This is a genomic window from Pseudomonas sp. B7 (assembly GCF_016735645.1).
GTDB lineage: Bacteria > Pseudomonadota > Gammaproteobacteria > Pseudomonadales > Pseudomonadaceae > Aquipseudomonas > Aquipseudomonas glycinae.
The window spans coordinates 169,164-225,501 of sequence record NZ_JAERRE010000009.1 but is presented as its reverse complement, the minus strand read 5'-3'; the positions used below and the strand labels follow the sequence as shown (position 1 = coordinate 225,501).

The 56,338-nt window shown below is 60.9% G+C and carries 55 protein-coding genes (2 of these 55 only partly in view); 34 read left to right on the top strand and 21 right to left on the bottom strand.

The window, feature by feature from the left end:
- From JKA62_RS20885 to JKA62_RS20875, 3 genes are all read left to right on the top strand, one after another.
- Positions 1–188, top strand: the 3' portion of a protein-coding gene (locus tag JKA62_RS20885; protein WP_007959339.1) for a putative quinol monooxygenase. The gene continues 106 nt to the left of window position 1, outside the view; 188 of the gene's 294 nt are visible here — the last part of the coding sequence; its start codon lies beyond the left edge, outside the window; its stop codon occupies positions 186–188.
- 229 nt (positions 189–417) lie between these two features.
- The gene (locus tag JKA62_RS20880; protein WP_041475570.1) at positions 418–837 is read left to right on the top strand and encodes a cupin domain-containing protein; all 420 of its coding nucleotides are present in this window, start codon (positions 418–420) and stop codon (positions 835–837) included.
- Positions 838–1,078: 241 nt separating this feature from the next.
- Positions 1,079–1,792 (top strand): ATPase, encoded by a 714-nt coding sequence (locus JKA62_RS20875; protein ID WP_201819230.1) that lies wholly within the window; start codon positions 1,079–1,081, stop codon positions 1,790–1,792.
- A gap of 268 nt (positions 1,793–2,060) precedes the next feature.
- Here the strand turns inward: JKA62_RS20875 and JKA62_RS20870 are convergent, their stop codons facing one another.
- Positions 2,061–6,947, bottom strand: a complete 4,887-nt coding sequence (locus tag JKA62_RS20870; protein ID WP_201819229.1) for an NAD-glutamate dehydrogenase — start codon at positions 6,945–6,947, stop codon at positions 2,061–2,063.
- A 517-nt stretch (positions 6,948–7,464) separates the two neighbouring features.
- Between JKA62_RS20870 and JKA62_RS20865 the strand changes: the two genes are divergently transcribed.
- The 7 genes from JKA62_RS20865 (at position 7,465) to JKA62_RS20835 (ending at position 14,875) form a co-directional block, all read left to right on the top strand.
- Complete coding sequence (locus tag JKA62_RS20865) at positions 7,465–7,818, top strand: hypothetical protein (RefSeq protein WP_011334588.1); 354 nt, start codon at positions 7,465–7,467, stop codon at positions 7,816–7,818.
- Between the two features lie 211 nt (positions 7,819–8,029).
- Entirely contained in the window at positions 8,030–8,989 is a 960-nt protein-coding gene (locus JKA62_RS20860) for an AAA family ATPase (RefSeq protein ID WP_011334589.1), read from the top strand.
- A gap of 5 nt (positions 8,990–8,994) precedes the next feature.
- Positions 8,995–9,939 carry a DUF58 domain-containing protein gene (locus JKA62_RS20855; protein WP_041475312.1) on the top strand — a complete coding sequence of 315 codons (945 nt, stop codon included), beginning with the start codon at positions 8,995–8,997 and terminating at the stop codon, positions 9,937–9,939.
- Positions 9,936–10,433: a DUF4381 domain-containing protein gene (locus JKA62_RS20850; protein ID WP_201819228.1), complete on the top strand. Its 498-nt coding sequence runs from the start codon at positions 9,936–9,938 to the stop codon at positions 10,431–10,433. Before JKA62_RS20855 ends, JKA62_RS20850 begins: the two co-directional genes overlap by 4 nt.
- Positions 10,426–11,505, top strand: a complete 1,080-nt coding sequence (locus JKA62_RS20845; RefSeq protein ID WP_201819227.1) for a vWA domain-containing protein — start codon at positions 10,426–10,428, stop codon at positions 11,503–11,505. Before JKA62_RS20850 ends, JKA62_RS20845 begins: the two co-directional genes overlap by 8 nt.
- Positions 11,502–13,238: a tetratricopeptide repeat protein gene (locus JKA62_RS20840; protein WP_201819225.1), complete on the top strand. Its 1,737-nt coding sequence runs from the start codon at positions 11,502–11,504 to the stop codon at positions 13,236–13,238. The genes JKA62_RS20845 and JKA62_RS20840 overlap by 4 nt, the downstream gene beginning before the upstream one ends.
- A complete protein-coding gene (locus JKA62_RS20835; protein WP_201819222.1) occupies positions 13,235–14,875 on the top strand; it encodes a BatD family protein in 1,641 nt (546 codons plus the stop codon). The genes JKA62_RS20840 and JKA62_RS20835 overlap by 4 nt, the downstream gene beginning before the upstream one ends.
- A gap of 109 nt (positions 14,876–14,984) precedes the next feature.
- Here the strand turns inward: JKA62_RS20835 and JKA62_RS20830 are convergent, their stop codons facing one another.
- From JKA62_RS20830 to JKA62_RS20820, 3 genes are all read right to left on the bottom strand, one after another.
- Positions 14,985–15,569 (bottom strand): hypothetical protein, encoded by a 585-nt coding sequence (locus JKA62_RS20830; RefSeq protein WP_201819220.1) that lies wholly within the window; start codon positions 15,567–15,569, stop codon positions 14,985–14,987.
- 13 nt (positions 15,570–15,582) lie between these two features.
- The gene (locus JKA62_RS20825) at positions 15,583–15,984 is read right to left on the bottom strand and encodes a hypothetical protein (protein WP_201819217.1); all 402 of its coding nucleotides are present in this window, start codon (positions 15,982–15,984) and stop codon (positions 15,583–15,585) included.
- 119 nt (positions 15,985–16,103) lie between these two features.
- Positions 16,104–16,319, bottom strand: coding sequence for a hypothetical protein (locus JKA62_RS20820; RefSeq protein WP_041475315.1), 216 nt, complete (start codon positions 16,317–16,319; stop codon positions 16,104–16,106).
- A 109-nt stretch (positions 16,320–16,428) separates the two neighbouring features.
- Between JKA62_RS20820 and JKA62_RS20815 the strand changes: the two genes are divergently transcribed.
- Genes JKA62_RS20815 through JKA62_RS20805 form a run of 3 tightly spaced genes read left to right on the top strand, consistent with a single transcriptional unit; the run spans position 16,429 to position 21,892 of the window.
- Entirely contained in the window at positions 16,429–17,673 is a 1,245-nt protein-coding gene (locus JKA62_RS20815) for an exonuclease SbcCD subunit D C-terminal domain-containing protein (RefSeq protein ID WP_011334597.1), read from the top strand.
- Positions 17,670–21,311: an AAA family ATPase gene (locus JKA62_RS20810; protein WP_201819215.1), complete on the top strand. Its 3,642-nt coding sequence runs from the start codon at positions 17,670–17,672 to the stop codon at positions 21,309–21,311. Before JKA62_RS20815 ends, JKA62_RS20810 begins: the two co-directional genes overlap by 4 nt.
- Entirely contained in the window at positions 21,308–21,892 is a 585-nt protein-coding gene (locus JKA62_RS20805) for a glutathione S-transferase (protein ID WP_201819213.1), read from the top strand. The genes JKA62_RS20810 and JKA62_RS20805 overlap by 4 nt, the downstream gene beginning before the upstream one ends.
- A 5-nt stretch (positions 21,893–21,897) precedes the next feature.
- Here JKA62_RS20805 and JKA62_RS20800 read toward each other — a convergent pair whose 3' ends face one another.
- The 8 genes from JKA62_RS20800 to JKA62_RS20765 all read right to left on the bottom strand — a co-directional run bounded on the left by JKA62_RS20800 (position 21,898) and on the right by JKA62_RS20765 (position 28,475).
- A complete protein-coding gene (locus JKA62_RS20800) occupies positions 21,898–22,155 on the bottom strand; it encodes a hypothetical protein (RefSeq protein ID WP_011334600.1) in 258 nt (85 codons plus the stop codon).
- A complete protein-coding gene (locus tag JKA62_RS20795) occupies positions 22,152–22,364 on the bottom strand; it encodes a hypothetical protein (RefSeq protein ID WP_201819212.1) in 213 nt (70 codons plus the stop codon). Before JKA62_RS20795 ends, JKA62_RS20800 begins: the two co-directional genes overlap by 4 nt.
- Positions 22,365–22,618: 254 nt before the next feature.
- Positions 22,619–22,798, bottom strand: a complete 180-nt coding sequence (locus tag JKA62_RS20790; protein WP_011334602.1) for a hypothetical protein — start codon at positions 22,796–22,798, stop codon at positions 22,619–22,621.
- Between the two features lie 156 nt (positions 22,799–22,954).
- Positions 22,955–24,130 carry a lactonase family protein gene (locus JKA62_RS20785; protein ID WP_201819211.1) on the bottom strand — a complete coding sequence of 392 codons (1,176 nt, stop codon included), beginning with the start codon at positions 24,128–24,130 and terminating at the stop codon, positions 22,955–22,957.
- Positions 24,127–24,435, bottom strand: coding sequence for a DUF5629 family protein (locus JKA62_RS20780; protein ID WP_041475571.1), 309 nt, complete (start codon positions 24,433–24,435; stop codon positions 24,127–24,129). The genes JKA62_RS20785 and JKA62_RS20780 overlap by 4 nt, the downstream gene beginning before the upstream one ends.
- Before the next feature lie 99 nt (positions 24,436–24,534).
- Complete coding sequence (locus tag JKA62_RS20775; protein ID WP_201819210.1) at positions 24,535–26,115, bottom strand: aldehyde dehydrogenase (NADP(+)); 1,581 nt, start codon at positions 26,113–26,115, stop codon at positions 24,535–24,537.
- A 9-nt stretch (positions 26,116–26,124) separates the two neighbouring features.
- A complete protein-coding gene (gene araD1 / locus JKA62_RS20770; protein WP_201819209.1) occupies positions 26,125–27,117 on the bottom strand; it encodes an AraD1 family protein in 993 nt (330 codons plus the stop codon).
- Positions 27,118–27,152: 35 nt separating this feature from the next.
- Positions 27,153–28,475 carry an MFS transporter gene (locus tag JKA62_RS20765; protein ID WP_201819208.1) on the bottom strand — a complete coding sequence of 441 codons (1,323 nt, stop codon included), beginning with the start codon at positions 28,473–28,475 and terminating at the stop codon, positions 27,153–27,155.
- Positions 28,476–28,668: 193 nt separating this feature from the next.
- Between JKA62_RS20765 and JKA62_RS20760 the strand changes: the two genes are divergently transcribed.
- Together JKA62_RS20760 and JKA62_RS20755 are read left to right on the top strand one after the other, a co-directional pair.
- Positions 28,669–30,405 carry an IlvD/Edd family dehydratase gene (locus JKA62_RS20760; RefSeq protein WP_011334608.1) on the top strand — a complete coding sequence of 579 codons (1,737 nt, stop codon included), beginning with the start codon at positions 28,669–28,671 and terminating at the stop codon, positions 30,403–30,405.
- A 152-nt stretch (positions 30,406–30,557) separates the two neighbouring features.
- Entirely contained in the window at positions 30,558–31,277 is a 720-nt protein-coding gene (locus JKA62_RS20755; protein ID WP_201819207.1) for a FadR/GntR family transcriptional regulator, read from the top strand.
- A gap of 82 nt (positions 31,278–31,359) precedes the next feature.
- Here JKA62_RS20755 and JKA62_RS20750 read toward each other — a convergent pair whose 3' ends face one another.
- Positions 31,360–33,744, bottom strand: a complete 2,385-nt coding sequence (locus JKA62_RS20750; protein ID WP_007957414.1) for an efflux RND transporter permease subunit — start codon at positions 33,742–33,744, stop codon at positions 31,360–31,362.
- A gap of 28 nt (positions 33,745–33,772) precedes the next feature.
- Positions 33,773–34,801 carry a WD40/YVTN/BNR-like repeat-containing protein gene (locus JKA62_RS20745; protein ID WP_201819205.1) on the bottom strand — a complete coding sequence of 343 codons (1,029 nt, stop codon included), beginning with the start codon at positions 34,799–34,801 and terminating at the stop codon, positions 33,773–33,775.
- Positions 34,802–35,126: 325 nt separating this feature from the next.
- Between JKA62_RS20745 and JKA62_RS20740 the strand changes: the two genes are divergently transcribed.
- The 7 genes from JKA62_RS20740 to JKA62_RS20710 are packed head-to-tail and all read left to right on the top strand — an operon-like array spanning position 35,127 to position 40,337.
- Positions 35,127–35,717, top strand: coding sequence for an amino acid synthesis family protein (locus JKA62_RS20740; protein ID WP_201819204.1), 591 nt, complete (start codon positions 35,127–35,129; stop codon positions 35,715–35,717).
- 32 nt (positions 35,718–35,749) lie between these two features.
- Positions 35,750–36,583, top strand: coding sequence for an alpha/beta fold hydrolase (locus JKA62_RS20735; RefSeq protein ID WP_201819203.1), 834 nt, complete (start codon positions 35,750–35,752; stop codon positions 36,581–36,583).
- Complete coding sequence (locus JKA62_RS20730) at positions 36,580–38,061, top strand: aldehyde dehydrogenase (protein WP_085603065.1); 1,482 nt, start codon at positions 36,580–36,582, stop codon at positions 38,059–38,061. Before JKA62_RS20735 ends, JKA62_RS20730 begins: the two co-directional genes overlap by 4 nt.
- Before the next feature lie 12 nt (positions 38,062–38,073).
- Positions 38,074–38,559 (top strand): flavin reductase family protein, encoded by a 486-nt coding sequence (locus JKA62_RS20725; protein ID WP_007957406.1) that lies wholly within the window; start codon positions 38,074–38,076, stop codon positions 38,557–38,559.
- Between the two features lie 12 nt (positions 38,560–38,571).
- Positions 38,572–38,961, top strand: a complete 390-nt coding sequence (locus JKA62_RS20720; RefSeq protein ID WP_007957404.1) for a carboxymuconolactone decarboxylase family protein — start codon at positions 38,572–38,574, stop codon at positions 38,959–38,961.
- Positions 38,962–39,019: 58 nt separating this feature from the next.
- A complete protein-coding gene (locus JKA62_RS20715) occupies positions 39,020–39,772 on the top strand; it encodes a GntR family transcriptional regulator (protein ID WP_201819202.1) in 753 nt (250 codons plus the stop codon).
- Between the two features lies 1 nt (position 39,773).
- Positions 39,774–40,337 (top strand): NUDIX hydrolase, encoded by a 564-nt coding sequence (locus JKA62_RS20710; RefSeq protein WP_011334615.1) that lies wholly within the window; start codon positions 39,774–39,776, stop codon positions 40,335–40,337.
- Positions 40,338–40,394: 57 nt separating this feature from the next.
- Here JKA62_RS20710 and JKA62_RS20705 read toward each other — a convergent pair whose 3' ends face one another.
- The 3 genes from JKA62_RS20705 to JKA62_RS20695 all read right to left on the bottom strand — a co-directional run bounded on the left by JKA62_RS20705 (position 40,395) and on the right by JKA62_RS20695 (position 42,050).
- Positions 40,395–40,754 carry a hypothetical protein gene (locus tag JKA62_RS20705; RefSeq protein ID WP_236676608.1) on the bottom strand — a complete coding sequence of 120 codons (360 nt, stop codon included), beginning with the start codon at positions 40,752–40,754 and terminating at the stop codon, positions 40,395–40,397.
- Positions 40,755–40,845: 91 nt separating this feature from the next.
- Complete coding sequence (locus tag JKA62_RS20700; RefSeq protein WP_052912742.1) at positions 40,846–41,544, bottom strand: hypothetical protein; 699 nt, start codon at positions 41,542–41,544, stop codon at positions 40,846–40,848.
- Positions 41,544–42,050, bottom strand: a complete 507-nt coding sequence (locus JKA62_RS20695; protein ID WP_074688595.1) for a PAAR domain-containing protein — start codon at positions 42,048–42,050, stop codon at positions 41,544–41,546. Before JKA62_RS20695 ends, JKA62_RS20700 begins: the two co-directional genes overlap by 1 nt.
- Before the next feature lie 523 nt (positions 42,051–42,573).
- Between JKA62_RS20695 and JKA62_RS20690 the strand changes: the two genes are divergently transcribed.
- Positions 42,574–42,840: a short-chain dehydrogenase gene (locus tag JKA62_RS20690; protein WP_201819201.1), complete on the top strand. Its 267-nt coding sequence runs from the start codon at positions 42,574–42,576 to the stop codon at positions 42,838–42,840.
- Between the two features lie 117 nt (positions 42,841–42,957).
- Here the strand turns inward: JKA62_RS20690 and JKA62_RS20685 are convergent, their stop codons facing one another.
- A complete protein-coding gene (locus JKA62_RS20685) occupies positions 42,958–43,251 on the bottom strand; it encodes a DUF1330 domain-containing protein (protein ID WP_201819200.1) in 294 nt (97 codons plus the stop codon).
- A 65-nt stretch (positions 43,252–43,316) separates the two neighbouring features.
- Between JKA62_RS20685 and ribBA the strand changes: the two genes are divergently transcribed.
- The 5 genes from ribBA to JKA62_RS20660 all read left to right on the top strand — a co-directional run bounded on the left by ribBA (position 43,317) and on the right by JKA62_RS20660 (position 48,775).
- Positions 43,317–44,426: a bifunctional 3,4-dihydroxy-2-butanone-4-phosphate synthase/GTP cyclohydrolase II gene (gene ribBA, locus JKA62_RS20680; RefSeq protein WP_197868054.1), complete on the top strand. Its 1,110-nt coding sequence runs from the start codon at positions 43,317–43,319 to the stop codon at positions 44,424–44,426.
- A 394-nt stretch (positions 44,427–44,820) separates the two neighbouring features.
- The gene (locus JKA62_RS20675) at positions 44,821–45,846 is read left to right on the top strand and encodes an ABC transporter substrate-binding protein (protein WP_064597261.1); all 1,026 of its coding nucleotides are present in this window, start codon (positions 44,821–44,823) and stop codon (positions 45,844–45,846) included.
- Positions 45,843–46,787, top strand: a complete 945-nt coding sequence (locus JKA62_RS20670; RefSeq protein WP_011334620.1) for an ABC transporter permease — start codon at positions 45,843–45,845, stop codon at positions 46,785–46,787. Before JKA62_RS20675 ends, JKA62_RS20670 begins: the two co-directional genes overlap by 4 nt.
- A 6-nt stretch (positions 46,788–46,793) precedes the next feature.
- On the top strand, positions 46,794–47,603 hold the full coding sequence (locus tag JKA62_RS20665) for an ABC transporter permease (protein WP_007957396.1): 810 nt from the start codon (positions 46,794–46,796) through the stop codon (positions 47,601–47,603).
- A 17-nt stretch (positions 47,604–47,620) separates the two neighbouring features.
- Positions 47,621–48,775 carry an ABC transporter ATP-binding protein gene (locus tag JKA62_RS20660; protein WP_201819199.1) on the top strand — a complete coding sequence of 385 codons (1,155 nt, stop codon included), beginning with the start codon at positions 47,621–47,623 and terminating at the stop codon, positions 48,773–48,775.
- Positions 48,776–48,836: 61 nt separating this feature from the next.
- Here JKA62_RS20660 and map read toward each other — a convergent pair whose 3' ends face one another.
- A complete protein-coding gene (gene map, locus JKA62_RS20655) occupies positions 48,837–49,628 on the bottom strand; it encodes a type I methionyl aminopeptidase (protein WP_201819198.1) in 792 nt (263 codons plus the stop codon).
- Positions 49,625–49,885 carry a ParD-like family protein gene (locus JKA62_RS20650; RefSeq protein ID WP_011334623.1) on the bottom strand — a complete coding sequence of 87 codons (261 nt, stop codon included), beginning with the start codon at positions 49,883–49,885 and terminating at the stop codon, positions 49,625–49,627. Before JKA62_RS20650 ends, map begins: the two co-directional genes overlap by 4 nt.
- Positions 49,886–50,180: 295 nt before the next feature.
- Between JKA62_RS20650 and JKA62_RS20645 the strand changes: the two genes are divergently transcribed.
- The 6 genes from JKA62_RS20645 to yecR all read left to right on the top strand — a co-directional run bounded on the left by JKA62_RS20645 (position 50,181) and on the right by yecR (position 55,987).
- The gene (locus JKA62_RS20645; protein ID WP_011334624.1) at positions 50,181–51,116 is read left to right on the top strand and encodes a Ppx/GppA family phosphatase; all 936 of its coding nucleotides are present in this window, start codon (positions 50,181–50,183) and stop codon (positions 51,114–51,116) included.
- A 259-nt stretch (positions 51,117–51,375) separates the two neighbouring features.
- On the top strand, positions 51,376–52,752 hold the full coding sequence (locus JKA62_RS20640) for a pyridoxal-phosphate dependent enzyme (protein ID WP_201819196.1): 1,377 nt from the start codon (positions 51,376–51,378) through the stop codon (positions 52,750–52,752).
- Positions 52,749–53,927, top strand: coding sequence for a cystathionine gamma-synthase (locus JKA62_RS20635; RefSeq protein ID WP_011334626.1), 1,179 nt, complete (start codon positions 52,749–52,751; stop codon positions 53,925–53,927). Before JKA62_RS20640 ends, JKA62_RS20635 begins: the two co-directional genes overlap by 4 nt.
- A 674-nt stretch (positions 53,928–54,601) precedes the next feature.
- Positions 54,602–55,123 carry a phage infection protein gene (locus tag JKA62_RS28975; protein ID WP_236676607.1) on the top strand — a complete coding sequence of 174 codons (522 nt, stop codon included), beginning with the start codon at positions 54,602–54,604 and terminating at the stop codon, positions 55,121–55,123.
- A 180-nt stretch (positions 55,124–55,303) separates the two neighbouring features.
- Entirely contained in the window at positions 55,304–55,618 is a 315-nt protein-coding gene (locus JKA62_RS20625; RefSeq protein ID WP_011334628.1) for a hypothetical protein, read from the top strand.
- Between the two features lie 60 nt (positions 55,619–55,678).
- Positions 55,679–55,987 (top strand): YecR family lipoprotein, encoded by a 309-nt coding sequence (gene yecR, locus JKA62_RS20620; protein WP_011334629.1) that lies wholly within the window; start codon positions 55,679–55,681, stop codon positions 55,985–55,987.
- Here the strand turns inward: yecR and JKA62_RS20615 are convergent.
- Positions 55,959–56,338 carry the 3' end of an ATP-binding response regulator gene (locus JKA62_RS20615; RefSeq protein WP_011334630.1) on the bottom strand. 1,258 nt of this gene lie beyond the right edge of the window, so only the last 380 of its 1,638 coding nucleotides appear in the window; its start codon lies off the right edge, out of view; it ends in the stop codon at positions 55,959–55,961. The genes yecR and JKA62_RS20615 overlap by 29 nt on opposite strands.

Below are 56,338 nucleotides of genomic sequence, written 5' to 3'. Positions count from 1 at the left end.
CGGGCTGCGATTCCTACATGGTCGACCGCTGCCCCGAGGACAGCCACCGCTGGACGGTCAGCGCCCGCTGGCAGTCGGAAGCGGCGATGCAGGCGCATTTCAATCGCCCGGAAGCTCAGGGCTTCATCGACCTGATCGACAGTCGTCTGGCCAATAGCGTGGATTTCAACTCTTTTCCAATCGTTTGACTTACTGACGCCATCGCTGGCAAGCCAGCTCCCACAAGGTTTTGTATCGTTCACAAACCATATGACCGACACAAAAAAACTGTGGGAGCTGGCTTGCCAGCGATGGCGTATTTGAATGCGCGGACATCCCCCAGATTGGTCACCCAAACTTCCCGAATATTGGCCGTTTGAATACCCCGGCACGCGGACTACTGTGATGACCGACTCCCCACTTAATCAGGTGATCTCCATGAAAGTCCTGCACTTGCTTGCCGCCCCGCTCGCCGCTCTGGCCCTCACCATCAGCGCTTCGGCACTGGCCCACGGTACCGATTCCCCGTCCGAGAAAATCTCGGTGCTGCAGGACCAGATGCTGAAAAACGTCCCCGGCAAAAAAGCCATGATGATCGAAGTCGATTACAAACCCGGCCAGTCCTCGATCGCCCACAAACACGACGGCACCGCCATGGCCTACGTGCTCGAAGGCGAGATCGTTTCCCAGGTCAAGGGTGAGCAACCGATCACCTACAAGAAGGGCCAGTACTGGTACGAGCCGGCCGGCTCCGAGCATTTGATCTCGAAAAACGCCAGCAAGAGCAAGCCGGCCAGGTTGCTGGTGTTCATGGTGCTGTCACCCGACGAGCAAGTGCTGATCCCATTGAAAAACTGATGGTTGTTTAACCAGCCATAAATGAAAGGCGGAAATTTTTGATTTGCGCCTTTTTTATTTCACGCGGCAATTAATCAAAAATGCTTACAACCAATAAAACTATGACATGACAGTCATTCAGCAAATTGTCAGGTTGTTTTCGTTTTGGCGGGAGTAGTCTGAGGCGACTGTCGCCGGTTCCATTTAATCAACCCCGACATGCCTGACTTTCCGACTGAAGTTGCTTCACGGGAGACTCACCATGAAACTTGCCTTTGCCAGTACCTTGGCGATATCAGTTTTAGCGTTGTCCGCCTGTTCTGTTCCTACCGCTCCGAAAGCGGTTTCCTCTCTCGACACGCTATTCACCCAACCGGTGGGACGCAGCAGCGCCACCCAGGTGAAAAGTGGTCCCGGTGTCTCATTGGGCGTGATCTACAGCCCGAGCACCCAAACCAACCGCGACTACCTGCGCAACTACCAGGCCAATGCCGGCACCGGTTTCGGCCAGAGTTTGCTGGTGCAGCCGATCCACGACGCCTACGTCGCCACCTCGAAACCGGACATGGCGGTGGATTGGGTCAAAGCTTCGCTGCAACGTCAGTTTGGCTCGGTGACGGTGTACCCGGACATGCAGAGCCTGCGTGCGGCCAATCCGGATGTGGTGGCGGTTGTCGATACTCACAGCCAGTTGATTACCTCGCGCAGTTCGAACATCAAGGCGGATGTGAGTGCGGATTTTTATGATGGGAAGTTCAACTATATCGGTACGGCCAAGGGGTCTGAGGCAAAAGAATTGACGCCGGTGTGGGCGGACTTCAAGCGTTCAAAGGAGATTGTTGCGGATATTAATCAGCAACAGGAAGTTCAGGTTCGGGCGTTGCAGAAGTTTGACCAGTCGCTCAGTAATTTGCTGACCAGGCCGGCAGGTAATGTGTCGATGCTTGATAGTAAACAACTACATAAGTTGCAGTGACTGTCAGGCCGCTGCCCTCACCCTAGCCCTCTCCCGGAGGGAGAGGGGACTGACCGAGGTGTTTGTTAGAGTTACGCCGACGTGAAATACCGAGTCGAACTCAAGTTTCGAAAAACACACAAATCGGCTCCCTTTCCCCCTCGCCCCATTGGGGAGAGGGCTGGGGTGAGGGGCTGGATTTGTGCAGCAACACACAAATACCGCCAAACAACAGGCATAAAAAAGCCCCGCCTCTTTCGAGAGCGGGGCTTTTTCATTCAACGGTTACTCAAGCAAGCTCAAGCTCCGCAGTCGCCGCAGCAGGCACAACTGCCTGACCGCTCAGCGCCACGTCGTTCAGCTCACGGTTGGCCACCGCGTACATGGCGTAGTCGGTGCCGCTGGCGGCACGGATTTCCACCAGCATGGCGCGCCAGCGTTCGATCATGGCGTCGTTCTGCTTCATCCACAGTGCCAGACGGGTTTCCACGTCCGAATCACCGCCGCCCGCTTGCAGAACGGCGATGGTGATCGCGCGTTGCTGCCAGTCGACGTCGTCGCGGAACGCTTCACGGGCCAGGGCCTGCCAGTTGTTTTCAACCGGCAAGGCGCTGATCTGCGAGATGTACCAGGTGATGTCCAGCGCGCTGCCCACGGCGAAGTACGCCTTGGCCACTTCGGCTGGATCCTGGCCGGTCACGTCGGCCGCTTCGATGATCGGCAGCAGCGTGTAGAGGTGGGTCGTCCCCGCCACCATACGCGCCAGCAGTTCCGGAACACCGGCGGCGACGTACGCCTGATAACGCTCTTGCCAGTTTTCGCGGATTTCGCCGCTCAGCAGCTCGTCCAGCTTCAGGCCCAGCTCTTTGAGGTGCGGACCGAAATGCGCGACGTCACGGGCAGCGTTCTGCTCGTTGCGACGGGCACGCAGGAACCAGCGCGTAGCGCGACGGCCCAGACGCATCAGCTCGTCCATCAGCTCCAGCTGCACGTCAGCGGAAACCTGGTAGTCCAGCGCTTCGATCTGACGGAACCAGTGCGGGAGGTGGAAGATATCCCGAACAATCACATACGCACCGGCAACATTCGCCGGGGTCATGCCGGTGGACTCTTTGAGCCTTTGAACGAAGGTGATGCCCATGTGGTTGACCAGATCGTTGGCGATCTGGGTGCTGACGATCTCGCGCTTCAGACGGTGACGACGCATGGCTTCGGAGAACTTGCTGACCAGGGTCGGCGGGAACGCCGTTTCCATGTCGCGGGTCAGGTAGTCGTCGTCCGGCACCAGGGAGCCCAGCAGCTGCTCCTTGAGGTCGATCTTGCTGTACGAGATCAGCACCGACAGCTCAGGACGGGTCAGGCCATGGCCTTCGGCAACGCGTTCGGCCAGTTGCTCTTCGGTCGGCAGGAACTCGATGGCGCGATCCAGCTTGCCACGGCCTTCCAGGTCGCTCATCAGACGCTTGTACTCGGCGATGCGCGCATAAGCGCGACGGGCCGCCAGGGACAGGGCCTGAGTCTGCTTGTAGTTGTTGCCCAGCACCAGACCACCGACTTCGTCGGTCATGCTCGCCAGCAACTGGTTGCGTTGCTTGTCGGTCATGTCACCGGCCTGAACCACTTCGTTCAGCAGGATCTTGATGTTCACTTCGTGGTCGGAGCAGTCCACGCCACCGGCGTTGTCGATGAAGTCGGTGTTGGAACCGCCGCCATTGAGACCGAACTCCACACGACCCAATTGGGTCATGCCGAGGTTACCGCCCTCGCCCACCACTTTGCAGCGCAGTTCGTTGCCGTTCACGCGCAATGCATCGTTGGCCTTGTCGCCGACATCGGCGTGGCTTTCGGTGCTGGCTTTGACGTAAGTACCGATACCGCCGTTCCACAGCAGATCCACCGGCGCCTTGAGCAAGGCGTTCAGCAGTTCGGTCGGGGTCAGCTTGTCGGCCTGGATGTCGAAGCGCTCTTTCATCTGTGGCGAGATGGCGATGCTCTTCGCGCTGCGCGAGAAGATGCCGCCGCCTTCGGACATGATGCTGGTGTCGTAGTCGGACCAGGCCGAACGCGGCAGGTCGAACATGCGCTGACGCTCGGCGAAGCTGGTGGCCGGGTTCGGGTTCGGGTCGATGAAGATGTGCAGGTGGTTGAACGCAGCAACCAGTTGCAGCTTGTCGGACATCAACAGGCCGTTACCGAACACGTCACCGGCCATGTCGCCCACGCCGACCACGGTGATGCTGTCTTCCTGGACATTGATGCCGCGCTCGCGGAAGTGGCGCTGTACGCCGACCCACGCGCCCTTGGCGGTGATGCCCATTTTCTTGTGGTCGTAACCGGCCGAACCACCGGACGCGAACGCGTCACCCAGCCAGAAGCCGTAGTCGATGGCGATGCCGTTGGCGATGTCGGAGAAGGTTGCAGTGCCCTTGTCCGCCGCGACCACCAGGTACGGGTCATCGTCGTCATGCCGCACGACGTTGGCCGGCGGAACCAGTTTGCCGTCCTTCAGGTTGTCGGTGATGTCCAGCAGACCCGAGATGAAGATGCGGTAGCAGGCGATGCCCTCGGCCGCGATCTCGTCACGGCTGCCGCCCAGTGGCAGGCGACGCGGCAGGAAGCCGCCCTTCGCACCCACCGGCACGATGACCGAGTTCTTCACTTGCTGGGCTTTTACTAGGCCGAGGACTTCGGTACGGAAGTCTTCTTCACGGTCGGACCAGCGCAGACCACCACGAGCAACGTTGCCGAAGCGCAGGTGCACGCCTTCGACGCGTGGCGAGTAAACGAAGATTTCGAACTTCGGCACCGGTTTCGGCAGTTCAGGAATCAAGTGCGGGTTGAACTTGAAGCTGAAGTACGACTTGTTCTGGCCGTTGGCGTCGGTCTGGTAGAAGTTGGTCCGCAGGGTCGCTTTGATCAGGTCCAGGTAACGACGCAGGATGCGGTCTTCGTTGAGGACTTGAACGTCGTCCAGCGCGGTCAGGATGGCCTGTTCCAGACGTTGTTGCTTGTCGTCCAGATCATCGCTGCCGAGCTTGCGGGCCAGGTAGAAACGGGTCTTGAACAACCGGGTCAGTTCGCGAGCGATGTCGGTGTGGTTGTTCAGGGTGCTGGCGATGTAGCCGAGGTCGAAGCCCAGGCGGATCTGCTTCAGGTAGCGGGCGTAGGCACGCAGCAGCGCCACGTCGCGCCATGGCAGGCCGGCGGTCAGCACCAGACGGTTGAACGCATCGTTTTCGGCATCGCCACGGACGATGTGGACGAACGCGTCCTGCAGGGTGTCGTTGAGTTGCTGGATGTCCAGGTCCAGGCCTTCGGCAGCGGTGAACGCGAAGTCGTGGATCCAGAACTCGCGGCCGTTGGTATGACGCAGGCGGTACGGGAACTCACCCAGCACGCGCAGGCCGAGGTTTTCCAGGATCGGCAGCACGTCGGACAGGGCCAGCGGGGTATCGGCGTGATACAGCTTGCAGTGCAGCTCGCGTGGGCCGGAGGCCAGCGGCTGGTAAAAGCTCATGGCCAGCGGCTTTTTCTCGCTCAGATTGAGCAAGTGCTGCATGTCGACCACGGCCGAATGCGCTGCGAAACGCTCGCGGTAGCCGGCCGGGAAGCCTTTCGGGAAGTCGGCCAACACGTTGGTGCCGTTGGCTTCGCCGAAGGTTTCAACGGTCAGGGCAGCGTAGTCGTCCTGCCAGCTGCGGCAGGCCTGGATCACTTCGTTTTCCAGTTGCAGCGGGTCGATGTCGATGCGGTTTTTCGGGTCGACGCGCAAGATCAGTTGCACGCGGGCCAGCACGGACTCGGAGAAGAACGTCCAGAATTCGCAGTCGGAGGCTTTCAGGCGCTCCATCAGCACTTGCTGGATCTTCTGGCGAACTTCGGTGGAGTAGATGTCACGCGGCACGTAGGCCAGGCAGTAGCAGAAACGACCGTACGGGTCTTTACGCAGGAACACGCGGATCTTGTTGCGTTCCTGGATCTGCACGATCGACATCACGGTGCTGAACAGTTCGTCGACCGGGGTCTGGAACAGATCGTCACGCGGCAGCACTTCCAGAACCTGAGCCAGTTCCTTGCCCAGGTGAGCCTTGGCCTGGAAGCCGGAGCGACGCTCGATTTCCTCGACCTTGCGGCGGATGAACGGGATGACACGCACGCTTTCGCCATACACCGACGAGGTGTACAGGCCCATGAAGCGGTGTTCCTTGATCACTTTGCCGTCGGCATCGATTTCGCGGATCGACACGTAGTCCGGGTAGGCCGGACGGTGCACGCGGCTCGGATGCGCCGCCTTGGCGAACGACAGCAGTGTCGGTTCGCGCAGGTACTTCACGGCATAGTCTTCGATGTGGCGGTCTTCGTTGGTCAGACCGGTGCGCAGCATCTTGGTCAGGCCGAGGAAGGAGTTCTGGTCGTATTCGATGTGGCCGCCATCGGCCTGATCGACAACGGTGAACTCTTCGTAGCCGAGGAAGGTGAAGTGGTTGCCCACCAGCCATTCCAGGAAGCTCTTGATTTCATTCTTTTCGTCGGCATCGACGGCGAATGCGCTGTTATCGAGCTTGGTGAGGATTTCCTGCACCTTGGCCTTCATCGGCTCGAAATCGGAGACCGCGACGCGGACTTCACCCAGGACCTGCTCCAGTTCCTTGGACAGCACATTCAATTCGGCCGCATTGGCGCAGCGGTCGATTTCCAGGTACATCAGCGACTCGTGCAGAACGCCTTCGCCGGTGGTGCCTTTTGGCAGGATTTCCAGCAATTCGCCCTTGCTGCCACGACGCACGCTCAGCACGGTGGTCTGCAGGGTGTGGATGCTGTAGCCGCGACGGTTCAGCTCGGTACGCACCGAGTCCACCAGGAACGGCAAGTCGTGGTGCAGCACTTCGACCGCGGTGTGGGTCGACTGCCAGCCGTGACGTTCGTAATCGGGGTTGTAGACGCGCACTTGCGGTTGCGCGTGATCGAAGCGCTCAAGCAGGCGCCACGCAGAGAGAGTACAGCCAGCGAGGTCGGAGAGGCGACGTTGGGTCAGCTCGTCCAGGGAAATGATGCCGAAGAATTGTTCAGCGAACAGCGCCACTTGTGGCAGTGCCTGTTCACTGATGTGCTGCGCCAGTGCCGCTTGCAGTTGGTGCTGGAAGTCGGCTTTGCTGGCTGCGGTGAAGAACGCCATCTGTGGTACTCCGCTTGGGCTTGTTATTGATGGAAAGCGTCGCGTGCAAAACCCCTTTCGGGGCGTTCCGTCGCCCTGTTCCTGAATCTCGGGCAGAGGAAACAGGGTGACAGGTGGGTGAAGCTGGACGAGACACTCAGGTCACATTCACCTTCCATGAATGGGCATCTGCAAAAACGACTGCCGGGCGCCGCTCGCGGGGCCATGGCAATGCCTTTACGGGTGCTCATCCGTTGCGCAGCTTAATGGGTGCGACAATGTGTCTGCTTGCGGTGCTGCGACATATTCGGTCATTGGCACGTAAACAAAGGCCTGCGCATCGGTAAACACTAGCATTCATGGGGCGGAACGCCGGTCTGAATGCCCGTTTTTACGGTACAGGCGTGCCAGGAATGACCATTGATCTGTGTCGCGTTCACGACACATCCTCTGACACTCTCACATGCAGAAATTCCCGGGGGCTGGCAGAATCGCGCCCAATTGCGACCAACAAGCCCGCCGAGGCAGGAATTCCCCCATGCAAATGACCACCGCCCTTTTGATCGTCAACCCGTGCGACGACGAAGAAGACAACATGGCCATGCTCTGCTGCCACAGCGACAAGGGCGACATGTTCCTGATGAGCCGCTATCCGGACGAGGACGAGCTGGAGATCACCCTGGATGGCGAGCCGTCGACCCTTGATGGCGTCAAGGTCACCCTGAGCAAGACTCTGCTGAAGATCGAAATCGCCGCGGCGGATGCCGATGCGTTGAACGGGGACGATGTGCTGGAAATCACCTTCAATCCGGACATGGTGGATCTGGCTGAGGTTGAGGAAACCCTGAAGAACATTCTGGATGGTACTGGCACCTATATCAGCCAGATTTGATCGCGTCTGGGCCGGCCCTTTCGCGAGTGAAAGGGCCCGAAAGCACACCGCACCTCCCCCGCCCTACAAAATTCCAACAATTGCCCCGGTCATTTCCCGCACTTTGCGCAAAATGCCGTTAGTCGCCACCCCCTGCGATGGATTAAAGTAACGCCCCCAGCCCCGGCGTTATCCGAACGCCTGTGGCCTCCCTTTCCAGGAACAGTCATCGATGGAACATCGTGAAGCGCTGCTGGCGCTGCGAACCTTTCTTTCAACGCAGATTCTCGGCCAGGAAAAACTCATCGAGCGCTTGCTCATCGCCCTGCTCGCCGACGGCCACATGCTGGTCGAGGGCGCTCCAGGTCTGGCCAAGACCAAAGCGATCAAAGAGCTCGCCGAGGGCATAGAAGCCCAGTTCCATCGCATCCAGTTCACCCCGGACCTGCTGCCCGCCGACATCACCGGCACCGAGATCTATCGCCCGGAAACCGGCAGCTTCGTGTTCCAGCAAGGCCCTATCTTCCACAACCTGGTGCTGGCGGACGAAATCAACCGCGCCCCGGCCAAGGTTCAGTCGGCGTTGCTCGAAGCGATGGCCGAACGTCAGGTCAGTGTCGGGCGTAGCACTTACGAGTTATCGCCGCTGTTTCTGGTGATGGCCACGCAGAACCCGATCGAACAGGAAGGCACCTATCCGCTGCCCGAAGCCCAGCTCGACCGCTTTCTGATGCACGTGAAAATGGGCTTCCCCGACGCTGCCGTCGAACGCCGGATCCTGCAACAGGCCCGGGGCGAAGCCCTGAACGGCGAAACCAAGCCCGAACGCCGAGTCAGTCAGCAAGCGATCTTCGCCGCGCGCAAGGAAATCCTCGGCCTGTACATGGCGGACGCCGTGGAGGAATACCTGGTGCAACTGGTCATGGCCACACGCAACCCGGCCAAGTTCGACCCGGAAATGGCCGAATGGATCGCCTACGGCGCCAGCCCGCGTGGCTCCATTGCCCTCGACCGCTGCGCCCGCGCCCACGCCTGGCTGGCCGGTCGCGACTTCGTCAGCCCGGAAGACATCCAGGCTGTGCTGTTCGACGTGTTGCGTCACCGCATCATTCTGTCGTTCGAGGCCGAAGCCGCTGGCATCGACCAGGATCGGGTGGTGCAACGGATTCTCGACGTCGTAGCCGTCGCTTGACCCCGATGAACGCCTCCCTGCCGTTCGAACCGGGCATCCGCATCAGCCTCGCCGAGCTGATCGAGATGCGTCACCGCGTGCGCGAAGTGCAGCTGTTTTCGACGCCGAGCCAGCGCAGCCCGCTGATCGGCCTGCACCACTCCAAGTTTCGCGGTCGTGGCGTCGACTTCGATCAGGTGCGGGTCTATCAGGCCGGCGACGACGTGCGCACCATCGACTGGCGCGTCACCGCTCGGACGCAGGAACCGCACACCAAACTGTTCCATGAAGAACGTGAACGGCCGATTTTCATCATGGTCGAGCAAAGCACGCGGCTGTTTTTCGGCTCCGGACTGATGTTCAAGTCGGTGCTCGCGGCGCAGGCTGCGGCGCTGATCGGCTGGGCGGCGCTGGGTCACAACGACCGGGTTGGCGGACTGGTGTTCGGCGACAACGAGCACTACGAAATCAAACCGCGCCGCAGCAAGCAAAGCCTGCTGCAACTGCTCAACCGCCTGGTGAAGGTCAACCAGTCGCTGCACAGCGAGCGGGAGCCGGATCGCGATGCGTTCGGCGTAGCGCTGCGCCGGGCCCGCGAAGTGCTGCGACCGGGCAGTCTGGTGATCGTGATCTGCGATGAGCGCGCACTGTCCGACAGCGCCGAACAGCAATTGAGCCTGTTGTCGCGCCATTGCGATCTGCTGATGCTGCCGCTGTCCGATCCGCTGGATCACGCCCTGCCCGCTGCCGGGCTGCTGAGATTCGCCGAGCGCGGCGCGCAGCTGGAACTCGACACCCTGAATTTCGACCTGCGCCAGACCTACCGCGCCCAGGCCGAAGCGCGGATCGCCCGCTGGGAATTGCTCGCGCAGAAGCTGCGAGTGCTGCTGATGCCGCTGAGCACTCAGAGCGAAATGGTCGAGCAGATGCGCGAATTCCTTAACCCGCAACGTCCGGGGAAAGGTCGATGAGCGGCCTCGAACAACTGCAACCGCTGATCTCCCCGCCACCGATTGCCTTCTGGCCGCCGGCACCGGGCTGGTGGCTGCTGCTTTTGCTGTTGCCGGTGATTGGTTTTGCAGTCTGGCGGCTGCGGCGTTTCATTCCGATCAAGAAAAAACCGGTCGTGCGCGCCGAACTGCCGCTCGATCCAGTGCGCATCGCCGCACTCGCCGAACTGGCGCAGATGCCCAAACCCTACGACGGCGCCCCCGCCGGGGCCTGGCTGCAGCAGCTCAACGGCTTGCTCAAGCGCCTGTGCCGCAACCATTACCCCTACAGCCAGAGCCACACCCTCAACGGCCGCAAATGGCTGGCGTTTCTCGACAACCGTTGCCCCGCCGCCGGCCTGACCCGCTGGATGGTGCTCGTCGAAGGCGCCTACAAACCCGAGTGCAAGCTCGACGACAAAGCCATCGCCGGCCTGACCCAGGCAGTCGACACCTGGATCCGCAAACATGTTTGAGTTCGCCTGGCCGTGGATTTTCCTGCTGTTGCCGCTGCCGTGGCTGATGCGCCTGGTGCTGCCGGTGGCCGACAGCGGCGAGCCAGCGTTGAAAGTGAGTTTCCTGGGTGACCTGGAAGGCCTCGCTCGCCGTCGCGCCCGGGCCAATCTGCCAGCGTGGCGCCAGCAAGCACCGTTCATGCTGCTGTGGCTGTTTCTGCTGATCGCCGCCGCACGCCCGCAATGGCTCGGCGAACCGCTGCCGATTGCCGCCAGCGGTCGTGATCTGCTGGTGGCGGTGGACGTGTCCGGCTCGATGGATTTCCCGGACATGCAATGGAACGACGAAGACGTCAGTCGCCTGTCGCTGGTCCAGCATTTGCTTGGAGATTTTCTGGAAAGCCGCGATGGCGACCGGGTCGGTCTGATCCTGTTCGGCAGCCAGGCTTATCTGCAAGCGCCGCTGACGTTTGACCGGCGCACCGTTCGGGTCTGGCTCGATGAAGCGCGAATCGGCATCGCCGGCAAGAACACCGCGATTGGCGACGCCATCGGCCTGGCCCTGAAGCGCCTGCGCATGCGTCCGGCCCAAAGTCGGGTGCTGATTCTGGTTACCGACGGCGCCAACAATGGCGGCGAAATCGACCCGCTGACCGCCGCAAAACTGGCCGCCAGCGAAGGCGTGAAAATCTATCCGATCGGCATCGGCGCCGATCCCGAAGAAAGCGGCGCCACGGCGTTGCTCGGCGGCAACCCGACCCTCGATCTCGACGAACCGGCACTCAAGGCCATCGCCGAGGTCACTGGCGGCCGTTACTTCCGTGCCCGCGATGGCCAGCAACTGCAAGCGATCAAGGACACTCTCGACCAGCTAGAGCCGGTGACTCAACAACCGACCCAGGCCCGTCCGGCGCAGGCGTTGTATCAGTGGCCGCTGGCGTTCGCGCTGCTGCTGAGCATCTTGCTGGTGGCCCGAGTGTTGTGGCCAGACAACCCGCTGCAACGGCTGTTCACCAAGGAACTGTATTTGCAAAGCCCCCTGCCTGACTGGCGCGAGCGCCTCAAGCGCCTGCGTTTGCGGAGGCGCCGATGATCGCCCTCTGGCCGCACTGGTTCCGTCCCTGGTGGCTGTTGCTGCTGCCGTTGCTCGGCTGGCTGATCTGGCAGCTCTGGCACCGACAGAAACGTGCTGGTCGCTGGCAGATGATTCTACCGCCGGCCTTCCACGCCACCCTGCTCAGTGGCGGCAGCGGTCGTGACAGCAAGTTGCCTTGGGTCGCCCTGAGCGTGGCCTGGCTGCTGACGATCCTGGCGCTGCTCGGGCCGAGCTGGGAACGGGTCGAACAGACCAGCCAGAAACCCGCCGACCCGTTGGTGGTGGTTTTGGAACTGACCCCGGAAATGCTCGCCACCGACTCGCCGCCAACGCGACTGGAACAGGCCCGGCGCAAGCTGTTCGACCTGCTGAAAGTGCGCAGCGATGCCCAGACTGCGATCGTCGTTTACGCCGGTAGCGCCCATACGCTGGTGCCGCTGTCGGATGACCTGGCGACCAGTCGCAACCTGCTCGATGCGCTCAAGCCTTCGCTGATGCCGGAAAGCGGCCATCGCGCCGATCTGGCGGTAAGCAAGGCGCTGGCGCTGCTCAAGCAGGGTGCGTTGGGCCAGGGGCGGATTCTGCTGATTGGCTCTTCGCTGTCGGAAGAAGAACGCCAGGGCATTCGTCATGCGCTGAGCGGCCAATCGGCGCAGTTGTTGATGCTCGGTGTCGGCACCGCCGAGGGCGCGCCGATTGCGCAGGAGGACGGCAGTTTCCTCAAGGATGCCCAGGGCGCGATCCGGGTGCCGCAACTTGACAGTCCGGGCCTCGGCGCATTCCTCAGCGCGGTCGGTGGCGAGTACCGCAGCGCACGGCTGGATGAATCCGATCTGGGCGACCTCGGCCTGCTCGATGGCCCGCGCAGCCTGCGCGACGATGGCCAGACCGTACGCCTCGACACCTGGGCCGATCAGGGTTACTGGCTGCTGTTGCCGCTGTTGTTGCTCGCCGCGTGCGCCGGGCGGCGTGGCTGGCTGTTCTGCCTGCCGCTGCTGCTGGCATTGCCGCAACCGAGCTATGCCTTCGACTTCGAAGACCTGTGGCTGCGTCCCGATCAGCAAGGCCTGCACCTGCTCAAACAGAAGCGCCCGGCCGAAGCGGCGAAGCATTTTGAGGATCCGCAATGGCAAGGGGTGGCGTTGTACGAGGCCGGCGACTACAGTGGCGCCGCTCAGCGTTTCGCCGAGGGCAATGACGCCCACGCCCACTACAATCGTGGCAACGCCCTGGCCAAAAGCGGCGAGCTGGAAGCGGCGCTGGATGCCTATGAACAGGCTCTGGAACGCCAACCGGATCTGCGCCCGGCGCTGACCAACAAGGCGCTGGTGGAAAGCCTGCTCAAACAGAAAAACGCCCCTCCGCCGGCCGAACCGCAAGACAAACCGGCGCAGCCAAACATGCCGGGCGATGAACCACCGCCAGCGACCGCTCCGCCGCCAGCGGTCAAAAGCGAAACCCAGAGCGAGCCGCAAACCGGCGAGTCCGCCAGCGAACCGCCGCCGACCACCCCGCCGCTGCCGGGTGCCAACGAGCTGCCGGACAGCGAACCGGGCAAGGAACAGAACACCCCGCCGCTGCTGCGCCCCAATGAGGACACCCTCGAAGGCGAGCAACAGCAGGCGCTGGAACAATGGCTGGGCAAGATCCCGGATGATCCGGGCGAACTGCTGCGACGCAAATTCTGGTACGAACAGCAACAACATCAGGATCAGGAAAACATTCGATGACCCGTTTCACCGCTCTCTTGCTGCCCCTGCTGATCTGCACGGCCACCGCCCAGGCGGCCGAGCTGACCGCCAGTGTGGATCGCAGTCGCCTGAACTCCGGCGAGACGGTCGAACTCACCCTCGAATCCAACGATGTCACGCAGTTCGGCAAACCGGACCTGAGCCCGCTGGAGTCGCTGTTCGAAGTGCGCGGCACGCGGCAGGTCAACCAGTTGAACACACTCAACGAAGACAACCGCGCCACCACGCGCTGGATCATTACCCTGCTGCCCAAACAGAACGGTAGCGTTGAAATCCCGCCGCTGAAACTGGGCGAAGTCGAGAGCCAGCCGATCACCGTGCAGGTGATCGAGAGTGACAACCGCGAAGAGAACAATGCCCGCGAACCGGTGTTCATCGAAGCCAGCCTCGACCAGACCAGCGTCTACGTGCAGGCCCAGGCCATCCTGACGTTGCGCATCTACCATTCGGTTTCGCTGTACGACGACAGCAGCCTGACGCCGTTGCAGATCGCCGATGCGCGCATCGAGCAACTGGGCGACATGCGCACTTACGAAAAAGACATCAACGGTGTGCGCCATGGCGTGATCGAGATGCGCTACGCGATCTATCCGCAGCACAGCGGCTTGCTGAGCATCGCCCCGCAGACGTTCAGCGCCACACTGGTCGATACCCAGCCCTCGCAGGACGCCACGGCGCAGGGGCCGAAGCCGGGCAAACTGATGCACATCAGCTCCGCCGCGACTTCGCTGACGGTCAAACCCAAACCGATGACCTACCCCAGCGATGCGCCGTGGCTGCCGGCCCGCAGCCTGAGCCTGAGCGAAAGCTGGAACCCGGAGCCGGAACACACTCAGGTCGGCGACTCCCTGACCCGCAGCCTGACCCTCAAGGTCGAAGGCCTGGCCAGTTCGCAACTGCCGGCCCTGCCCGCCACCGAAGCCAACGGCCTGCGCCGCTACCCGGACCAACCGGTGCTGAACAACCAGAGCAGCGATCGCGGGCTGATCGGCAGTCGTGAAGAACGTGAAGCGCTGGTGCCGAGCCGCAGTGGCTCGATCGAATTGCCAACAGTAGACGTGGTCTGGTGGAACACCTTCGAAGATCACCTGGAACACACCAGCCTGCCGGCGCGCACCCTGCAAGTGGCGAACAACCCGAGTCTGCAAGTCGACACCCCGGCGGGCAACGCACTACCGCTCAGCGCCGCCGACAGCGAAGCCTTGTGGTGGTGGAAACTCAGCACGTTCGTTCTCGCCTGCACCACCCTGCTCGGCTTCGGCCTGTGGTGGCGTGCCCGCTGGCAACCGGCGATCCTGCGCGCCGCGCAAACCGGCCCGAGCCCGCGCACCCTGCTCGACGACATCAAACGCGCCAGCCAGGCCAACGACCCCCACGCCACCCGCCAGGCCCTCGACGCCTGGGCCCGTCAGCAGCCGGAAACACTGGCGGACATGGCGGCGCGGTTTGTGCCTCTGTCGGATGCGCTCGATGGGCTGAACGGCGCGCTGTACAGCGAGACCGGGCAGCATTGGCAGGGTGAGGATCTGTGGCGGGCGATCCGGACGATTCCGACCGCGGAGCGGGTGCAGGATCCGGTCGGGGATAGTGGGTTGCCGCCGCTTTATCCGAAGTAGGGTCGCGATAAACATTAGGTCTGGGGCTGCGCTTGAAAAGCCCCTGCAAATATTACGTAGTGGATAAATGGCTAAACTCGAGTTTTGTCCACCCGGACACCTTCCTGTTTTATAGAAACCTCAGCTTCCAATAATCACTTCCGTCCTTTACCCAATATCGCTCTCTATCGGGAATCAGGAAACTGAAATCCACGCACTGAGCAATCCAGCCAGGGTATACGGATTCTTCGTGACAGCGGCCATAGTCCATATGCATGTATATTTTTCTGTCAAAGTTCACATAGAACTTAGAAAGCCGCGAAACAAAAATATTAGCCAACTTGAATTCGTCAACACTCAGCGCTTCACCCGACAAATAATGCTGCTCTATTCGCTCAAATAACTTCCCGTCGGGTTCAAACAGGGCATCCAGCTCCAGTGGAGAGAGAACCTTTCCCTCTGAAGCCTCGAGATACTGCGGAAAGTTGTCTGCAGTCAACCTCAGCAACCCTCCTCTAAAACTCTTGCACGCCAGCTCATACTGCTCTTGCGTTATATCCCCGCTTTCCAGGTAGGTGCGATAATCTTTTTCCGCATCAAGGCAGAAATTATATTTCTCATCAACAACCCAGAAACAGCTACCGTGACATACAAAAAAACCAATACTTTTTTCGCCTTCCCAGAGACCATCACAAACTGCTTGATTCAATATCACTTCCCGAACCCTTTTAAGAATCCATCTTCATTCTTTTCTGTTGCGGAAATTTGTTATTCAAGTAAAGCCTATAACTTAAAGGTGCCGCCTCAATGAGAGCGGCAACATTATCGCCTCGAGCTGAAAAACAGTCGACTACGGACTCTACAAAGTAATAACGCTGTTCCGCCCCTTCACCCAGGCAAAGTTGAAAATCCTTAAAGAAAATCAAAAGACTTTGGAATGAATGGGCAGACACCAATGCACTACCTAAAAGTTCATACGCTGAAATATAGTATGCATTTTCCAAAACGCCCTGCGCGCCGCCCAGATCAGACAATGCCATCTCCAAGGATTCGATCGAGAGCAGACCCGAAGAGTTCAGCAACTGCAAAAATTCTTTAAAAAGATCATGAGGCAAACATTTAGTCGACATTCTCTCTCCCCCGAAAACCATTACTTTTTTTACCCGGGCGAGTCAGGCCCACACTTCCTGGAGATCAACTGGGACAAATTTATTTAATAACCACCCGCCTTTTTTACTCTTCGCCACATTTACAAATTTTCTGAAATAACTTCTAATTCATCCCAAAGTCTGGAAAGACCAATCCCTTCCATATAAGTCACGTAATCTACAAAACCGGGAAACGTAATCTTCTCGATCGAGTTGAAGCCGGCGGACTGCTCGAACAAAATTGATATCAATTTAGTGGCCAGATGGTAGATACCCGATGTATGGCCGTCAATTGAAGGATCAACGGCGATCGCCACCCCGACCTCCCGGACAAGCCTACCCGTCGCAATAATCTGTAAACTCTCCCCTCTTTCGCCGCCCTTCTCATTCCGGCGGCCACCACCTCTTTATATTGCGGAGTCAGCCTTGCGTCTGTTTCACACCTCCGACTGGCACCTTGGGCAGAACCTCCACGGCCAGGAGCGCGATTTCGAGCACGCCTGTTTTCTCGAGTGGCTGCTGCGCCAATTGAAGCTGGCGCAGCCGGACGTGCTGCTGATCGCCGGCGACATCTTCGACACCGTCAACCCGCCGGTCAAAGCCCAGGAACGCCTCTACGATTTCATCGTCAGCGCCCACGAACAACAGCCGTTGCTGACCATCGTGATGATCGCCGGCAACCACGATTCCGGCTCGCGGATCGAACTGCCGGCGCCGTTGATGCGGCGTTTGCGTACCCATGCGCTGGGCCGGGTGTTGTGGCTGGATGACGGGCAGCTGGATGCGGAACGTCTGCTGCTGCCGCTGCCGAATGCTTCCGGCGAGATCGCCGCGTGGTGCCTGGCGCTGCCGTTCCTGCGGCCTGCCGAAGTGACCGGCGCGCATCTGGGCGATAACTATTTGCGCGGGATCGGTCAGGTGCATGAATGGCTGATCGAAGCGGCGAACGCCAAACGCCAGCCGGGCCAGGCACTGGTCGCCATCAGCCATGCGCACATGGCCGGCGGCTCGGTGTCGGAAGACTCCGAGCGCAGCCTGATCATCGGCAACGCCGAAGCCCTGCCTGCCAGCCTGTTCGGGCCGAGCATCAGCTATGTCGCCCTCGGCCATTTGCACAAGCCGCAGAAGGTCAATGGCGAAGAAAGAATTCGCTACAGCGGCTCGCCGATCCCGTTATCGTTCTCGGAAATCGCCTATCAACATCAGATTCTCGACATCGTGCTCGACGGCGAAACCCTGGTCAGCGTCGAGCCAAAACTGATCCCTCGCGCGGTCAATCTGCAACGCCTCGGCCCTGCGCCGCTGGCCGAAATCCTGCTGCAACTGGCGGATCTGCCGAACATCGACCTGCTGGCCGAAACCCAGCGTCAGCCGTGGCTGGAAGTGCGGGTGCGCCTCGACGAACCGCAGCCGGATCTGCGCCATCAGGTCGAAAGCGCCTTGCAAGGCAAAGCCGTACGACTGGTGCGGATCGCCGCCGAATACGCCGGCAATCGGGGCGCTGACGGCGCCGAGGACGGCAGCGCGCTGATCGAACTGGACCAGCTCACGCCGCAGGAATTGTTCAGCCGCGCCTGGCTCGACAATTACGGCAACGAGGTCGACGAGCAAACCCTCAAGGACTTCGCCGAGCTGCTGCAAGACGTACAAATGGAGGGCGAGCAGCCATGAAGATTCTCGCCATTCGGTTGAAGAACCTCGCCTCGCTGGCCGGCCCGTTCGAGATCGACTTTACCGCCGAACCGCTGGCCAGCGCCGGCCTGTTCGCGATCACCGGCCCGACCGGCGCCGGCAAAAGTACTTTGCTCGATGCGCTGTGCCTGGCGCTGTTCGGCGCCGTGCCGCGCCTGAACAACACCGGGCGTGACGCCAAGGTGCCGGACGCCGACGGCGAAATCGCCACCGGCGACCCGCGCACCTTGCTGCGTCGCGGCACCGGTGAAGGTTTTGCCGAAGTGGATTTTGTCGGCGTCGATGGCCGCCGCTATCGTGCGCGCTGGGAAGCCAATCGCGCCCGTGAAAAGGCCGGCGGCAAGTTGCAGGCCAGCCGTCAGAGCCTGCGCGACATCGATCAGGATCAACTGCTCGCCAGTCAGAAAGGCGAGTACAAGACTCAGCTCGAAGCTGCGCTGGGCCTGAACTTCGAACAGTTCACCCGCGCCGTGCTGCTGGCCCAGAGCGAGTTCAGTGCCTTCCTCAAGGCCGACGACAACGACCGCAGCGAACTGCTGGAAAAGCTCACCGACACCGCGCTCTACACCCGCCTCGGCCGCCGCGCGTTCGACAAGACCAAAGAGGCCCGCGAAGCCCACAAGCAGTTGCAGGATCAGGCCACCGGCGTGACTCCGCTGGCCCCTGAAGCCCGCGCCGAACTCGACGAACGCTTCAACGCCGCCCAGCAGCAACTGAAGTTGCAGCAGGCGCAGCTCAAGCAGATCGAGCAACAGCACGACTGGCTCAAGGAACTGCTGCGGCTGCAAGACTCGCAACAAGCCGCCGCCGAGCAACTGCGCAGCGCCGAGCATGAGCGAGAGTCGCTGGCCGGTGAGCGTTTGAAGCTCACCCGCCTGGAACAACTCGCGCCGCAACGGCACCAGTTCGCCCGCAAAACCGAACTGGATACGCTGCTAACGCCGCTGGCTGCACAGATCCAAGTCCACACCCGGCAAGAAAGCGAACTGACCGAGCGCCAGACGCGACTGGAACAGGATCTCGCCGCCGCGCAGATCGCCCTGACCCAGGCGCAAACGCAGTTGAGCGAAAGCGCGCCACTATTGCGCCAGGCTTTCGAGGAGCAAAGCACCCTCGCCCGCCTCGCCAAGGACGTTGCGTCCGGCGCCGAAGCGAAGCACGCCGCAGAGCAGGCCTGCACCCAGGGCCAAAGCACGATCCAGTCCCTGCTCGATCAGCAAAAACAGGTCGCCGAACGCTTGCAACGCATTGCCGCTGATCTTGAGCAAAGCGCTCATCTGGCACCGTTGAGCGAAGCGTGGAATGCCTACCGCGACCGCTTGCAGCAACTGATGCTGATCGGCAATCGGTTGAACAAGGGCCAAGGTGAACTGGCCTCTCTCGAAGAAAACGCCACTCGCGCCAGCGAAGCGCTCGCCACGCAGAAGCAACAGCTGGAAGTGCTGTTCAAGGAGGCCGGCGCCGAGCCTGACGCGGTCGCCGAGCAGATCGGCATCCTCGGCACTCTGTTGCAGGACAACCGCAAGCAATTGCGCGCCGTCGAGGACCTGACGCGCCTGTGGGCCAGTCAACAGGAACTGGACAAACGCAGTGCCGAGCTGCAACAGCGCCAGCTCGATGCGCAACAGGAGCGCGAGCGCCTGACTCAGGACGGAGTAAAAACCAAGTCCGAGCTGACCGTCGCCGAACAGACCCTCAACGTCACCCGTGAACTGCTTGAGCGTCAGCGTCTGGCGCGCAGTGCCAGTGTTGAAGAGCTACGCGCGCAGTTGCAGGACGACCAGCCGTGCCCGGTGTGTGGCAGCAACGAGCATCCGTATCACCAGCCGGAAGCCCTGCTGCAAAGCCTCGGCCGTCACGATGAAAGCGAGCAGGCCAGCGCGCAGCAAGCCGTCGATCAACTGAAGGAAAAACTCACCGAGCTGCGCGCCAGCGTCGGTGGCGTGATTGCCCAACAGAAAGAGTTGCTGCAACAGCAGGAACAACTGGCTGCTCAGCAACAATCGCTGACGCCGAGCATCGAGGCGCATCCGCTGGCGGCATCGTTGCTGGATCAGGACAGTGACAAGCGCGCTGCGTGGCTGACCCGCCAGAATGAACAACTGAACCGGAGCATCACCCAGGACGAACAGCGCCAGACCGCCCTGCTCACCCTGCAACAGGATGCGGCGCGCCTGACTCAGCAGTTGCGTCAGGCCGAAACGGCGCACCAGCAAGCGTCGCAGCACCTGAGCAATCAACAGCGCGAACTGAGCGCTGACCGCCAACGCCTGGACGAAGAACTGGCGGCCTTCGCCACACTGCTGCCGAGCGACACGCTCGAAGCCCTGCGCGCTGAACCAGCCGCAACATTCATGCAGCTCGACCGGCAGATTGCCGAGCGTCTGGCGCAAGTCGATCAGCAGAAGGAAGAGCTGGCCGAACAGCAACAACGCCAGCAGACGCTCGAGAAAGAACAGGACCGCCAACAGGGCCGTGTGCAGCAGCTGCAAAACGCTGAGCAGCAGCTCAACGCGCTGACCGGGCAACAACAGGCCAGCCAGGAAAAACTGGCGCACTTGTTGGGCGATCACAGCTGCGCCGAGCATTGGCAGCAGCAACTGGAACAGGCCGTGGAGCAGGCGCGCAACGCCGAATCCACGACGACTCAGGCGTTGCAGGACGCACGTACGCAGCGGGTGCAAATCGCCGCCGAACTGAAAGCGCAGCAAGAGCGTCTGCAAGCGCTGGAAACCGAAGATCGTGATCTGGCCGGCAAGATTGCCGACTGGCGTGCGCGCCATCCGGAACTGGATGACGGTGGCCTCGAAGACCTGCTGCGGATCGATGACGCGCAGGTCGACGAACTGCGCCAGCGCTTGCAGCACAACGAAAAAGCCGTTGAACAGGCCAAGGTGTTGTTGCAGGAACGCGATCAGCGCCTGCGCGATCATCAGGCCCAACACAACGGCAATCTGGATGCCGAACAACTCGCCAGCGCCCTCGCCGACCTGCAAAACCAGTGCACGGCCAGCGAACAGCAATGTGCCGAACTGCGCGCCGAGCAGGCCGAAGACCAGCGGCGCCAGAACGCCAATCAGGCGCTGGCGCAGCAGATCGCCGATGCCTATGCCGAGTATCAGCGCTGGGCGCGGCTCAATGCGCTGATCGGCTCGGCCACCGGCGATACCTTCCGCAAGATCGCCCAGGCCTACAACCTCGACCTGCTGGTGCATCACGCCAACGTGCAGCTGCGGCAACTGGTCAAGCGCTATCGCCTCAAACGCGGCGGCAGCATGCTCGGCCTGTTGGTCATGGACACCGAAATGGGCGACGAACTGCGCTCGGTGCATTCGCTGTCCGGCGGCGAAACCTTCCTCGTGTCGCTGGCCCTCGCACTGGGCCTGGCCTCGATGGCATCGAGCACGCTGAAGATCGAATCGCTGTTCATCGACGAAGGCTTCGGCAGTCTCGATCCGGAATCCCTGCAACTGGCCATGGACGCCCTCGACGGCTTGCAGGCACAGGGGCGCAAGGTTGCGGTGATTTCGCACGTGCAGGAAATGCACGAGCGGATTCCGGTGCAGATTCAGGTACAGCGCCAGGGCAACGGTCTGAGCACACTGGAGGTGAAATGAACACGCTGTATTCCTTCCGCCGCTGCCCGTATGCGATGCGGGCGCGGATGGCCCTGCGTTATTCGGGTGTGCCGGTGGAGATCGTCGAAGTCAGCCTCAAGGCTAAACCGGCGGAGATGTTGGCGATCTCGCCCAAGGGCACGGTACCAGTGCTGGATGCGGGCGGTCAGGTGATCGATGAAAGCCTGGAGATCATGCGTTGGGCGCTGGCGCAGCATGATCCGGATGACTGGTTGCTGGGTGGTGATTCAAGGATCGCCGAGTTGATCGAAGCCAACGATCGCGTATTCAAGATTCACCTGAATCGCTACAAGTACGCCGAGCGTTATCCGGAACAGCCGATGGAGGTTTATCGGGCGGAAGGTGCTCTGTTCTTGCAGAAACTGGATGAGTTGCTCGAGGGTCGCGATTACTTGCTGGCCGGGCATCCAAGCCTGGCCGATATCGCGCTGTTGCCCTTCGTTCGCCAGTTTGCTCACGTTGATCGTGACTGGTTTGCGCAGACGCCTTACGTGCGGTTGCAGGCCTGGTTGCAGCGGTTTCTGGAATCGGAGCTGTTCACCGGCATCATGAAAAAGTAGGCGCGTTACGCCAGCACTTCGCACATGCCGATGGCCGAGCAATCCACTTCGAACGGGCCGAGAAAACCGCTGGCGGTTTTCACTGGTGGGTTGCCGGCCAACAGCCCCAGCGCATTGGCCCGTTCGATGTTATGAGCAATGCTGTGGTTGGCCTCTATGGCCCGGGCCAGTCCGCCGACCGAGCCCTGGCCGAATCCCAACAGGGAAGCGCCGTTGGTCATGAACGCCAGCCCGGCGATGACCCAGAGTCTGTAGCCTTTCATGCTCCGCCGACTCCTGCGAGTTCAGCTGAATCCACCGCTGCGTTTTGCGAGCGGAGTTCGAACTGGATGCCGGGATGTGCAACGTCGATCGGTGCTTCGAAGCTGTGTTGCGACTGCGATGCCAGACTGACAAACAGGACCATGACCAGGTACAGACCGATGGCCAGGTAGGCGCCGCGTTGGGCGGAAGTGATGATTGAACTGGCCATGATGTGTGCTCCGTGGACAATGTTTCGAGGTCCACAGAATCGATCAAAAAAGCCGGGGTAACCACTCAGGGTTTTCCATAGTAACCATCAGCTTCGTTGATTATTTAGCCGGTCTATCTCGCCGTTTGAAAATGGCTATCGCCGATCGTTGCGCAGGCAAAAACTGCCCAAGGCTGCGATCTTTTGATTTTGCTTTTTGGGAAACAAGATCAAAGGATCGCAGCCTTGGGCAGTTCCAGGGCGTGACGGAAATTTCAGTGTTGAGCTTTGTGATCCAGCGCGGCGTAGAAGTTGGCGCTTTGTTGCAGGTATTTCTGGGTGTAGCTCTGGGTGTGGGATTTTTTGTCGCTGATTTCAACGTTGGCGCTGGCTGGCAGAGCCACGGTGGCGGAGATGGCGGAAGCGGCGATGATCGAGAAGAGATTGAAGTTCATGGCGGTAACCCTCGTGTTCAGTTGGCTGGCTTGCCCGGTTGGGCCGTGAAGCAAACTTAACGCTCGAGGGTTGATCGCTTGAAATGCTTTGCAACATTACCTGTTATCAGCAGGATTAATACAAAGCTTCAGGCCCCGTAGACCGGGGCCTGCGGCTTATTGACGCACGAGAAACTTGAGATCGCTCGGGGCGTCCATTGGCAGTTTTTGCACGGTTTTGCCCAGCAGACCGGTCTTGCCGTCGCGCTCGACCACGACAATCTGGTTGCTCTTCTGATTGGCGATCAGCAGGAATTTGCCGCTTGGATCGAGGCTGAACTCGCGCGGGTGATCGCCTTCCACCGAACGTCGTTGCAATTCCTTGAGCTGGCCACTGGCCGGGTCGATGGCGAACACCAGCAGCTGATTGGCGGTACCGCGGTTGCTGACGTAGAGGAATTTGCCATCGGCGGACGCGTGCAGCGCGGCGGCGGCTTTGTCCGCGGTTGGCTGGCCGGCCGCCAGATCGACCAGTTGCGTCTGGGTCAGCACGCCGTCCTTGTAGTCGAACACCGCGACCTGAGCACTCATTTCCATGGTCAGCCAGGCATGTTTGCCGTCCGCGCTGAACAACAGATGACGCGGGCCGCTGCCGGCTGGCAGTTGCACCGACGCGGTTTTCGCCGGGGTCAGCGGCAGATCCGGGTTGGCTTTCGGGTCGAATTGGTAGATGAAGACCTTGTCCGCACCCAGGTCATTGGAGAACACGTAACGGCCGTCCGGCGAGGACACCGTCGAGTGCACGTGGTTCGAGGCCTGACGTTCGGGATTGACCCGGCTCGCCGGGTGCGCGCTCATCTGCACCACCGGTTTGAGCTTGCCGTCGCTGCCCACCGGCAATACCGCGAGGGTGCCGCCCGGGTCTTCAACCACCGAGTAGTTGCTGACGAACAGATGGCTGGCGTCGCCGCTGAGGCTGGAATGGGTCGGCTCGTTGCCCAGGCTCTGGACCTGATTGATCAGGGTCAGCGCGTGAGTCTTCGGATCGATGGCGTAGCTGCTCACACGACCGACCGGATCTTTCTGGCCTGGGCCGTTTTCGTTGACCACGAACAACCGGCGCTGATCCTTCGACAGGGTCAGCCACGACGGGTTTTCGCTCTTGATCACTTGCAGCGGCTTGGCGGCGATCTGGCCGGTGGCGCTGTCGAAGTTCATCCGGTAGATGCCTTCGCTGGTGCCGGCGGTGTAGGAGCCGACCAGCAACTGGAAGCTTTCGGCCGAGGCACTGGAAAGCCCCATGGCGCCGACGCTGCCGGCCATCAGCAATGGCCAGAATTTACGCATGTTCATTCGGCTTCATCCTCGTCGTCGGCGCTGCTCAGTACATCCCCGAGGCAGACCAGACGGTGTTCGCCAACGGTCTTGGTGTCGCTGGAAAAACCGACGATCAGCCAGCTCTGCAGGTCTTCATCAAACGTCGCCGCCGCCACCTGAGCCGGGGTGAACTCCCAATGCTTGGCGGCCCGGCCATCGATGCATTCGATGTGCAGGTTGTCGTCTTCATCGAGGGCGAATTCGAAAGCGTGCAGGCCGTCGATTTCGACCATACCGCAGTGTTCGAGGGCGTTGAGAAGGGTGTCGGTTACGGCAGTCATGGCAATCATGTCTTTCAGGGGGGAAAGGGCCAATGATAGCTCAAAGCCCCGCGTTTGATCGCTCCCACGCCCTTCGCGGGAACGATCATGCGGCGTGAGTCAGAGGGCTTCGCGCGATGGCTTGCCGTCGACCAGCCGCTGAATGCGCAGCGGGTTGGCGTTTTTCAGCGGTTCCGGCAGCAGGCTGTCGGGGTAGTTCTGGAAGCACACCGGGCGCAGGAAACGATCGATCGCCAACGTACCCACCGAGGTGCCGCGGGCATCGGACGTCGCCGGATACGGCCCGCCGTGCACCATCGAATCACAAACCTCAACACCGGTCGGATAACCGTTGAGCAGGATCCGACCGACCTTCTGCTCCAGCAATGGCGTCAGCTCCGGGAAGCGTTCGAAATCCGCCTGTTCGCCGATAATTGTCGCCGTCAGTTGCCCATGCAGGCCCTGCAACGCCGCACTCAGCTGCGCCTTGTCGGCCACTTCGACGATCACCGAAGTCGGGCCGAACACTTCTTCCTGCAGCACTTCATCGCCATCGATCAACAGGCTGACGTCGGCCTTGAACAACTGCGGCTGCGCCTGATTGCCCTGTTGCGGATTGCCCGCCAGATGCTCGATGCCGGCGTGGGCCAGGAGTTTTTCCAAGCCTTTGCCGTAGCTGCCGAGGGTGCCGGCATTGAGCATGGTTTGCGCCGCTTGATCTCCGATCAGCGCCGCGACTTGCTCAACAAACGCGGTGAACTGTGGCGAACGGATGCCGATCACCAGACCCGGATTGGTACAGAACTGACCGCAGCCCTGCACCACCGACGCAGTCAGATCGCGAGCGACGGTGTCCGAACGCACGGCCAAAGCCTGGGGCAATACGATCACCGGGTTGATGCTCGACATCTCGGCGAACACCGGAATCGGTTGAGGGCGCGCGGCGGCCATGTCACACAGTGCCCGTCCGCCTCGCAGCGAACCGGTGAAACCCACGGCCTGAATAGCCGGATGCTTGACCAGCCATTCGCCGACGCCACCGCCGTAGATCATGTTGAACACACCGGCCGGCATGGCGGTTTTTTCCGCCGCGCGGATCAGCGCATCAGCGACGAGTTCGGCCGTAGCCATATGACCGCTGTGGGCCTTGAACACCACCGGGCAACCGGCCGCCAGCGCCGACGCGGTATCACCGCCGGCGGTGGAGAATGCCAGTGGAAAGTTGCTTGCACCGAACACCGCCACCGGGCCGAGGCCGATGCGGTACTGGCGCAGATCCGGACGCGGCAGCGGCTGACGATCGGGCAACGGCAGGTCGATGCGTGCACCGTAGAAATCACCGCGTCGCAGGACTTTGGCGAACAAGCGCATCTGGCCGCTGGTGCGCCCTCTTTCACCTTGAATCCGTCCGGCCGGCAGTGCGGTTTCGCGGCAAACCACGGCGACGAAATCATCGCCCAGCGCGTCCAGCTCATCGGCAATCGCATCGAGAAACTGCGCGCGGCGTTCGGCGCTGAGGCTGCGATACGCCGGATACGCCGCCGCAGCGGCTTTTGCGGCGGCGTCGACTTCCGCTTCCGTGGCCTGAATGAAATCGTGGGGCAGTGCTTCGCCCGTAGTGGCGTCGACGCTTTGCAGCTTGACGTTGCCCGCCGCGCTGCGACGACCGCCGATGTAGTTGTGACCGAGAATCTGAGTCATGGGATCTCCTTAAAGGGTGCCAATGCTGTCCGGTTCGAATGCCGCTGCGACCGGGGTGATGCCGTTGACCAGCGGTGCGCCGAATTCGGCCTGGCTGATCTCGAACACGTCGCCCGGCTGAGTGCGGATGCCATCGGCGAACGACAGGGTCGCGGTGCCGAAGAAGTGAATGTGCACATCGCCCGGACGCAGGAACTGGCGGTACTTGAAGTGGTGGTATTCGAGGTTCGCCAGGCTGTGGCACATGTTGGCCTCGCCGCTGAGGAACTCGTTCTGCCACAGCACTTCGCCGTCGCGCAGGATGCGGCTGGTGCCCGCCAGGTGTTGAGGCAATTCACCCGTGCGAAGTTCCGGGCCGTAGCTGCAACTGCGCAGTTTCGAGTGGGCCAGGTACAGGTAATTCTTGCGCTCCATGACGTGATCGGAGAACTCGTTGCCCACCGCAAACCCCAGGCGATACGGCTTGCCATCGTGGCCGATGATGTAGAGGCCGGCCATCTCCGGCTCCTCGCCGGCGTCTTCGGCAAACGGCGGCAGCGGGAACGGCTGACCGGGACGCACAACGATGCTGCCGTCGCCCTTGTAGAACCATTCCGGCTGCACGCCCGCCTGCCCCGCCGCCGGTTTTCCGCCCTCCACGCCCCACTTGAAGATGCGCATGGTGTCGGTCATCGCCGCTTCGTCGCCAGCCTGCTGATGCATCTTGTCCCGGGCCGACGCGCTGCCGAGGTGCGTGAGGCCGGTGCCGCTGACCAGCAGGTGCGCCGGATCCGGGTGATCCAGCGGCGGCAGGATCCGCAGTTTGGCGAGCAATTCGGCGTAATCGTGGCTGATGCCCAGACCCAGGGTTTGCACTTGCTGCGCGAGGGTGCTGCCGGCCTCGATCGCGGCCAAAGCAAGATCGCGGACTGTGCGCGCATCCTGCACTTCACACACCAGACCGCCCTCGACCACCCCGACACGGCGCTCGCCGCTACTCAATTCGAATTGAACCAGATGCATGATGTTCTCCTGTTAAAACAAATCCCGGATCGAAATCAGGTGCGCGTCGCGCCGCGCGCGCTCGCTGCAAATTGCTCGACTGGCAGCACATGCTTGCGCTCGAGCAAGCGATAGACGACACCCGTCAGAATCAGCCCGCACACCATCACCCCGGACAGGAAGTACAGGCCCGAAGCGAGGTTGCCGGTGTATTCCTTCAAGGCGCCGATCACGAACGGGCCGATGTAGCCGCCGAGGTTGCCCACCGAGTTGATCAAGGCAATCCCGGCTGCAGCACTGGCACCAGCGAAGAACCGCCCCGGCAAAGTCCAGAACACCGCCGTGCAGGAAAACAGCGCGAACGCCACCAGACACAACGCCGCCAGTTGCGCCACCGGCAACGACAGCCAGGCGCTGAGGAACAGGCCGATCGCGCCCAGCACATAAAGCACCGCCAGATGGCCGTAGCGATCATTCAAACGGTCGGAACTGCGCGGAATGATCAGCAGGCCGATGATCCCGAAGATGTACGGCACCGATGACACGAAACCGGTCACCAGATCGCTGCCGCCGAACTGTTTGATCAGAGTCGGCAGCCATAGGCCCAGACCATAGATGCTCAGCGTGACCGGCAGATAGAACAGCGCCAGCAGCAACACACGTTTGTCTTTCAACGCATGCAGCGGATTGCCGTGACGGGTCTGGCCGTATTCCTGCAGGTCCTTTTTCAGCTCGCCGGTCAACCAGTCCTTCTCGGCCTGATCCATCCATTTCACTTGCTGCGGGCCGTCCGGCAGCCAGCGCAATACCGGCCAGGTCAGCAGGATCGCCGGGGTGCCGATGACGATGAACAGCCACTGCCAGCCATGCAGGCCGAGGATGCCGTCCATGCCCAGCAAACCGCCCGAAACGGGGCCGGTGATCATCATCGCGATGGGTTGGGACAGGATGAACAGCCCGAGGATCTTGCCGCGATGGCGCACCGGAAACCATTGAGTGATGTAGTACAGAACGCCGGGAAAGAACCCCGCCTCCGCCGCGCCGAGCAGAAAGCGCATCACGTAGAAACTGTGCGGGCCCTGGACGAACGCCATGCCGATGGTGATTGCGCCCCAAGTGATCATGATCCGCGCGAACCAGCGCCGCGCGCCGAAGCGTTCGAGCATCAGGTTGCTAGGGATTTCAAACAGAAAGTAGCCGATGAAAAACAGCCCGGCGCCGAGGCCGTAGGCGGCATCGCCAATGCCGATGTCGGCGCCCATGTGCAGCTTGGCGAAGCCGACGGCGGAGCGATCCACATAGGCGATCAGGTACAGCAGGATCAGGAAGGGAATCAGTTTCAGCGTGATGCGCCGGACAAGCCGCAGTTCCTGGCTCATGAGATCGGTCTCCGATTGTTGTTTTTATGGAACCTCGGGGGACGCCTCTCGCAGAAAACCGCCAGGGCCATCCCTCCGTCGAAATCGACTATATAGTAATACTAATTGCGCAACAACACTTCCAAAGCTGCGATTTTGCGCTTATGTTTAGCCGAAGCTCGTAAACAATAGTCTTACAATAAGAGAATCGATCATGTCTGATAAGAAACCCACCCTGCGCTCCGCCCAATGGTTTGGCACGGCCGACAAGAACGGCTTCATGTACCGCAGCTGGATGAAGAATCAGGGCATCGCCGACCATCAGTTCCACGGCAAGCCGATCATCGGCATCTGCAACACCTGGTCGGAACTGACCCCGTGCAACGCGCACTTCCGCCAGATCGCGGAGCACGTCAAACGCGGGGTGATCGAGGCTGGCGGATTCCCGGTGGAGTTTCCGGTGTTCTCCAACGGCGAATCGAACCTGCGCCCGACCGCCATGCTCACCCGCAACCTGGCGAGCATGGACGTCGAGGAAGCGATTCGCGGCAACCCGATTGACGGCGTGGTGCTGCTGACCGGTTGCGACAAGACCACCCCGGCCCTGCTGATGGGCGCGGCCAGTTGCGACGTGCCGGCGATCGTCGTCACCGGCGGGCCGATGCTCAACGGCAAGCACAAGGGCAAGGACATCGGTTCCGGCACCGTGGTCTGGCAGCTCAGCGAACAGGTCAAGGCCGGCACCATCACGATTGACGATTTCCTCGCGGCCGAGGGCGGCATGTCCCGTTCGGCCGGCACTTGCAACACCATGGGCACCGCGTCGACCATGGCCTGCATGGCCGAAGCACTGGGCACTTCCCTGCCGCACAACGCGGCGATTCCGGCGGTGGATGCGCGACGTTATGTGTTGGCGCACATGTCCGGCATGCGTGCGGTCGAGATGGTGCGTGAAGACTTGAAGCTGTCGAAGATCCTGACCAAGGAAGCCTTCGAAAATGCGATCAGGGTCAACGCAGCCATTGGCGGTTCGACCAACGCGGTGATCCACCTCAAAGCCATCGCCGGGCGCATTGGTGTCGAGCTGGATCTGGACGACTGGACGCGCATCGGTCGTGGCATGCCGACCATCGTCGACCTGCAACCGTCCGGGCGTTTCCTGATGGAAGAGTTCTACTACGCGGGCGGCCTGCCGGCCGTGCTGCGGCGTCTTGGTGAAGCCAATCTGATTCCCAATCCGAACGCGCTGACCGTCAACGGCAAATCCATCGGCGAGAACACCAAGGACGCACCGATCTATGGCGAGGACGAAGTGATCCGCACCCTCGACAACCCGATCCGCGCTGACGGCGGGATCTGTGTGTTGCGCGGCAACCTGGCGCCGCTGGGCGCAGTGCTCAAACCGTCAGCCGCCACGCCGGAACTGATGCAGCACCGTGGCCGCGCCGTTGTGTTCGAGAACTTCGACATGTACAAGGCGCGGATCAACGACCCGGAACTGGACGTCGATGCGAACTCGATTCTGGTGATGAAGAACTGCGGGCCGAAGGGTTATCCGGGCATGGCCGAAGTCGGCAACATGGGCTTGCCGGCCAAGCTGCTGGCGCAGGGCGTGACCGACATGGTGCGCATCTCCGACGCGCGGATGAGCGGCACGGCTTACGGCACCGTTGTGTTGCACGTTGCCCCAGAAGCCGCAGCGGGCGGGCCTTTGGCGGCGGTGAAGGAAGGTGACTGGATCGAGCTGGACTGTGCCAGCGGGCGTCTGCATCTGGATATTCCGGACGCTGAACTGGCAGCGCGGATGGCGGATCTGCAACCGCCGCAGCAGCTGTTGGTGGGAGGGTATCGTCAGTTGTATATCGACCATGTGCTGCAGGCGGATCAGGGTTGCGATTTCGACTTCCTGGTAGGTTGCCGAGGGGCTGAAGTCCCGCGCCATTCCCACTAACACCGTCATCCCCTTGTGGGAGCCAGCCTGCTGGCGATGGCGATCTGTCAGTTGATATTCATATTGACTGATACACCGCTATCGCGAGCAGGCTCGCTCCCACATTGCTATGATGCGCGGCATCTCCATCGCTCAGGATCGCGCCACTCCCCATGGATTACCGCAAACCTTCCGACCGTAAAAGCATGCACTCGCGCATCGTCCAGGAACTGGGCATGCAGATTGTTTCCGGACGCTTTCTGCCCTGCGACAAACTGCCCGCCGAAGCCCTGCTCTGCGAGGAGTACGCGGTCAGCCGGCCGGTGTTGCGCGAAGCCACGCGAGTGTTGGTCGCCAAGGGCCTGGTGTATTCCAAACCCCGCGTCGGCACCGTGGTCAAGCCGCGCCGCGAATGGCACATGCTCGACCCGGACGTGCTGCACTGGCTGATGCAAAGCAGCCCGCAGAACGAGTTCTTCAACGTCCTGACCAGCGTGCGCAGCATCATCGAACCGGCCGCCGCCGCCCTCGCCGCCCAGCACGCCACCGATGCCGACATTGCGTCGATTGCCGAGGCTTACCAGCGCATGGAAGCGGCCCCAACGCCTGAGGCGTTGCTGCAGCCGGATCTGGACTTTCACAGCCGGATTGCCGACGCGACCCACAACGATTTGCTGGCCAACCTGTGCAACATGCTTGCGGTGGCGATTGCCGAGGCGCTGAAGCACTCCAACCAGCGGCCGAACCTGCATGAGCTGGCGTTGCCTCGACACAAGGCGATTTTGACGGCGATCGAGAATCGGGATGCGTTGGGGGCGCGGCATGCGACGTTGGTGCAGCTGGATGATGCGCGCAGTGCGCTTAGCGCCGTGCTAGGCACTGAACTTTCCTAAGCCTAGAGACCGCTTGCCCTCACCGCAGGCGTAAAAAAGCCGCAACCCAAAGATTGCGGCTTTTTCGTTTCAGCCAAATGGATCAGTGAGCAAACAGAGAATTGCCCTTCTGCCCCGCGAGTTTCTCCGGCTTGATCAGGAACTTCGCCAGTGCCGGCAGCAGCCACAGCGCACCGAACATGTTCCACAGCAGCATGAAGGTCAGCATCAGGCCCATGTCGGCCTGGAACTTGATCGCCGAGAAGATCCAGGTGCACACGCCGATGGCCAGGCACAGACCGGTGAACAGCACCGCTTTACCGGTGGATTTGAGGGTCTGGTAATAGGCTTCCTGCAACGGCAGGCCGGCACGCAGGAAACTTTCCAGGCGGCTGTAGATGTAGATGCCGTAGTCCACGCCGATCCCCACGCCCAGCGCCACCACCGGCAGCGTCGCCACTTTCACGCCGATGCCCATGAACGCCATCAGCGCGTTGCCCAGCACCGAGGTCAGCACCAGCGGCAGCACGATGCACAAGGTCGCCGCCCACGAGCGGAAGGTGATCATGCACATGACCGCCACGCAGATGTACACCAGGATCAGGATGGTCAGCTCGGACTTCTTGATCACCTCGTTGGTAGCCGCCTCGATCCCGGCGTTACCGGCGGCGAGGATGAATTCCAGGCCTTCCTTGTTGTTTTCCTTGGCGAAGTCCTGCACCGCATGCACTGCGCGGTCGAGGGTTTCAGCCTTGTGGTCGTTGAGGAACACCAGCACCGGCGCCAGCGAGCAACTGTTGTTGTACAGGCCGTCGGCCCGGGCGATGGAGTTGTTCAGCACGTCCGGGTTGCGCGACAGGGTTTCCCATTTCAGGTTGCCCTCGTTCATGCCCTTGATCATCTGCTTGGACACGGTCACCAGCGAGATGGCCGACTGCACGCCCTCGGTGTTCTGCATCTTCCACATCAGCTCGTCGATCGGCGCCATGGCTTCATAGCGCGAGCAGCCTTCGGACTTGGTCTTGACCATCACCACCAGCACGTCGGAGCTGGTCGAGTAGTTGCTGATGATGAAGTTGTTGTCCTTGTTGTAGCGCGAGTCTGGACGCAGTTCCGGCGCACCCTGGTCGAGGTCGCCGATCTTCAGGTTCTGGCTGTACCAGAGGCCGCCACCGAAGGCGACCAGCGCCAAAGCGATGGAGATCGGGGCGACTTTCGGGTTGGCGAAGTTCGACAGCAGGCGCCAGAACGGATGTTCGCGGTGCGCGTCCTTCTTGCTCTTGGCGATGGCGCGCTTGCTGATGCCGACATAGGAAATCGCCACCGGCAGCAGGATCAGGTTGGTGAACACGATCACCGCCACGCCGATGGAGGCGCCGATGGCCAATTCGCGGATCACGCCGATGTCGATGATCAACAGCGTGATGAAGCCGACGGCGTCCGCCAGAATCGCGATCATCCCCGGCAGGAACAATTGACGGAAGGTCCGCCGTGCGGCGGTCAGGGCGTTGTCCGCCTCGCCGGATTGCAGGGCGATCCCGTTGATTTTCTGCACGCCGTGGGAAATGCCGATGGCGAAGATCAGGAACGGTACAAGCATCGAATACGGATCGAGGCCGAACCCGAAGAAGTGCATTAACCCCAACTGCCAGACCACCGCCACCAGCGTGGTGCTCAACACCGCCACGGTGCTGCGCAGGCAGTTGGTGAACCACAGCAGCAGGATCAGAGTGATGACGAAAGCGATGCCGAAGAACATCACCACCATCACCAGGCCGTCGATCAGGTCGCCGACCTTCTTGGCGAAACCGACAATGTGGATCTTGACGTTGGGGTTCTGCGCTTCGAACTTGTTGCGGATCTTGTCTTCGAGCTCATGGGAGAACTGGCGATAGTCCAGCGCCAGCAGCTTGCCCTGGTCCTGCGGGTCCGGGTAGGACTCCAGCAGCGGGATGTCGACGATGCTCGACTTGAAGTCGTTGGCCACCAGACGCCCGACCTGACCGGACTTGAGCACGTTGTTGCGCAACAGATCGAGGCTGTCCTGGGAGCCGTTGTAGCTCTGCGGGATCACTTCGCCGCCGGCAAAACCTTCCTCGGTGACTTCGGTCCAGCGCACGCTCGGGCTCCACAGCGACTTGAGGCCGGAACGGTCGACGCCGGAGATGTAGAACACCTCGTCGTTGATCTGACGCAGGGTCTCCATATACTCCTTGGAGAAGATGTCGCCATCCTTCGCTTCCACCGAAATGCGTACGGTATTGCCCAGGTTCGCCAGATCGTTGCGGTGCTCCATCATCTTTTCAATGAACGGATGCTTGAGCGGGATCATCTTTTCGAAACTGGTGGACGGACGGATCAGCGTGGCCTGCCAGAACAGGAAAATGCTGACCAGCAGGCAGATCACGATCACTGCCGGGCGGTTGTTGAAGATCAGGCGCTCGAGAAACGTCGCCTTGTCCTGATGATGAGTGCTCAAGGAAGTCATAGCCCCGCCTTCTTATTATTGATTCGGCTCATTTGCCCAGCTCGGCGCCGTTCGACGAAGTGACCCGAACGCCACCCTGCCCGCTCAGGATCAGATTGCCGTTGCCGGCGGCGGTGACCGACGACAGCGAGATGCGATCCGGACGGTTGAATACGCTGAAGGTTTCGCCGTTGTCACTGCTGCTGACCACCGAGCCGCCGTTGCCGACGATGACGATGGAGCCGTCTTCGAGCAGTGTGGCGCCGGACAGGCCGAACTCCAGCGAACCGCGCGCAGCTTTCAGTTCGACCTGCTCCCAGGTGCTGCCGAAATCGGTGGAGCGGTAAAGGTTGCCGCGCAGACCGTAAGCCAGCAGGGTTTGCGGTTGCGCCGTGCCGATCACGCCGAACAGCGAGCCTTCGTACGGGCCTTCGAGTTTTTCCCAGGTCTGGCCCCAGTCGGCGGAGCGGAACATGCTGCCCGACTCGCCGACGATGAACAGGCCGGCGTCTTTTACCGAAGCGATGGCGTTGAGGTGGAACTGGTCTTCGTTGTCGAGGCGATCGCTGACGTCTTCCCAGTTTTTGCCGCCGTCGGTGGTTTCCAGCAGCGCGCCGTAGGCACCCACGGCCAGACCACTGTTGACGTCCTTGAACCAGACGTCGAGCAGCGGCGATTCGCGCTTGAGGTCTTCGAACTGTTTGGTCCAGGTCAGGCCGCCGTCTTCGCTGGCGAGGATCTGCGCGTCGTGGCCGACGGCCCAGCCGTGCTTGTCATCGACGAAATACACGGCGGTCAGCAACTGGCGGCTCGGCACTTTCGCCTGGGTCCAGGTCTTGCCCTTGTCGTCGGAATAGAGAATGTGCCCGCGATCCCCGACCGCCACCAGCCGGGTTCCGGCGTGAACGACATCGAGCATCAGGCTTTTCGAGGCCTTGGCCGATTCGGTGGAATAGACCACATCGGCAGGCGCTTCGGCGGCGAGAACCGGCGCCGACAATGTGGCAAAGCCCAGCAGAGAGAGTGCTGTGGCCAGCAACGCGGTGTTGCGTAACGCCGGCGGGCGGCAACGACTCATAGACCTTCCCCTGTTTATTATTGTTGGTCATGGACCTTAAAGGGCGCCGCAAGGGTGCTCACGGTGACTGCCTGGTCACAAGCATAGTCCTGAAACCCGCCATCCAGAGCCCCTTCGGAAGCTGGCTCATCCTATCGGGCATTCGAAACGTCTGACAATCGGCGCAACGTTATCTTTTGTTAACCGAAAGGGACTACAGCGGCAGCTGAATGCGCGGGCATTCGTCCGACTGATGGCAGGGATTCTTGCGAGGGGGACTTGCACGATCGGTATTATGGTATACCATCAGACGCACAGACACTCTTTATCCCCTACGGAGCAGCTCATGAGTTTCGAAATCCGCAAGATCGTCAGCTATGTCGAAGAGACCTTCATTGAAGGCGGCAAGGCGTCCGACACCCCTGTGACCATGGTCGGGCTGGCCGTCGTGATGAAGAACCCGTGGGTCGGCAATGGCTTTGTCGAAAACCTCAAGCCGCAGATCCGCGCCAATTGCTCCGACCTCGGTGCGATGATGGTCGAGCGTCTGGTGGGCATCATCGGCGGCGCCGAGAAGATCGAGGCCTACGGCAAAGCCGCGGTGGTCGGCGCTGATGGCGAAATCGAGCACGCATCGGCGGTGATCCACACCCTGCGGTTCGGCAACCACTACCGTGAAGCGGTCAAGGCCAAGAGCTACCTGAGCTTCACCAACAAGCGCGGCGGCCCGGGCACTTCGATTCAGATCCCGATGATGCACAAGGATGACGAAGGCCTGCGCTCGCACTACATCACCCTGGAAATGCAGATCGAAGACGCCCCGCGCGCCGACGAAATCGTCGTGGTGCTCGGTTGCGCCGACGGTGGTCGCCTGCACCCGCGCATCGGCAACCGCTACATCGATCTGGAAGAACTGGCCGCCGAAAAAGCCCAGTAATCACAATAAAAAAGGCATTGCAGGAGCGCTCCATGATTCGGCTCACCGCTGAACTCACCCCGGCCGGCACCAGTTATCTGGCGACAGGCATTGGCCAACCCGTGGTGTTGATCCACGGCGTGGGCTTGAACAAAGAAATGTGGGGCGGCCAGATCGTTGGCCTGGCCACGCAATACCAGGTGATCGCCTACGACATGCTCGGCCATGGCGCCAGCCCGCGACCGGCCAGCGGCACCGCCCTGCTCGGCTATGCCGATCAGTTGCTGGAGCTGCTCGACCACCTGCAATTGCCCGAGGCATCGGTGATCGGCTTTTCCATGGGCGGTCTGGTGGCGCGGGCGTTTGCCCTGCATTACCCGGAACGCCTGAAAAGCCTGGTGGTGCTCAACAGCGTGTTCAACCGCAGCGAAGAGCAGCGCGCCGGGGTCATCGCCCGCACTGCGCAGGCCGCCGAGCACGGGCCGGACGCGAATGCCGAAGCGGCGCTGTCGCGCTGGTTCAGCCGCGAATATCAGGCGGCCAACCCGGCGCAGATCGCTGCGATCCGCCAGACCCTGGCCGGCAATGATCCGCAGGGCTACCTGACCACCTACGAACTGTTCGCCACCCAGGACATGTACCGCGCCGACGACCTGGGCAGCATTCAGGCGCCGACGCTGATCGCCACTGGTGAACTGGACCCCGGATCGACCCCGGAAATGGCCGAGCAACTGGCCGCGCGCATTCCCGGCGCGAAGGTTGCCGTGCTGCCCGAGCAACGGCATATGATGCCGGTAGAGTCGCCACGGCTGGTGAACCAGACGCTGCTGGAATTTCTCGACACCGCACACGCCCGACAAAACCATATAAAGGGGATCGTTGCATGACGCTCGCACGCTTCCAGATGTGCATCGGCGGAGAATGGGTCGACGCCCTCTCCGGCAAGACTTTCGAAAGCCTCAACCCGGCGCTGGCCGAACCCTGGGCCGAACTGCCCGACGCTGACGAAGCCGACGTCGAACGCGCGGTGCAGGCCGCACAAACTGCTTTCGACAGCCCGGCCTGGCGTGGTTTGACCGCAACCGCGCGCGGCAAACTGTTACGTCGGCTCGGTGACCTGATCGCCGAAAACAAGGAACAACTGGCGCAACTGGAAAGCCGTGACAACGGCAAACTGATCCGCGAAACCCGGGGTCAGGTCGGTTATCTGCCGGAGTTTTTCCACTACACCGCAGGCCTTGCCGACAAGCTCGAAGGCGGCACCCTGCCGCTGGATAAGCCCGATCTGTTCGCCTACACCGTGCACGAAGCCATGGGTGTGGTCGCCGCGATTATTCCCTGGAACAGCCCGCTTTACCTGACCGCGATCAAACTGGCACCGGCGCTGGCTGCCGGCAATACCATTGTGATCAAGCCGTCCGAGCATGCCTCGGCAACCATTCTGGAACTGGCGCGCCTGGCCCTCGAAGCCGGGATTCCGCCGGGCGTGGTCAACGTCGTCACCGGCTACGGACCGAGCACCGGCGCCGCACTCACCCGTCATCCGCTGATCCGCAAGATCGCCTTCACCGGCGGCGCGGCCACGGCCCGACATGTGGTGCGCAGCAGCGCCGAGAACTTCGCCAAGTTGTCGCTGGAACTGGGCGGTAAATCGCCGAACATCATCTTTGCCGACGCCGATCTCGACAGCGCGATCAACGGTGCGATTGCCGGGATCTACGCGGCGTCCGGGCAGAGTTGCGTATCCGGTTCGCGACTGCTGGTGCAGGACGAAATCTACGACGAGTTCGTCAGCCGACTGGTGGAGCGCGCCCAGCGCATCCGCATCGGCAACCCGCAGGACGACAGCAGCGAAATGGGCCCGATGGCTACCGCGCAGCAACTGGCGGTGGTTGAGGGTCTGGTGGCTGATGCGATTGCCGAAGGCGCGCGTCTGCGTCTGGGCGGCAAGCGGCCGAGCGGCGTCGGTGACGGCTGGTTCTACGAACCGACGCTGTTCGAATGCGACCGCAATTCGATGAAGATCATGCAGGAAGAAGTGTTCGGTCCGGTGGCTTCGGTGATCCGTTTCAAGGATGAAGCCGAAGCGCTGGCGATTGCCAACGACTCGCAGTTCGGCCTCGCTGCCGGCATCTGGACCCGCGATCTGGGCCGCGCCCATCGCCTGGCCCGGGACGTGCGTTCGGGGATCATCTGGGTCAACACCTACCGCGCGGTGTCGGCCATGGCACCGATCGGCGGCTTCAAGAACAGTGGCTATGGACGCGAAAGCGGCATCGATTCGGTGCTGGCCTACACCGAACTGAAAACGGTGTGGATCAACCTCTCCCAGGCGCCGATGCCTGATCCGTTTGTGATGCGTTAGGAGTCCTGCGACATGATCGAACCCGGCATTTACAAAGACGTCATGAGCTCGTTTCCGTCCGGGGTCACGGTGGTCACCACCCTCGACCCGGACGGCGGCATCGTCGGCATCACCGCCAGCGCCTTCAGTGCGCTGTCGATTGATCCGGCGCTGGTGCTGTTCTGCCCCAACTACGCCTCCGACACCTACCCGGTGCTGCGCGACAGCAAGAAGTTCGCGATCCATTTGCTGTCCGCCGACCAGACCGCCGAGGCCTACGCCTTTGCCGGCAAGGGCAAGGACAAGGCCAACGGCATCGAGTGGCATTTGAGCGAACTGGGTAACCCGATCCTCGCCAAGGCCACGGCGATCATCGAGTGCGAACTGTGGCGCGAATACGACGGTGGCGATCACGCGATCATCGTCGGCGCGGTAAAGAACCTGATCCTGCCGGAGCAACCGGTGACGCCGATGATCTATCACAAGGGCAAGCTCGGCGCGTTGCCGACACTGGGTTGAGCGGAGAAACACATGAGCAACGAAAAGTACGAGCAAGGCCTGAAGATCCGCACCCAGGTGCTGGGCGAAGCCTATGTGCAGCGCTCGATCGAGAACGCCGACGACTTCACCCGCCCGCTGCAGGAAATGGTCACCGAATACTGCTGGGGCCACGTCTGGGGACGCGAGGGTCTGTCGCTCAAGGAGCGCAGCATGATCAACCTGGCGATGATCTCGGCGCTCAACCGCCCGCATGAACTGAAACTGCATGTGCGCGGCGCCTTGCGTAACGGCCTGAGTCGTGAGCAAATACGCGAAATTCTGCTTCAGGTCGGTATTTATTGCGGCGTCCCGGCAGCCGTGGACAGTTTCCGGCTCGCCCGTGAAGCCTTCGCCGAAGCCGACGCCGAGGCCTCCAGTTAACCCCTCGGCTGTTTTGATGCCCGTCTGGCATGGACAGCCACCTTAAAGAGCGGACCCCATGAAACGCCTGCCACTCGACGACAGCTTCAAGGTCAATCGCAACCCCGTCACCCTGCGCGAAATCGTGCTGGATAAACTGCGAAGCGCCATCATGAACTTCCAGCTGCTGCCGGGCGATCGCCTGGTGGAGCGCGATCTGTGCGATCGCCTGGGCGTGAGCCGTACGTCGGTGCGTGAAGCCTTGCGTCACCTGGAATCTGAAGGCCTGGTGGCGTTCGCCGACGCCAAGGGCCCGCGGGTAGCGATCATCACCCTCGCCGATGCCGTCGACATCTATGAACTGCGCTGCGTGCTCGAAGGCCTGATCGTTCAGCTCTTTACCCTGCGCGCCAAAGCCAAAGACATCAAGGCCCTGGAAAAAGCCCTCGACGAGAACCGCAAGGCGCTCAAGGACGGCGAGCTGCAACAGGTGATCGACTCGGTGCAGGGTTTCTACGACGTGCTGCTGGAAGGCTCGGGCAACCATGTCGCGGCCACTCAACTGCGTCAGTTGCAGGCGCGCATCAGCTACCTGCGGGCGACGTCGGTGTCACAGGAAAACCGTCGCGGCGCGAGCAACCAGGAAATGGAAAAAATGGTCGAGGCGATCAAGAGCGGCGATCCGCTGGCGGCGCATCAGGCGTGCGTCGATCACGTTCGCGCCGCCGCTGCCGTGGCCCTCGATTATCTGAAGCGCAAACAGGAAGAGACAGGCGCCACTCCACCGATCACCCTGCCCATCGCGCTGAAAGAACCGCGCATAGGTCACTGACATGTTCAGCCCGAGCTTTTGCCCGAAATGCGGTGGCGCTGACCTCGGTCAGCAGGTGCCGCCGGGCGATACGCACGAGCGCCTGATGTGCCGCGGCTGCGGCTACATCCACTATGTAAACCCGAAGATCATCGCCGGCTGCATCATCGAGCAGGACGGCAAATACCTCTTGTGCCAACGGGCGATTCCCCCCCGCCCCGGCACTTGGACCCTGCCCGCCGGTTTCATGGAAAGCGGCGAAACCACCGAACAGGCCGCCCTGCGCGAAGTCTGGGAAGAAAGCGGCGTACGCGCGGAGATCGTCTCGCCTTATTCAATATTCAGCGTGCCGAAGATCAGCGAGGTCTACATCATCTTCCGCGCACTCGCGCTGGAAATCACTGGCGAGTACGGTCCGGAAACCCTCGCCTGCAAATTCTTCGCCCCCGAAGACATCCCCTGGGAGCAGATCTACTACCCGGCGATCCGGCAGATCCTCGAACGCTACATCGAGGAACGCCAAGCCGGGGTGTATGGCATGTACATGGGCAATGACGACAGCGGCAAGATTCATTTCATGCGTTGATCAGCCGTCACTTGCAAGAGATACAGAGCCCGGCCCGATTCCTCGGTAGATAGGTGCTCAGTCCGGCATCGCACGAATAATATCCGCCAGATCATCTTTGGTGATTTCATTGGCTTTGAGAGCAGCGGAGATGTCTTTCTTGGAGAGCGGGAAACGCTTGAAAATGTCTTTCAAGGTATCGGCATCAATATTGGCCAGCCAAAGAGGATCGATAAAAGAACCGCCATATTCAGGTTTCATTGGGACTTCTTCGTGGGCAATGGCACCTTTGTGATTCAGATACACAACATAACGATCGTGCCCTTCAGGAAAGCTTTTATCGTGATATAGCGTTGTTCCCATCGGCAGGACATAGTAATTGTCATCGCCACCTTGCCCTTCGATCAGCAGTGGCTCTTTAGTTTTAATCATCTTCATAGTGTGTTCCTTTGCAGTATCGCCAAAAATCAGAAAAGCCATAAAGACTGCATTTACAAATAAGGCCGCCGTCAGCCAAAAGCCAATCTGCCTATTTGTAAACATTCTTTTTATCATAGTGCGCCTCAGTATTCCCTTCGAGCATGGCTTGTAAATCCGCAGGCATGAAAATCCCGTCCTGAGGTTTGGTCTGCGTGCGCGCAGCCTGCCTTTCCAGGAATGACAATCCACGCATTTCGCTATATTTGGACGGATTCTGCACGATTGGCTTACCCGAAATTTTGGCTCCCGCTATCGTTACAGTTGTGCAGTTATTGGTGGTTGGATGATAGTTGGACGGCAATACATAGCGCGCAGACGTTGCTGTCTTTCTTCTCAGCTCCTTTTTCTGGGCGACAATACCGTCGAAGTGAGCGATAACGGCCTCAGCGGTTGCACTATCCAAAAAATAAACAAATCCAGTTGTTGTGCGCCCCAAGCTGTTCTCACCCGAGATGTACGCTTTGAAGGATGTCCAAACGTTCAGCACTCCCTCCCCTTCGCTATCAAACGTCCCCCAGGTTTTTCCATAGCGCCCAAAGTCATAGGTGATGTCTTTAGAACCAACCACTACGTGTAAAGCAGCATGTCCGAAAGGATGCTCTTCCTTGTCACGGGTGTAAGGGCCACCCACAAGTATCTCCATATATGCACCCGACACGACTACTTGGTTGGTTTTTGTAGTTTTCCCCGATGCGCCTGTACTTTTTGCTGCCTGTGTCGTGCTGGTAGTTTTAGTAGGCTGAACCATTAAAGATGTTCCGTATCTTCAAGTTTCGGGAATTTAATACTGCAACTTCCCCTAGGGATGTTTGCAACATGCACGAAGCCGTTTTCGTCAAGGACACCTGTCATCAACGTTCCATCGGGGAGTGTCAGTTCGTACGCCTCGTTGGCAACAGGCTCATCTCTATCGTTCAGCAACTGAAACTCGACAAACGTCTTTTCTTTCAGGAACTGCGAGAAAAAGCTAGTGGGCGCCCCCCCACCGGATTCACCCACGAAGGTATCGGGAGACCCGGCAGTGATCGTCGCTCCGCAGGCTGTCTGCGAGCCTACGTGTGCTACATCTTTTCCCAGACCGAACACGTGAGGAGCACCCGTCGTTATGGGATTACTGCCGTGAACCGGGCAGGAATATGTGTCTCCTACCAAAGCAACAGGCATTGAGTTAACGAAAATAGGGCTCGATCCAGTGGTGATATTTCCGCCGTGACTTCCTGGGTCTCCAAGTCGTGCGACTGGCTTTCCTGCCATCGTTTCTCTCCTTTGAACGTCACAATGGCTGGATAGTAACCGATCCTTGATCACTCCTGAACGAGCAAAATACGAAACGGAACCGGCTTACAGGACTGGTTGCGTTTTCCGGCGTGCCGCTGGTTGACGGCCCTAGCCCCACTCCCTATCCTCGCGCCTGTCACGACTCATTCGTGATCGGGTTTGACGGCCCGTAATCTTCTCACGACGTGCATAGCCTTCTCTGCTCGAGCACTCCTGTGTCCGATGCATTCTTTATGGCGACTGTGCGCGGGGCATCTTCGGGTGCGCCGGTGTCCGTGAGAGCCGGTCCGTCAACCCACGCACAGTTGCCACCCAATTTCGTTTGACGGCGTTTTTGTGGCAGCTCTACTGGATCTTACGGAGCTACACCCATGACGGAATCGACCATAGAACTCATCCCCTACACTCGCCGCGATCGACTCAGACAATTCCTAGTCGACAATATGTCGATAGCGCTGAGAAGAACCTTCACAGGCAATCTTCAGGCAGGTGCTGGCGTATGAATACCCACATTTCAATGACCCACAACGAAGACAGCATTCCAGTGCTCCTGGTCTCAACACTGGCACCGCTGGACGTTTTGCACAGCAGCGCGGCGAGCAGGTTTTTGGCAGCTACACAGATGATGGAAAGCCTCGCCAGCCTGGATATTTCAGCTGCCAAGGGTGTCGATGTGCAGCAACTCGCCCACGCAGCAGCGATTTTGCTTCGTGACGGCTGTGATGTAATGGATGTATTAGGGCGGCAGATTCAAGCACAAGCCTGAGCAAAGAATCACAGCCCTTAACCGCTGATAGCTGCGATCTTCTGATTACGAAAAAGAGCATCAAAAGATCGCAGCCACCATCGATTCGCCAGTTCCTCTGGAATCGTAAACAAGCGCTTACGGCGCCATCCCTTCCACAATAACGATCTCCGCCCGCGCCCACTCCTCGCGATAGCTTTTCGCTTCCTGATACGCCGCCGAGCGATAGCACGCCACCGCCTTCTCGTAGCTGTCGAACTCGATCACCACGCTGCGCTGCGGCGTCGTCCGCCCTTCCATTGCTTCGCTGCGCCCGCCTCTGGCCAAGAACTTCGCGCCGAACTCGGCGAACGCTTTCGGCGCGCGCTGGGTGTATTGGCTGTAGTGATCGGGATCGGTGATGTCCACGTGAGCAATCCAGTACGCCTTCATAGTGACCTCTTGGTTGATTTTGTATTATGGTATACCACGAATTTCATCCACATCGAGAGTCCAGCATGGCCTTCAACAGCATCGAAGAAATCATCGAAGATTATCGCCTTGGCAAAATGGTGTTGCTGGTCGATGACGAGGATCGGGAAAACGAAGGTGACCTGCTGCTGGCCGCCGACCGTTGCACGCCCGAGGCAATCAGTTTCATGGCCCGTGAGGCTCGGGGCCTGATTTGTCTGACGTTGACTGACGATCATTGCCAGCGCCTGGGACTGGAGCAAATGGTGCCGAGCAATGGCAGCGTATTCAGCACCGCGTTCACGGTCTCCATCGAAGCGGCGGTCGGTGTGACTACCGGCATTTCCGCCGCCGACCGCGCCTGTACGGTGGCCGCTGCGGTTGCGCCGAACGCACGCGCAGAAGACCTGGTGCAGCCAGGCCACATCTTCCCGCTGCGCGCCAAGGAAGGTGGTGTGTTGACCCGCGCCGGTCACACCGAGGCTGGTTGTGATCTGGCGCGGCTGGCCGGGTTCACGCCCGCCTCGGTGATCGTCGAAGTGATGAACGACGACGGCACCATGGCCCGCCGCCCGGACCTGGAAGTCTTTGCGCGCCAGCACGGGATCAAGATCGGCACCATCGCCGACCTGATCCACTATCGCCTGAGCACCGAACACACCATTGAGCGCATCGGCGAACGGGAGTTGCCGACGGTGCATGGCACCTTTCGTTTGATCACTTTCGAGGACCGCATCGAGGGCGGCGTGCACATGGCGATGGTCATGGGCGAATTGCGCCGTGAGGAACCGACGCTGGTGCGCGTGCATGTGATCGATCCGTTGCGCGATCTGGTCGGCGCCGAGTACAGCGGGCCGACAAACTGGACGTTGTGGGCAGCGCTGCAACGGGTCGCGGCCGAAGGGCATGGCGTGGTCGTGGTGCTGGCCAATCATGAGTCGTCCCAGGCGCTGCTGGAGCGCATTCCGCAACTGACTCAGCCGCCTCGACAGTTCAGTCGCTCGCAATCGCGGATCTATTCGGAGGTCGGCACCGGGGCGCAGATTCTGCAGAACCTGGGCGTAGGCAAGCTGCGCCACTTGGGCCCGCCGCTGAAGTATGCCGGGTTGACTGGGTACGATCTTGAGGTGGTAGAGAGCATTCCGTTTACCGAGTGATTCGATGTTGCATTTCAAGCGGCTAATGCTGCCCTCACCCCAGCCCTCTCCCAGAGGGAGAGGGAGCCGACCGAGTTGTTTTACCGCTATACATCGACCTGAAACTCAGAGTCGAACTCGAGTTTTGAACAGCATAGAGATCTGCTCCCTCTCCCTCCGGGAGAGGGCTGGGGTGAGGGGTCGGATCTAAAATCCAGCCAAAATCCCCACATCGAACACCTCAAAAACCATAAGCCGCCAGATAGCCGGTAAGGCAAAGTGCTTGCACAAAGTTTGGAATACCATAATATGATATTCCATAGACCGGACGACCTGAAAAACCGTCCAGCTACTGCTCCCGACAGGCGGGCAACAACGCAAGCCCGCTCAAAAACACAACAATGAGGGCGTAAAAATGGTGTTGAACAAAGCTGCAACCGCGATCTTTTTCGCGGGACTGCTGAGCGTGACCGGTCAGGCCGCGATGGCCGCCGAGAGTGTGAACTTTGTCAGCTGGGGCGGTAGCACCCAGGATGCGCAGAAACAGGCCTGGGCCGATCCGTTCAGCAAGGCCAGCGGCATCACCGTCGTGCAGGACGGCCCGACCGACTACGGCAAACTCAAGGCCATGGTCGAAAGCGGCAACGTGCAATGGGACGTGGTCGACGTCGAAGCCGACTTTGCCCTGCGCGCCGCTGCCGAAGGCCTGCTCGAACCCCTCGATTTCAAACAGATCCAGCGCGACAAGATCGACCCGCGTTTCGTCAGCGACTACGGCGTCGGCTCATTCTTCTTCTCCTTCGTCCTCGGCTACAACGAGGGCAAACTCGGCGCCAACAAGCCGCAGGACTGGAGCGCGCTGTTCGACACCAAGACCTTCCCCGGCAAACGCGCCCTCTATAAATGGCCGAGCCCCGGTGTACTGGAACTGGCCCTGCTCGCCGATGGCGTAGCGGCCGACAAGCTCTACCCGCTGGATCTGGATCGCGCCTTCAAGAAACTCGACACCATCAAGAAAGACATCGTCTGGTGGGGCGGCGGCGCGCAGTCGCAGCAACTGCTGGCCTCCGGTGAAGCGAGCATGGGCCAGTTCTGGAACGGCCGGATTCACGCCCTGCAGGAAGACGGCGCACCGGTCGGCGTAAGCTGGAAACAGAACCTGGTCATGGCCGACATTCTGGTGGTGCCAAAGGGCTCGAAAAACAAGGACGCGGCGATGAAGTTCCTGGCCAGCGCCAGTAGCGCGAAGGGCCAGGCCGACTTCTCCAACCTGACCGCTTACGCCCCGGTCAACGTCGACAGCGTGGCGCGTCTGGACTCGACGCTGGCCCCGAACCTGCCGACTGCCTACGCTAAGGATCAGATCACTCTTGATTTCGCGTACTGGGCCAAGAACGGTCCGGCCATCGCGACACGGTGGAACGAATGGCTGGTCAAATGAAAATGGCGGCCACCGCATCCCGTCCCTCCACTGCCACCGGGAGCGCCCCGAGCGCTGCCGGCCTGGCATCCGGCAAGGCGAGTGCAATGGCGCACGCCCCGTCCCTCAAGCAACGCTGGCGCGGCGCCGGCAACCTCGCGCCGGCGCTGTTGTTCCTCGGTCTGTTCTTTCTCGCCCCGCTGATTGGTTTGTTGCTGCGCGGCGTGCTGGAACCGGTGCCGGGCCTCGGCAACTATGAGCAACTGTTCGCTAACTCGGCCTACGCCCGGGTGCTGTTCAACACCTTTTCGGTAGCGGGATTGGTGACGGTGTTCAGCCTGCTGCTGGGCTTTCCGCTGGCCTGGGCAATCACCCTGGTGCCGCGTGGCTGGGGCCGCTGGATCCTCAACATCGTGCTGCTGTCGATGTGGACCAGCCTCCTGGCCCGCACCTATTCGTGGCTGGTGCTGTTGCAGGCTTCGGGTGTCATCAATAAAGCCTTGATGGCGATGGGCATCATCGATCAGCCGCTGGAAATGGTGCACAACCTGACCGGCGTGGTGATCGGCATGAGCTACATCATGATTCCGTTCATCGTGCTGCCGTTGCAGGCGACCATGCAGGCCATCGACCCGATGATCCTGCAGGCCGGCTCGATCTGCGGCGCGAGCCCGTGGACCAACTTCTTTCGGGTGTTCCTGCCGCTGTGCCGGCCGGGTCTGGCGTCCGGCGGCTTGATGGTGTTCGTGATGTCGCTCGGTTACTACGTCACCCCGGCGCTGCTGGGCGGGGCGCAGAACATGATGCTGCCGGAATTCATCATTCAGCAGGTGCAGTCGTTCCTCAATTGGGGCCTGGCCAGCGCCGGCGCCGCGTTGCTGATCGTCATCACGCTGGTTCTGTTCTACGTCTACCTGAAGCTGCAGCCGGAATCCCCGGTTGGCGCCAGTCACGCGAGGTAAGCCAACATGCTCCTGACGCCCAATGCCATGAGTCGCCGGATGCGCTTCGGCCTGTATTTCACCACCGGGTTGATCGGCCTGTTCCTGCTGTTGCCGATCGTGTTCATTGTCCTGCTGTCGTTCGGTTCGTCCCAGTGGCTGGTGTTCCCGCCACCGGGCTGGACGCTGAAATGGTACGTGCAGTTCTTCTCCAACGCCGACTGGATGAGCGCAGCGCTGGCCAGCCTCAAGGTCGCGGTGCTGACCACGATCTGCGCTGTCGCCTTGGGTTTACCGACTGCCTTTGCGCTGGTGCGCGGACGCTTCCCCGGTCGGGAAATGCTCTACGGCCTGTTTACCCTGCCGATGATCGTGCCACTGGTGATCATCGCCGTGGCGGTGTACGCGCTGTTCCTCAAGCTCGGCTACACCGGCACGATGTTCGCCTTCGTCGTCAGCCATGTGATCGTCGCGCTGCCGTTCACCATCATCTCGATCATCAACTCGCTGAAGCTGTTCGATCAGTCGATTGAAGACGCGGCGGTGATCTGCGGTGCGTCACGCCTGCAAGCGGTGTTCAAGGTGACGTTCCCGGCGATCCGCCCGGGGATGGTGGCCGGCGCCCTCTTCGCCTTCCTGGTTTCGTGGGACGAAGTGGTGCTCAGCGTGATGATGGCCAGCCCGACCCTGCAAACCCTTCCCGTGAAAATGTGGACCACCCTGCGCCAGGACCTGACGCCCGTGATCGCCGTCGCTTCGACGCTGCTGATCGGCCTGTCGGTATTGGTCATGGTGATCGCCGCCGCCCTGCGCCGGCGCAACGAAATCAGCGCCTGAGCGCCCAGGAGTACGACATGAGTGCCGTGATCAAAGACGCATCCCAGCAGAACGACAAACCCCTGGTCAGCCTGCGCAACCTGAACAAGCACTACGGCGATTTCGCGGCCGTGGACAACATCTCGCTGGACATCAAGGACGGCGAATTCCTGACCTTCCTCGGCTCCAGCGGCTCGGGCAAAAGCACCACGCTGTCGATGCTCGCCGGTTTCGAAACGCCGAGCAGCGGCGAGATCCTGGTCAACGGCCAGTCGTTGGTCAACGTGCCGCCGCACAAGCGCGACATCGGCATGGTGTTCCAGCGCTATTCGCTGTTCCCGCATCTGTCGGTGCGCGACAACATCGCGTTCCCGCTGGCGATCCGCAAACTCGCGGCTGCCGAGCGCGACAAGCGCGTCGATGCGATGTTGAAACTGGTGCAGCTCGAACAATTTGCCCATCGCCGCCCTTCGCAACTCTCTGGTGGCCAGCAGCAACGGGTCGCCATCGCTCGCGCTCTGGTTTACGAGCCACGCATTCTGCTGATGGACGAACCGCTCGGCGCGCTGGACAAGAAACTTCGCGAAGACCTGCAGGATGAATTGCGCCAGCTGCACCGCCGCCTCGGCATCACCATCGTCTACGTGACCCACGACCAGGAAGAAGCCATGCGCCTGTCCCAGCGCATCGCAATTTTCAGCCACGGCAAGATTGTCGGGCTCGGCAGCGGTTATGACCTTTATCAGAATCCGCCGAATGCGTTTGTGGCTTCGTTTCTGGGTAACTCGAACTTTCTCAAGCTCAAGGCGCAGGGCAATGCGGCGGCGAGTTTTGAGGGGCAGTCGCTGTCGATCCGTCTCACCGCTGGATTGCAGACCGAGCAGGATGTTTTGCTGATGGTGCGTCCGGAGAAGGCGTTGGCGTTGAGTGTGCAGCAGGCGAATGACGAGCCATTGGCGGCCGGCTGGAATGAGGTTTCGGCGAAGGTGGTCGAGGTGTTGTTTCTGGGTGAGAGCCAGACTTGCAGTGTGGTGACGTCGGGTGGCACGTCCATGACCGTGAAAGCATTGTCGGCGGCGGGGATGCCGCTGAAGGCTGGGGATCCGGTTCGGGTGCGTTGGGCGACGGCGGATGCTTGCGTCTATACCGAGTGGGCCGAGAGTGATTTGAACAAAGCCGCCGGCGCGCACTGATTCAATAGAGACTGCGTGTCACTTCTGGCCACCGCAACGTCGGGTTGCGGTGGCCATTTTTTCAGACAATGGCTTTAAAGCCCTCAATCTCATCCGGCCAAGCCGTCAACACTTCAAACCCGTCGTCAGTCACCGCAATCATGTGCTCCCACTGCGCCGACAATGACTGATCCTTGGTCACCACCGTCCAGCCATCCGCCAGACTCTTCACATGCCGCTTGCCGGCATTGAGCATCGGCTCGATGGTGAAGATCATCCCCGCCTTCAACTTCAAGCCCTGCTCTGGATAACCATAATGCAGCACCTGCGGTTCATCGTGATAAACCTTGCCGATCCCGTGCCCGCAATACTCGCGCACCACGCTGAACCCTTCCTTCTCCGCCAGCGTCTGGATCGCATGACCGATGTCGCCCAACGTGGCGCCCGGTCGGACGACGCGGATGCCCGCGCACATCGCGTCGTAGGTTGTCTTGATCAGGTGCCGAGCCTCGGGCGTCGGCTCACCGACCACGTACATGCGGCTGGTATCGCCGAACCAGCCGTTCTTGATCACCGCGATGTCGAGGTTGACGATGTCGCCATCCTTCAACACGCGCTTCGAAGGAATGCCGTGGCAGACCACTTCGTTGACTGACGCACAAACGGTTTTCGGAAAGCCGTGATAACCGACGTTAGCCGGAATCGCCTTCTGCACATTGACGATGTAGTCGTTGCACAACTGGTCGAGCTGGTCGGTGGTGACGCCAGCCTTGACGTGCGGCACCAGCATTGCCAGCACCTCGGCGGCCAGTCTGCCGGCCTCTCGGGATTGGGCGATTTCGGCCTGGGTGTTGATCTTGATCGGATTTCTCATGCCTTGGCCGCCTCTTTGACCGAGGCGTTCTGCGCGGCATCCGCCAGGGCACAGACTTGCTGCAGATCCAGACCGCCCGACTGCTCGGCGCGAATCAGCAACCGACAAATGGCGTGGTGATCAAGGTCTGGATACAGCTCGGCGAGCATGCCGATGCGCATCCAGTGTTCGGCCTGCGCGTTGATCGAGCGGCTGAGTGCGTTGCTGGAAATGCGCAGATTCTCGTGCATGTCCTCTGAAATCTTTACGATGCCCATGGCAATATCCGATACGAAGTGTATATGGATCGTATATTAATCGTGTGTCGCTCGGGATTGCAAACGTTGCGTGCCCGGTAAATCGCAGGCAAAAAAAAGCTGCCCAGTAGGCAGCCGAATCATGAAAAGCACGCGATGTATTGGGGCCAAGTATGGGCAGCCGATAATGACAGTGTCATGACAGCGATTAATTCACCGAACCGCCCCGCCCGCGTCATCAGGCTGTCATCGAACCCACGGCAGAATTCTCGCAAACCGTCCCGCGCCTCCCGACGGATGATTTGCAAGGATCCCCATGAAAGAAGACACCTCGCTGTTTGCCGCCATCGACCTCGGTTCCAATGCCTTTCGCATGATGATCGGCCAGTCGGTACGCAGCAGAAAGGGCTTCATGATCCAGGAGGTCAAAACCTTGCGTGAGCCGGTGCGGCTGGCGGAAGGCTTCGACGGTCGGGCGCTCGACGAAATGGCACTGGATCGCGGCTGGCAGGCGCTGGCGCGGTTCGGCAAGAAGCTGCGCGGTTTCGAGCCCGGTCGCGTGCGCGCAGTCGCGACCAGCGCGGTGCGCGAGGCCGACAATGCGCAGCTGTTCCTGGCCAGTGCGGAGCGGCATCTGGGGTTTCGCATCGATGTGATTTCCGGGCATGAAGAAGCGCGTCTGGTCTACGCCGGTGTGGCCCACACCCTGCCGGTCGCCGATGACATGCGTCTAGTGGTCGACATTGGCGGCGGCTCCACCGAGCTGATTCTCGGCCAGGGATCACAACCGCTCCTGACCGAAAGCATCGCCCTCGGCAGCGGCACCTTGAGCACCCGCTACTTTCGCAACGGTGAGATTTCCCCCGGCGCCCTGCAAGAAGCCGAACGCGTAGCCATCCTGCAATTCGAAAAAGTCGCCCGCCGTTATCGCGCCCAGGGCTGGCAGCAGACCATCGGCTCCTCGGGCACCGCGCGGATGCTCGCCAAAGTGCTCAAGGCCAATCGCCTGAACGATCATGGCGAGAGCGGCATCACCTACGGCGGCCTGTTGCGGCTGTCGTTACGCCTGCTGGAAGTCAGCAATGTTCAACAGCTGAAACTGGCCGGCCTGCAACCCCATCGCCAGAGCATCCTGCCCGGCGGTCTGGTGGTCATGCTGGCAGCATTCAAAGTGTTCGGCATCTCGCAAATGGTGCCGTCCGAACCCGGCTTGCGGCTGGGCGTGCTGCACGGTCTGATGAGCAACCACTGAGCGATTTCTGCTGCAGGATTTTCACTGCCGGATCAAGCGGTTCGTGACGGCGAAGACGCCCTTTCAATACTCGATGACGCCTGCGTATAAACCCCTGCAAATCACTTCCTTCCCCTCGCTGATTTCGTTCTATCGTTAGATCGAAATGGCAGTATTTCCGGCCGTTTAAAGGTTGCGACAGCGCAGGTCTGAGCCTATGTTGCACGCGAGCTTTTTCCCCGCGAATGGAACGCGATCAACACCACAAAGAGGTGAAGAGATGTCAAAGGATTCACGCCCTGCCGTACTTGGGCTGATCGGCAATACGCCGCTGGTACAAGTCACCCGCTTCGATACCGGTCCCTGCACCCTGTTTCTCAAACTCGAATCACAAAACCCCGGCGGTTCGATCAAGGACCGCATCGGTCTGGCCATGATCGACGCCGCTGAGCGCGATGGTCGCCTGCAACCCGGCGGCACGATCGTCGAGGCCACCGCCGGCAACACCGGTCTGGGCCTGGCCCTGGTCGGCCGCGCCAAGGGCTACCGCGTCGTGCTGGTGGTGCCGGACAAAATGTCCACCGAAAAAGTCCTGCACCTCAAAGCCATGGGCGCCGAAGTGCACATCACCCGCTCCGATGTCGGCAAGGGCCATCCCGAGTATTACCAGGATGTCGCCGCGCGTCTGGCCAAGGACATTCCCGGCGCGTTCTTCGCCGACCAGTTCAACAACCCCGCCAACCCACTGGCCCACGAGTGCAGCACTGGACCAGAAATCTGGGCCCAGACCGAGCATGACCTCGACGCGATCGTGGTCGGTGTCGGCTCGGCCGGCACGCTGACCGGCCTGACACGCTTCTTCAAGCGCGTGCAACCGGATCTGGAAATGGTCCTGGCCGACCCGGTCGGTTCGGTGATGGCTGAATACAGCCGTAGCAAGCATCTAGGCACCGCAGGTTCGTGGGCGGTGGAAGGCATCGGCGAGGACTTCATTCCGTCGATCACCGACCTGTCGAGCGTGCGCAGCGCCTACTCGATCAGCGACGAAGAAAGCTTCGATCACGCCCGTCAGCTGCTGAAAGCCGAAGGCATCCTCGGTGGTTCGTCCACCGGCACCCTGCTCGCCGCCGCGCTGCGCTACTGCCGCGAACAGACCGAGCCGAAACGCGTGGTCAGCTTTGTCTGCGACACCGGGACTCGCTACCTGTCGAAGGTCTACAACGACCAGTGGATGACCGATCAGGGACTGCTGCAGCGCAAACGCTACGGCGACTTGCGCGACCTGATCGCCCGACGCTTCGAAGACGGCAAAGTCGTCAGCGTCGGCCCGGACGATACGCTGATGACCGCGTTCCAGCGCATGCGCCTGGCCGACGTTTCACAACTGCCGGTGCTGGTGGATGGCGAGCAACTGGTCGGTGTGATCGACGAGTCGGACATTCTGGTGCGTGTGCACGAAGACGCTTCGCTCTTCAGCAAACCCGTTTCCAGCGCGATGACCGACAAGTTGCAAACCCTCGCCCCCGGCGCGACGCTGGCTGAACTGGAAGCCGTACTCAGCAGCGGCCTGGTGGCCATCATCGCCGACGCTTCAGGCTTCCACGGCCTGATCACCCGCGTCGACATGCTCAATCAATTACGGAGATCCCTGGCATGAGCCAGCACGACAAGAACGCCCGTCAACAGGGCTTCGCCACCCGCGTGATCCACGCCGGGCAAACGCCGGACCCGACCACCGGCGCGCTGATGCCGCCGATCTACGCCAACTCCACGTACCTGCAAGACAGCCCTGGCGTGCACAAGGGTTTCGACTATGGCCGCTCGCACAACCCGACGCGTTTTGCCCTGGAGCGCTGCGTGGCGGATCTGGAGGGCGGCACCCAGGCGTTCGCCTTCGCGTCTGGGCTGGCGACGATTTCCACCGTACTCGAACTGATCGATGCCGGCTCGCACATCGTGTCCGGCAATGACCTGTACGGCGGCACGTTCCGCCTGTTCGACAAGGTGCGCCAGCGCAGTGCCGGGCATCGTTTCAGCTACGTCGATCTGGCCGATCTGTCAGCGTTCGAAGCCTCGCTGCAGGACGACACGCGCATGGTCATGGTCGAGACTCCGACCAACCCGCTGCTGAGCCTGTCCGACCTCGCCGCCATTGCGCGCATCTGCAAGGCCCGCGGGATCATCTGCGTGGCCGACAACACCTTTGCCAGCCCATGGATTCAGCGTCCTCTGGAACTGGGCTTCGACATCGTGCTGCACTCGACCACCAAGTACCTGAACGGTCACTCCGACGTGATCGGCGGGATCGCGGTCGTTGGCGACAATCCTGCGCTGGCCGAACGTCTGGGCTTTCTGCAGAACGCCGTCGGCGCCATCTCCGGCCCGTTCGACGCGTTCCTCACCCTGCGCGGCGTGAAAACCCTGGCGCTGCGTATGGAGCGTCACTGCAGCAACGCGCTGGAGCTGGCGCGCTGGCTGGAGCAGCAGCCGCAGGTCAAACGCGTCTACTACCCGGGTCTGGAATCCCACCCGCAACACGAACTGGCCAAGCGTCAGATGCGTGGTTTCGGCGGAATGATTTCCCTGGATCTGAACAGTGATCTGGCAGGCGCCCGGCGTTTCCTGGAGAACGTGCAGATCTTCGCCCTGGCCGAAAGCCTCGGTGGTGTGGAAAGCCTGATCGAGCACCCGGCGATCATGACTCACGCGACCATTCCGGCGGAAACCCGCGCCAAACTTGGCATCGGTGACAGCCTGGTGCGTCTGTCGGTGGGCGTCGAGGACATCGAGGACCTGCGTGCGGATCTGGCGCAGGCGTTGGCCAGTATCTAACGCCGGAAAACGTCAAAGCCCGCGCGAGGCGGGCTTTGGTATTTGAGTAGGCGGCCAGTGCTGGTCTCTGGCTTACGAGGTTTCTCAGGACTCCCACAGTACAGGCAATGTGCTCTGCTGCTTCACACGGCATAAGGGCTGGAACCCAGCGCGGGGTTCTTTCTAACCGTGTACCCTTCGGAACGCGCCCAACGCTTCCTCGCTATCCGCTTGCGCATCAGTCTGCGTCTTCGCCTACATTCTTGAGCCTAGCAAACACGCTGCATTGCGCTACGCGTTTTTTAGACTGATTGTTTTCTAACCCCGATCTGCAAGGAAGCGAACCGACTATCGCCTTCACGGCCCTTCAGCCTGCCTCCCGCCAAGGGCGAACTATACTTTTCAGTTCGCTGTCCAGATTTCCTGTAAACCGTCGACACCCGTGCACCCTCCGGTGCCCCCGTGCCATTCACCAATCTGGTTGACCCCGGGCCGACGAGCCTTCCGTCAATGAACGAATGACGGCTAATGCTCGGTTGCTGTGTGGCTGATGGGGCGTGGAGAACATCATGAAGCATACGCTTTGGCCGGGCCTTGTCCTGGCAGTTGCAGCAACGGTGGCAATGCCCAATGTCTGGGCTGCGAAGGCGCAGGCATTGGCGTCGGATGGGGCGGATCATGTGGGGGCGGGGGCGGTGGCTTCTGATGGATCGGATCATGTTGGCGCCGGCGCCGTTGCCTCTGACGGCTCCGATCATGTCGGTGCTGGCGCGGTAGCTTCTGACGGCTCGGACCACGTTGGCGCCGGAGCAGTTGCCTCCGACGGCTCCGATCACGTTGGCGCTGGCGCCGTTGCTTCTGACGGCTCCGATCACGTCGGCGCAGGAGCCGTTGCTTCCGACGGCGCGGATCACGTCGGCGCTGGTGCTGTTGCCTCTGACGGCTCCGATCACGTCGGCGCTGGTGCTGTTGCCTCTGACGGCTCCGATCACGTCGGCGCAGGAGCCGTTGCTTCCGACGGCGCGGATCACGTCGGCGCTGGTGCTGTTGCCTCTGACGGCTCCGATCACGTCGGCGCAGGCGCCCTCGCCGCCGATGGCGCAGACAAGGTCGGTGCCAACCGGCTCGCCTACTCCCGCGCAGGCGTTGGTTCGGACCAGGTCGCTTCGGCCCTTATGAGCGGCAGCTATTCCGACCAGTTCAACAGTCCTCAATAACCGCTATCGGCGCAACCAGCCCACCGCTGGTTGCGCCGCCCTAGCACATTTGTGCTAATCGACCCCCCCGATCCCTGGCGCTATAGTCCCTCGCAACCCCCGACGCTCCCCAACATTGCCGCTGCGCAGTGCGCGGGATCGTTGTGCCTGGAAAAACAACAACACCAAGGAAGAAACACCATGAAACAGCAGCTCAGCCTCGCCAGGATCTCGATTCTCGGTGCCCTGCTCCTCGGCGCCAGCGGTTGCCAGACCGCCAAACCCACCGAAGACAGCATGCGCGAACGCGCCCAGACCGTCATCGGCCAACCAGTGACCAAGATCGGCAACATCCGCAACGACAGCACGCTGACCTACTACACCGCCTACACCGCCGCCGGCGAATACAACTGCGAGCTGCCCAGCGGCGCGATCATCGCAGTGGCCAGCATGGGCATCATGACGCCTCCGCTGTCCTGTCTGCCCAAAGGCGCGTCGCCGATTCCATACCAGTAATCCGGCGCAGAAAAACCGTTCCAGTGCCTCTTCTCATCCGGTAAAGGATTGCGTTCAATCATGAAAACACTCATCGCCACCCTCAGCCTCGCAGCCGTCGTTCTGACCGGTTGCGCCACCCCCAAGCAATGGGAAGCCACCGGCGGCAGCAAGACCGACGGCGTTGTCCAGGTCTCCTATGAACTGGGCCAGTTCGAGAGCGGGCAAACCTCCGCCGCTCAAGGCCTGGCCGCGGCTGAAGGACGTTGCAAGGTCTGGGGCTACAAGAGCGCCGAAGTGTCGGGCTCGGAGAAAAACATCTGCCGCACCATGGGCCAGTACAACTGCCTGCAAACCACCATCACGCAGGACTATCTGTGTAAGCGCTGACCGCTTCGGTCTGCCGGTCGCGCAGCGCACGCAGGGTCGCGCGCAGCTCGGCCGGGCGTACCGGCTTGGACAGAATGGCGATCTGGCGGTCATGCAGCGCCGCCTGGATTTTTTCGATGTCGTGCCCGGTGATGATCATGGCCGGCACCGCATAACCGCGCTGACGACGAACCTCGTCGATGCACTCGATACCGGTGCTGTGAGAGCCGAGGTCATAGTCGGCGACGATGATGTCGCAGTCCGTGACCAGGCCCTGTCCGCTGAGTTCGGCCTGCACAAGGCAACCCCAACGCTCGAGCAACGCCGACGTCGCCAACAGAACGTTACGATCATCTTCCACCAGACACACCT

Excerpts from the sequence above, each read along its gene's own strand:
- JKA62_RS20880 (WP_041475570.1), top strand. The coding sequence starts at position 418 with ATGAAAGTCCTGCACTTGCTTGCCGCCCCGCTCGCCGCTCTGGCCCTC.
- JKA62_RS20875 (WP_201819230.1), top strand. The coding sequence starts at position 1,079 with ATGAAACTTGCCTTTGCCAGTACCTTGGCGATATCAGTTTTAGCGTTG.
- JKA62_RS20870 (WP_201819229.1), bottom strand. The coding sequence starts at position 6,947 with ATGGCGTTCTTCACCGCAGCCAGCAAAGCCGACTTCCAGCACCAACTG.
- JKA62_RS20865 (WP_011334588.1), top strand. The coding sequence starts at position 7,465 with ATGCAAATGACCACCGCCCTTTTGATCGTCAACCCGTGCGACGACGAA.
- JKA62_RS20860 (WP_011334589.1), top strand. The coding sequence starts at position 8,030 with ATGGAACATCGTGAAGCGCTGCTGGCGCTGCGAACCTTTCTTTCAACG.
- JKA62_RS20855 (WP_041475312.1), top strand. The coding sequence starts at position 8,995 with ATGAACGCCTCCCTGCCGTTCGAACCGGGCATCCGCATCAGCCTCGCC.
- JKA62_RS20850 (WP_201819228.1), top strand. The coding sequence starts at position 9,936 with ATGAGCGGCCTCGAACAACTGCAACCGCTGATCTCCCCGCCACCGATT.
- JKA62_RS20845 (WP_201819227.1), top strand. The coding sequence starts at position 10,426 with ATGTTTGAGTTCGCCTGGCCGTGGATTTTCCTGCTGTTGCCGCTGCCG.
- JKA62_RS20840 (WP_201819225.1), top strand. The coding sequence starts at position 11,502 with ATGATCGCCCTCTGGCCGCACTGGTTCCGTCCCTGGTGGCTGTTGCTG.
- JKA62_RS20835 (WP_201819222.1), top strand. The coding sequence starts at position 13,235 with ATGACCCGTTTCACCGCTCTCTTGCTGCCCCTGCTGATCTGCACGGCC.
- JKA62_RS20825 (WP_201819217.1), bottom strand. The coding sequence starts at position 15,984 with ATGTCGACTAAATGTTTGCCTCATGATCTTTTTAAAGAATTTTTGCAG.
- JKA62_RS20810 (WP_201819215.1), top strand. The coding sequence starts at position 17,670 with ATGAAGATTCTCGCCATTCGGTTGAAGAACCTCGCCTCGCTGGCCGGC.
- JKA62_RS20805 (WP_201819213.1), top strand. The coding sequence starts at position 21,308 with ATGAACACGCTGTATTCCTTCCGCCGCTGCCCGTATGCGATGCGGGCG.
- JKA62_RS20800 (WP_011334600.1), bottom strand. The coding sequence starts at position 22,155 with ATGAAAGGCTACAGACTCTGGGTCATCGCCGGGCTGGCGTTCATGACC.
- JKA62_RS20795 (WP_201819212.1), bottom strand. The coding sequence starts at position 22,364 with ATGGCCAGTTCAATCATCACTTCCGCCCAACGCGGCGCCTACCTGGCC.
- JKA62_RS20790 (WP_011334602.1), bottom strand. The coding sequence starts at position 22,798 with ATGAACTTCAATCTCTTCTCGATCATCGCCGCTTCCGCCATCTCCGCC.
- JKA62_RS20785 (WP_201819211.1), bottom strand. The coding sequence starts at position 24,130 with ATGAACATGCGTAAATTCTGGCCATTGCTGATGGCCGGCAGCGTCGGC.
- JKA62_RS20780 (WP_041475571.1), bottom strand. The coding sequence starts at position 24,435 with ATGACTGCCGTAACCGACACCCTTCTCAACGCCCTCGAACACTGCGGT.
- JKA62_RS20775 (WP_201819210.1), bottom strand. The coding sequence starts at position 26,115 with ATGACTCAGATTCTCGGTCACAACTACATCGGCGGTCGTCGCAGCGCG.
- araD1 (WP_201819209.1), bottom strand. The coding sequence starts at position 27,117 with ATGCATCTGGTTCAATTCGAATTGAGTAGCGGCGAGCGCCGTGTCGGG.
- JKA62_RS20765 (WP_201819208.1), bottom strand. The coding sequence starts at position 28,475 with ATGAGCCAGGAACTGCGGCTTGTCCGGCGCATCACGCTGAAACTGATT.
- JKA62_RS20760 (WP_011334608.1), top strand. The coding sequence starts at position 28,669 with ATGTCTGATAAGAAACCCACCCTGCGCTCCGCCCAATGGTTTGGCACG.
- JKA62_RS20755 (WP_201819207.1), top strand. The coding sequence starts at position 30,558 with ATGGATTACCGCAAACCTTCCGACCGTAAAAGCATGCACTCGCGCATC.
- JKA62_RS20750 (WP_007957414.1), bottom strand. The coding sequence starts at position 33,744 with ATGACTTCCTTGAGCACTCATCATCAGGACAAGGCGACGTTTCTCGAG.
- JKA62_RS20745 (WP_201819205.1), bottom strand. The coding sequence starts at position 34,801 with ATGAGTCGTTGCCGCCCGCCGGCGTTACGCAACACCGCGTTGCTGGCC.
- JKA62_RS20740 (WP_201819204.1), top strand. The coding sequence starts at position 35,127 with ATGAGTTTCGAAATCCGCAAGATCGTCAGCTATGTCGAAGAGACCTTC.
- JKA62_RS20735 (WP_201819203.1), top strand. The coding sequence starts at position 35,750 with ATGATTCGGCTCACCGCTGAACTCACCCCGGCCGGCACCAGTTATCTG.
- JKA62_RS20730 (WP_085603065.1), top strand. The coding sequence starts at position 36,580 with ATGACGCTCGCACGCTTCCAGATGTGCATCGGCGGAGAATGGGTCGAC.
- JKA62_RS20725 (WP_007957406.1), top strand. The coding sequence starts at position 38,074 with ATGATCGAACCCGGCATTTACAAAGACGTCATGAGCTCGTTTCCGTCC.
- JKA62_RS20720 (WP_007957404.1), top strand. The coding sequence starts at position 38,572 with ATGAGCAACGAAAAGTACGAGCAAGGCCTGAAGATCCGCACCCAGGTG.
- JKA62_RS20715 (WP_201819202.1), top strand. The coding sequence starts at position 39,020 with ATGAAACGCCTGCCACTCGACGACAGCTTCAAGGTCAATCGCAACCCC.
- JKA62_RS20710 (WP_011334615.1), top strand. The coding sequence starts at position 39,774 with ATGTTCAGCCCGAGCTTTTGCCCGAAATGCGGTGGCGCTGACCTCGGT.
- JKA62_RS20705 (WP_236676608.1), bottom strand. The coding sequence starts at position 40,754 with ATGAAGATGATTAAAACTAAAGAGCCACTGCTGATCGAAGGGCAAGGT.
- JKA62_RS20700 (WP_052912742.1), bottom strand. The coding sequence starts at position 41,544 with ATGGTTCAGCCTACTAAAACTACCAGCACGACACAGGCAGCAAAAAGT.
- JKA62_RS20695 (WP_074688595.1), bottom strand. The coding sequence starts at position 42,050 with ATGGCAGGAAAGCCAGTCGCACGACTTGGAGACCCAGGAAGTCACGGC.
- JKA62_RS20690 (WP_201819201.1), top strand. The coding sequence starts at position 42,574 with ATGAATACCCACATTTCAATGACCCACAACGAAGACAGCATTCCAGTG.
- JKA62_RS20685 (WP_201819200.1), bottom strand. The coding sequence starts at position 43,251 with ATGAAGGCGTACTGGATTGCTCACGTGGACATCACCGATCCCGATCAC.
- ribBA (WP_197868054.1), top strand. The coding sequence starts at position 43,317 with ATGGCCTTCAACAGCATCGAAGAAATCATCGAAGATTATCGCCTTGGC.
- JKA62_RS20675 (WP_064597261.1), top strand. The coding sequence starts at position 44,821 with ATGGTGTTGAACAAAGCTGCAACCGCGATCTTTTTCGCGGGACTGCTG.
- JKA62_RS20670 (WP_011334620.1), top strand. The coding sequence starts at position 45,843 with ATGAAAATGGCGGCCACCGCATCCCGTCCCTCCACTGCCACCGGGAGC.
- JKA62_RS20665 (WP_007957396.1), top strand. The coding sequence starts at position 46,794 with ATGCTCCTGACGCCCAATGCCATGAGTCGCCGGATGCGCTTCGGCCTG.
- JKA62_RS20660 (WP_201819199.1), top strand. The coding sequence starts at position 47,621 with ATGAGTGCCGTGATCAAAGACGCATCCCAGCAGAACGACAAACCCCTG.
- map (WP_201819198.1), bottom strand. The coding sequence starts at position 49,628 with ATGAGAAATCCGATCAAGATCAACACCCAGGCCGAAATCGCCCAATCC.
- JKA62_RS20650 (WP_011334623.1), bottom strand. The coding sequence starts at position 49,885 with ATGGGCATCGTAAAGATTTCAGAGGACATGCACGAGAATCTGCGCATT.
- JKA62_RS20645 (WP_011334624.1), top strand. The coding sequence starts at position 50,181 with ATGAAAGAAGACACCTCGCTGTTTGCCGCCATCGACCTCGGTTCCAAT.
- JKA62_RS20640 (WP_201819196.1), top strand. The coding sequence starts at position 51,376 with ATGTCAAAGGATTCACGCCCTGCCGTACTTGGGCTGATCGGCAATACG.
- JKA62_RS20635 (WP_011334626.1), top strand. The coding sequence starts at position 52,749 with ATGAGCCAGCACGACAAGAACGCCCGTCAACAGGGCTTCGCCACCCGC.
- JKA62_RS20625 (WP_011334628.1), top strand. The coding sequence starts at position 55,304 with ATGAAACAGCAGCTCAGCCTCGCCAGGATCTCGATTCTCGGTGCCCTG.
- yecR (WP_011334629.1), top strand. The coding sequence starts at position 55,679 with ATGAAAACACTCATCGCCACCCTCAGCCTCGCAGCCGTCGTTCTGACC.